Source organism: Azorhizobium sp. AG788 (genome assembly GCF_943371865.1).
GTDB lineage: Bacteria > Pseudomonadota > Alphaproteobacteria > Rhizobiales > Xanthobacteraceae > Azorhizobium.
Genome location: NZ_CALRWL010000018.1, coordinates 55,539 through 98,157, shown reverse-complemented (window position 1 = coordinate 98,157; position 42,619 = coordinate 55,539). Strand labels below are relative to the sequence as shown.

Here is a 42,619-nt window from a genome sequence, read left to right as displayed (position 1 = left end):
TGGAGAGGGGGGTGAAACGGCCAGGGCGAAAGAACACCCGCCGTGCCACCCCTCCCCCACACACCGCGGGCGAGATCGGAACGCGTTTCACCCCCCTCCCTTCCCTCCCCCGCAAGGGGGGAGGAGCCCGCGTCGGCTGGGACAGGACGCAGGGGCTGGACTTGGCGGCCTGACCGGTCCTGCGCCCAAGCCGGTGGGGGTCTGTGGCGCTGAGCGCGCATAACGCTCCCGACCCGCGCAACGTGCCCTCTCCCCCCTTGCGGGGGAGAGTTGGAGAGGGGGGTGAAACGGCCTGGGCTAAAGAACACCCGCCGTGCCATCCCTCCCCCACCCACAGCGGGCGAGATCGGAACGCGTTTCACCCCCCTCCCTTCCCTCCCCCGGAAGGGGGGAGGAGCCCGCGTCGGCTGTGACAGGACGCAGGGGCTGGACTGGCTGGCAAAGGTTGGGCGGGGCCGCTCACGTCAGGCCGCGCCCCATCCCGTCACGGGCAAACGCCCCTTAAGCTCCCGCGCCGAACCGCCCCACCGCAAACGCGCCAATGGGCAGATTGGTGGCGCCCGTGGTGATCAGCTCCGCCAGGATCGACCCGACGATCGGCCCCAACTGGAAGCCGTGGGCGGAAAAGCCGAAGGCGTGATAGGCGGCCTCCGCCGCGCCGCTGGGGCCGATCACCGGGATGTCGTCGGGCATGCGGGCCTCGATGCCGGCCCAGGCGCGCATGATCTGCGCGTCGCGCATCACCGGGAAGATGGCCGCCGCGGTTCCGGCATTTTCCGCCAGCTTGGCGAAGTCCAGTTGGGTGGCGTTGCGGTCGCGGTCGGCAAGGCCGCGATAGCCGCCGCCCACCAGCACCGTGCCATTGGCGAACTGCTTGAACGACAAGGTGCGCGTGGTCGCCCCCACCACCGGGGTCACGAACGCCGGCATGCGGGCGGTGATCATCAGCATGGGGGCGATCACCTCCAGCGGCACCGGCTCGCCCAAAGCGGCGGCGATGCGATCGGCCCAGGCGCCGGCGGCATTCACCAGCACTGGCGCCTCCACCACCGCATCGCCCACCTGAACCCGCCACAGATCGCCCTGGCGCGTTGGCATGCCGGCGGGCACCCCTTCCAGAAAGCGGGCGCCGACCCGGGCGGCGGCATTGCGGAAGGCCAGCACGGTGCGGAACGGCAGCGCCGCACCATCGGCGCGGGAGATCAGGCCGCCGACGCAAGTGGGCGCCACCGCCGGCAGCAAGGCGCGCAGTTCGTCCTGCCCGATCAGTTCCTCATGGGCAAAGCCGTGGCTGTTGAGCAAGGCGGAGCGCTTGCGCAATATCTCCAGATCGGCCTCGGTTTCGGCCACCTTGATCTGGCCGTGGCTCTCGAAGCCGCAGTCATCATCCACCAGATCGCGGATGGTGTGCCACAGCTCCATGGAGGCCACCGACAGCGGCACCTCCGGCAGCGCCCGGCCCAGCCGCCGCACCCCGCCGGCATTGACGCCGGAGGCATGGCGGCCGGGATAATCCTTCTCGATCACCAGCGCCTTGACGCCCCGCCGCGCCAGATTGAGCGCGGTGGAGCAGCCGTGCAGGCCGCCACCGATGATGACCACATCCGCCAACCACCGCCCATCGGGGGCAGCGGCCAAGGGGGTGAGCGGCGCGGCGGCAGCCATGGCGGTCAGCCCCGCTCCACCGACTTCATGGCGCTGTCGTCCTGCGGCAGCGAAGCCAGTTCCGCCACGGTGATCGGCTTCACCGGCGCCCGCAGCCGGTAATAGCCGATTTCGGCCGGCGATACGCCGCGGGCGTCGGCGAGCAGCTCGCTGACGGTGAGGCCGCACATGCGCCCCTGGCACGGCCCCATGCCGGTGCGCAGGAAGGATTTCAGCTGGTTCGGCCCGCTGCATCCGAGATTCGCCGCATCGGTGATCTGGCGGGCGGTGACCTCCTCGCAGCGGCAGACGATGGTGTCCGGCGCCGGGCGGCGGAAGGCGTCCGAAGGCCGATAGAGCCGATCCAGGAACGCCCGGCCCCGCAGCGCCCGTGCCAGGGCCGCGCGCACCTGCGGCGCCTCGCCCAACACCGGCGATGACGGCTTCAGCGCGGCGATGGCGGCGAGCGCCGCGAGGCGCCCCCGCTCCGCCGCACCCAGCGCGCCGCCAATGCCGGCGCCGTCGCCGGCCACGAAGATGCCCGCCACCGGACTGGCGCCGTCCGGCCCCACATCGGGGCGGAAGCAGGCCTGGGCCTCATCCCATACCAAGGGGATGCCGGCGGCATTGGCCAGGTTCACATTGGGGGTCACGCCCTGGTGCAGCAGCAGCAGATCCACCTCGAACCGGCCGGTGGCGCCGGAGGCGGTGGTGTAGGTCACGGCGCGCACGCTGTCGGTGCCCATGGCCTCCAGCGCGGTCACATCCTTGATGATCTTCACCTTGGCCTTGACCTTGCGCAGCAGGGCCAGCCCCTTCAGCGCATAAGGCGAGGCGAGGAAGCCTGGCAGCGCCGGCAGCGCCGCACGCCAATTGGCCTTGGGGGTGGTGTCGAGAATGGCGGTGAGCTGCCCGCCCGCCTCCAGATATTGCGCCGCCAGCAGCCACAGCAGCGGGCCGCAGCCCGCCAGCACCGTGCGGCCCTTGGGCACCAGGCCGGAAGTCTTCAGCAGGGTCTGGGCGCCGCCGGCGGTCATCACGCCGGGCAAGGTCCAGCCGGGGATCGGCATGGGCCGCTCTAAGGCGCCGGTGGCGAGGATCACCTGCCCCGCCTTCACCTCATAGGCCCGCCCGGCCACCGAGAGATTGAGCACCTTGTCGGCATTCAGCGCCCAGACGGTGGCGCCGGGCACATAATGGGCGCTGGAGGCCAGCATCTCCTGCGCCAGTTGCGCGCCGGACCAATAATCGGGGCCGAGGACGGAACCCGCCGCCAGCGGGCTGGCGGTGATGGCGCGATAGACCTGCCCGCCGGGGCCGGCATTCTCATCCAGCAGCAGCACGCTGAGCCCGGCCTTGGCGGCGAGGCTCGCCGCCGCCAGACCCGCGGGGCCGGCGCCGACCACGACCACGTCGCATTGGCCGGGAATGTCGTATGACACGGTGTTCGATGTGGGGAATTGCGCGGTCATCGGCCGATCTCCCTCTTGCCGCGCTGGGTTTCCACCCGCATGCCCTCGGTGACCTTGACGAGGCAGCCCTGGCGGTTGCCCACCCCGTCCACCACCACCAGGCAATCGAAGCACACCCCCATCATGCAATAGGGTCCGCGGGGGGCGCCGGTCACCGGGGTGGTGCGGCAATGGTCGATCCCCGCCGCCAGCAGCGCCGCCGCCACGCTGTCCCCGGCCCGCGCCAGTTGGGGCACGCCGTCGACGGTGAAAGGAATGCTCTCGCCCTGAGCCTCAGGCAGCCGCCGAAACATGGAACCTCCGCGCACTGAACACCTCGAAATCTTCCGCCGGCAGCCGCCCCGCCGCGATGGCCGGGGCCACCACGAAGGCATGGGTGGCGGCCAGCGTCACGCCGCTGTGGCAGGTGGCGACGAACGCCCCCGGACAGCTAAGCGACTGGTCGTAAATGGGAAATCCGTCCTTGGTCATCACCCGCAGGGCGGCCCAGGTGCGCACCACATTGAGCCCGCCGATGCGCGGGAACATGCGCACCGCCCGCTCGGCGATGGCCGAGACGATGGGCAGGCCCACCTTGGGCTCCACCGCCTCCTCCACCGAGTCGCCCAGCATCACCGTGCCCTCGTCGCTCTGGCGGATGGTGACCACCGGATGCGGCAGGAACGGCTGGGTGCGCTCGGTCACCACCACCTGCCCGCGCTGCGGCCGCACCGGCACGTCGAGCCCGACCATGGGGCCGAGCCGGGCATTGCCATTGCCCGCCGCCAGCACCACCTTGCCGGCGCGGATCTCGCCCTTGGGGGTGGTGATACGGAACGCCCCGCCTTCATAAGCGATGCTCTCCGCCGGATGGTTGGGCAGATAGCGCACCCCCGCCCCGACCATGGCGGTGTGCAGCGCCCGGAACAGGCGCAGCGAGTTCACATGGCCGTCCAGCGGGCAGAAGCTGGCGCCCACCACCTCAGGTCCGATCTCCGGCATCATCGCCTTGACGCGGGAATGGTCCATGATTTCATAGTCATAGCGCTGCATGCGGGGCTGGTTGTGCAGCCGCTGCAGCAGGTTGGCGCGGCGCTCCAGCTCGGTGTCCGAGAGCGCCAGATGGAAGCCGCCGGGCTGCTGCAGGCAGACATCCAGCCCAGTCTCGGCCTTGAGCTGGGCCGCGAAGGCGGGCCACAGGCCGGCGCCGCGCACGGTCCAGCCGGCATATTCGGGCATGCCCACGCCCTTGCTCTGCACCCATACCAAAGCGAAGTTGCCCCGCGAGGCCCGCAGCGCAATGTCGCCCTCGTCCAGCACCGCCACCGTGGTGCGGGGATCGGTCTTGGCCAAGCCATAGGCGATGGAGGCGCCCACCAGGCCGCCGCCGATCACCACCACGTCGAAGCTGTTGGCCATCTGACTGGTGCCGCTCATGACCGTCCGCCCCCCTCGCCCGCCAGCAGCCGTTCCAGGCCGTAGAGCCACTCGATCAGGCCCATGACGATCACCGTCAGGGCAATCACCGCCGCGGACACCGATGTGACCAGCGGATCAATATTGTCCTGGATATACAGGAACATGCGCACCGGCAGCGTGGTCGCTCCCGGGGCTGCGATGAACACCGTCATCGTCACCTCGTCGAAACTGTTGATGAAAGCCAGCACGAAGCCCGACACCACGCCGGGCAGGATCAAAGGCAGGGTCACCCGCCGGAACAAGGTGGCCTCCGAGGCCCCCAGCGATAGCGCCGCCTGCTCCAGCGAGCGATCAAGCCCGGTGGCGGTGGACAGCGTGAGCCGGAAGGCAAACGGCAGCACGATCACCACATGGGCCAGCACCAGGGAAACCATGGTGCCGCTGGCGCCGATCTGGGTGAAGAAGCGCAGGAACGCCACCCCCAGCACCACATGCGGGATCATCAGCGGCGACAGGATGAAGGCGCTGAGCGCCTCCCGCCCCGGAAAGCGATGCCGCGCCACGGCGAGGGCCGCCGGCACCGACAGGCCGATGGCGATCAGCGAGGACAGCGTCGCCAGCCACAGCGAATCCCGAAAGCCGGTGAGGAATTCGGGATAATTGCCGATGGCCTTGAACCAGCGCAGCGAGGGGCCGGCAGTGGGCAGCGAGAGATAGCCCTCCGGCGTGAACGCCACCACGCAGACGATGACGATGGGCGCCAGCATGAACACCACGACGAGCGCGTGGAAGAGGAGCGCCAGCGGACCGTTGCGGCTCATTGGAACACCTGTGCGTAGCGCCGCTCCACCAGGGCGTTGCAGCCGATGACGATGGCGGCGATGGCGATCAGCAGCAGGATCGCCACCGCGGCGCCCAGCGGCCAGTTGAGGGTGTTGAGGAACTCGTCATAGGCGAGCGTCGCCGCTACCTTCAGCCGCCGCCCGCCGATGATGGCCGGGGTGGCGAAGGCGCTGGCGGAGAGCGCAAACACGATGATGGCGCCGGACAGGATGCCGGGCATCACCTGCGGCAGCACGATGCGGGTGAGGATGGTGAATTGCGAGGCGCCGAGCGAGGCCGCCGCATTCTCCGCCTTGGGATCCAGCCGCTGCAGCACCGCCCAGACCGAGAGCACCATGAAGGGCACCATCACATGGGTGAGGGCCACCATCACCCCGCCCTCGGTGAACATGAAGGGGATGGGCTGGGAGAGAATACCCAGATCCATCAGCGCCTTGTTCACCACCCCGTTGCGGCCGCCGAACAGCAATGCCCAGCCCAGCGTGCGCGCCACCACCGAGATCAGCAGCGGGCCCAGCGTCACCACCAGGAAGATACCCTTCCAGGGCGCCCGCATGCGGTGAATGATATAGGCCTCCGGCGCGCCGATGAGGCAGGCGGCCAGCGTCACCACGCCGGAGATGCGGAAGGTGCGGGCGAACATCTCGGCGAAATAGGGATCGCCGACGATCTCCAGCCAGTTGGTCAAGGAGAAGCCCGGCTCGATGCCGGTATATTGGCCGAAGCGCTGGAACGACAGCATGGCGGTCATGGCCAGCGGCACCAGCACCACGCCCACCAGCAGCAGCACCGCCGGCAGCACCATCAGCGCCGGCGCCAGCAGATGGCGCGGCAGGCCGGTGCGCGGCCCCGTGTCGGCGACCGCGCTCATGGGTTCGCTCCCGCAGCCGCATCCCATTTGCGGAATGCCGCATCATCCGGGCGCCAGACGAGGTGCGCCTGCGCGCCCTCTTCCGGCGGCGTGCCGCCGTCATTGGGGCGCACGATGGTGAGGGCGCCGACCGGGGTCTGCGCCACCAGCAGCCAATAGGTGCCCTGGAACACCCGCGAGACGATCACGCACGGCAGCCCGGCATCGGCAAAGGCGATCTTCTCCGGCCGCACGGACAGCGCCACGCGTCCGTCGCTGGCCAGATGCGGCGGGCACGGACAGCGCACATCGCCGACCACCGCCTCGACCCCGGCGGGACCGGCTTCCAGCCTGGCTTCCATCACGTTGGTCTTGCCGAGGAAGGAGGCGACGAAGGGCGTCGCCGGCCGCTCATAGACATCCTGCGGGCGGCCGATCTGCTCCACCCGGCCCGCATTCATCACCACGATGCGGTCGGACAAAGCCATGGCCTCGTGCTGGTCGTGGGTGACCAGGATGGTGGTGGTGCCGATGGTGCGCTGGATCTGCCGCAACTCGATCTGCATCTCCTCGCGCAACTTGGCGTCGAGATTGGACAAGGGCTCGTCCAGCAGCAGGATGCGCGGACGGATCACCAGCGCGCGGGCCAAGGCGACCCGCTGCTGCTGGCCGCCGGACATGCGCTTAGGAAAGCGATCCGCCAGCGCGGCCAGCCCCACCAGGACCAGCGCGTCGCGCACCCGCTGCGCCCGCTCGGCCTTGGGCACCTTCTGCATGTCGAGGCCGAAGGCGACATTCTCTGCCGCCGTCATGTGCGGGAACAGAGCATAGCTCTGGAACACGATGCCGAGGCCGCGCTTGGCCGGCTTCACCCGCACCAGATCGCGCCCCTCCAGGCGGATGGCGCCGCCAGTAGGATCAATGAAGCCGGCGATCATCTGCAAAGTGGTGGTCTTGCCGCAGCCGGAGGGACCGAGCAGCGAGATGAACTCGCCCTCGGCCACATCCAGGCTCAGGGCGTCCACCGCCGTGTGGCTGCCATAGTGCTTGGTGAGCCCGTCGAGGGCGAGGAACGCCGGAGCGTTCCCCGCGTCGGCGGTCCCGGTGGAAGCGGACCGCGCCAACATCAGCGCTCCACCTCGCGGTTCCAGCGCTTGGTCCAGTCGTCGATCTTGGGGTTGATGGCGTCCCAATCGAACACCAGCAGCTTGGCGGCGCGCTCGCCGATGGGGGCCATGCGCAGCGCCTCGGCATCCACCTTGGTGAGCTTGTTCACCGGGCCGTAGCCATATTCGGTCGCCAGCACCGCCTGGAAGTCCGGCGATACCATGGCTTTCACGAAGGCATCCGCCAGCTTGCCGTCACCGCCCTTGGCCACCGGGCAGGTGGACGCCAGCAGCGCGACAGCGCCCTCCTTGGGATAGACGAAGTCCACCGGGAAGCCGGTGTTGGCGAAGGAGGCGACGCGCCCCGAGCCCCACACCGCGATCGCCGCCTGCCCGCTCTGGAACAGCTCGGTCATCTTGCCCGGCGAAGGCTCGTAGGCCAGCACGTTGGGATTGACCTCGGTCTTCATCACCTTGAAGCCGGGTTCGATATTGGTTTCGCCACCGCCATTGATGCGGGCGAATTCGATGAGCGTGTAGAGGCCGTAGGTGTTGTTGATCGGCGGAATGACCAGCAGGCCCTTGTACTTGGGATCCTTCAGGTCGTTCCAGGAGGTGGGGGCCGCCCAGCCTTTGTCCTTGAAGAACTTGGTGTTGTACATGATGCCGGTGGCCACCATGCCGATGCCCACCGCGTTGTCGCCCTTGTAGAGTGCGGTCTCGTAGAGATCGGGCTTGGGCAGGTCCTTGATGGGCCGGCAGAAGCCGAGCGCAATGGCGCGATACATCGGGCCGTCGTCGACGATGGCCACATCGATCTGCTGGTTGCCCTTCTGCGCCTGAAGCTTGGCCAGCGTGTCGGTGGAATTGCCCGCCACATATTCCACCTTCACCCCATGCGCCTTCTCAAAGGCGGGGATGATGTCTTTGCGCATGCTCTGCTCGAACGTGCCGCCGTAGCCGGCGACATAGAAGGTCTGCTGGGCCTCGGCCGCCGGCCCGGTCAGGGCCAGAGCGGCGGTGCCCAGCAGCGCCGCAGTGGCGGCTTGGATGGAAAATCGAAAGCGCATAGGTCCCCTCGAAGGCTGGAGGTGGATCGCCCTTTGGGCGTTTCGGCGTCTGCTCGCTTTCTGAGCGCGCCGTTAAAATGGTCACTCACTCGCCCTTGTGCGTCAAATGCATTTGGAAGCATTCTACATAATGAAATGTTATGCACTGACCGAAGGCCGATGAGATGGCATGGCTTAATCCCCGCCAGTTGGAAGCGTTTCGGGCCACCATGGTGGCCGGAACCGCCACCGATGCGGCCGCCCTCATGGGCGTGACCCAGCCGGCGGTGAGCCGCATGCTGCGCGATCTTCAGGACGCGCTCGGGTTCCGGCTGTTCGAGAAAGTGGGCAACAAGCTGGTGCCCACCAATGAAGGGCTGACGCTTTATTCGGAGGTGGAGCGCTCCTTCGTCGGCCTGGATCGCATCGCCCGAGCCGCCCAGGAGGTGAAGGGGCGGCGCGCGGGTGTGCTGCGCATCGCCGCTATGCCCGCGCTCATGAACGGCTTCCTGCCGCGCTTCGTGGGCGGCTTCCTGGCAGAGCGCCCCAAGATTGATCTCTCGCTCATCGGTGCCGGCTCCCATCTGGTGCTGGAGCAGGTGCTGTCGGGCGAATGCGAACTGGGGTTCGCCATGGGGCCGCTGGAACATGCGGGCCTGATCGCTCAGCCCATGCCGGTGGCGCAGATGGTGGCGGTGTTGCCGGTGGGCCACCGGCTGACCGAGAAAGCCGTGGTGCATGTCTCCGACCTCCATGGCGAGGACTTCATCGCGCTGGATGGCGGCGGCCGCTCGCGCATGCGCATCGACCGGCTGGCGGAATTGCACAATGTGCGCCTGGTGGTGCGCGCCGAGACGCGGCTGTCCGGCATCGTCTGCGGCCTGGTCTCCTCCGGCCTGGGCACGAGCCTCTGCGACCCGTTCACGGCGCGGGAATTTGCCGGGCGGGGCGTGGTGGCGCGGCCGTTCGAGCCGGCGGTGGACTTCGAATTTGCCGCGGTGCGCTCCGCCCAGCGGCAGTTTCCGGCGGTGGCCAAGGATCTGTTGGAAGCCTTCACCGCCCACACCGCCGCCTTCGTGGCCGCCGGTGAGGCCGCGGCCTGACGTCCTCAGTCGAAGATGCGCCGCGGCTCCGAGGGCGGCGCACGACGGGACGGCGGCGCCGGCGCCAGCATCTTGCGGAAGGCGGAAGGCGTCAGGGCGAATGTCGCCTTGAAGGCGCGACCGAAGTGCGAGCCATCGGCGAACCCCAGTTCGGCGGCGATCTGCGCCGCGGGGAAGCGGGTATTGGCCAGCATCCAGCGGCCATGCTTCAGGCGCAGCGCCAGATAGCTGTCCTGCGGCGTCTGCCCAAGGCGTTCGGTGAACACCCGCTCCAACTGACGCGGGCTGATGTCCAGCCGATCCGCGATGGCGGCCACCGACAGCGGCGCGCCGAGGTTCTGCTCCATCAGCAGCAGGGCGCGCGACACCCGGTCATCGCCGTTCCCGGCCTCGGACACCCGCGGGGCCGGCTGCGCGCTCTCCGCCGCCCGTGGGCGATCGATGAGCAGGATGTTCAGCGCCTTCTGGGCCGCAGCCGGGCCGAGGTGGTCTGCGACGAGGCGCGCCGCGAGATCGGCAACGCCCGCGCCGCCCGAACAGGTGATGCGATCGCCATCAATCACGAACAATCGGTCCGCCACCGGCACCAGGGCGGGAAATTCCTCCAGGAAGTCATGATAGTGGTACCAGCTCACGCAGCATTTTCTCTGCGCCATCAAGCCCAGCCGGCACAAGACGAACGAGCCGGTGCACACCCCCACCAGCGGCACCCCCGCCCGCGCAGCGGCCTCCAGATAAACGGCAAATCCCGTCGGCAGCGGCGGCATGCCCGCTAGCAGCCCGCCCACCACGACGATATAATCGAAATCGGTGGGCGGTTGCAGCTCCGCCGTCGGACGGATCTCGATGCCGCAGGAGGAGCGCGCCGGCCGCAAATTGGGGCTCATCACCTGCCAGGCACAGGCGATGGGCCGCGAGCGATCGCCCTCGTCGCCGGCCAGCCGCAGCACGTCCACGAAGGTGGAGAAGGCGGTGAGGGTGAAATTGTGCATCAGCAGAAAGCCGACGCGCAGCTTCGCGCGCGCGGGGCGGCGGAGCGGCGTCACCGTGCACCGCCTGCGGCGGGTCGTGGCCACGGGCAGGCGATGGACAAGGTCTGCATGTGTCGCATTTGTTCCAGATGCTAGTCGCACCATCACAAGAAGCAAGACGCTCTTAACGCCACACTTGGACCATGTGCAAACTGGGCCGCGGCGCAGGCTATGCTGGCGGATATGCCACGACGGGCCGGATCAACGGGCCGCGCAGAGGTTGGATGGATGATTAGCGTCTTCGAGCTGTTCAAGATCGGCGTCGGGCCGTCCTCTTCGCACACCATGGGGCCCATGGTGGCGGCGAAGCGGTTCCGCGATGCCCTCGATCCCGGCGCGGCGCGGGTGAGCGCCGAACTGTTCGGCTCGCTGGCCTGGACCGGCAAGGGCCATGCCTCGGACACCGCCATCTGCCTCGGCCTCCTGGGGGCCACACCCGCCACCTTGGACCCAGACGCGGTGCCGGTCTCGGTGGCGCGCCTGACCATCGAAAAGACCATCGCAGCCCCCGATGGCCATCGCGTGGGATTCGATCCGGAGGTCGATCTGATCTTCGATTTCGAGACGCTGATGCCGATGCACACCAATGCCATGCGCTTCCGCGCCTTCGATGCTCGCGGCGGCCAGCTGACCGAGGCGGTGTTCTATTCCATCGGCGGCGGCTTCGTGGTGGCGGAGGGCGAGGCCCGCGAAGCCCTCGCCAGCCAGCCGGTCCCGCACCCGTTCGACACCGGTGCACAATTGCTCGCCGCCTGCGCCAGTACCGGCCTGTCGGTGGCCGGGGTGCAGATGGCCAATGAATGCGCCTTGCGGCCCCGTCCCGAGGTGGAAGCTGGCATCGATGCCATCATCGCCGCCATGCTCGCCTGCATCGAGCGCGGCTTGCGCATGGAGGGGCAGTTGCCCGGCCGGCTGCGGGTGAAGCGCCGCGCCAAGGCAATCCGCGACCAATTGGTGGCCGATCGCCTCCTCAACGCCCGACCACCCCATGAAATCATGGACTGGATCTCGGTGTTCGCCATCGCCGTCAATGAGGAGAATGCCGCCGGTGGCCGGGTGGTGACCGCTCCCACCAACGGTGCCGCCGGGATCATTCCCGCCGTGCTGCGCTATGCCCGCGACTTCTGCCCCGGCGTGACGCCGGAGCATTTGCGCGACTTTCTGCTGTCCGCCGCCGCCATCGGCGGGCTCATCAAGCGCAACGCCTCCATCTCCGGCGCCGAAGTGGGGTGCCAAGGGGAAGTGGGCTCGGCGGCCTCCATGGCGGCGGCGGGGCTGGCCGGCGTACTCGGCGCCACGCCCACACAGATCGAAAATGCCGCAGAGATCGCCATGGAGCATCATCTGGGCATGACCTGCGATCCCATCGGCGGGCTGGTGCAGATCCCCTGCATCGAGCGCAATGCGTTCGGCGCCAACAAGGCCATCGCCGCCGCCTCGCTCGCGTTGCGCGGCGACGGCGTGCATCTGGTCTCCTTGGATCAGGTGATCGAGACCATGCGCCAGACCGGGGCCGACATGCAGTCGAAATACAAGGAGACCTCCCAGGGCGGGCTTGCGGTCAATGTCCCGGAGTGCTGACGCCACTCGCAGGGAATTTGTCGGATAGATTCCAGATTTACGTCGCATGCAGTCGAGTAGCGGCGCCGGGTTTGCGGCACCTTCGGCTCGAAACCACGGATGGATGGCCCATGCGCCGCTTTTCCCTTTCCTCGCTCCTCGCCGAGGCGTTGAACGCCCACCAGGGCTGGGACCGCCAATGGCGCAATCCCCAGCCAAAGCGGGCCTATGACGCGCTCATCATCGGCGGCGGGGCCCACGGCCTGGGCGCCGCCTATTATCTGGCCAAGGAGCATGGCCTCACCAACATCGCCGTGCTGGAAAAGGGCTGGATTGGCGGCGGCAATTCCGGCCGCAACACCACCATCATCCGCTCCAACTATCTCTATGACGAAAGCGCCGCGCTCTATGAGCATGCGGTCAAGCTCTGGGAGGGCCTGTCCCAGGAGCTGAACTACAATGTCATGTTCTCCCAGCGCGGCGTGCTGATGCTGGCGCACAACACGCACGACGTGCAGAGCTTCAAGCGCCACGTCTATGCCAACCGCCTCAACGGCATCGACAATGAATGGCTGACGCCGGACGAGGCCAAGGCCTTCTGCCCGCCGCTGAACATCTCCCCGGACCTGCGCTATCCGGTGATGGGCGCCGCCCTGCAGCGGCGCGGCGGCACCGCCCGCCATGATGCGGTGGTGTGGGGCTATGCCCGCGGCGCCGACGCCATGGGCGTGGACATCATCCAGAATTGCGAAGTCACCGCCATCCATCGCGGGCCGGATGGCGCCGTCACCGGGGTCGACACCACCCGCGGCACCATCAAGGCGAAGAAGATCGGCGTCTCCGCCGCCGGCCACACCAGCGTGGTGATGGCGCTGGCCGGTGTGCGCATGCCGCTGGAGAGTTTTCCGCTCCAGGCGCTGGTCTCGGAGCCGGTGAAGCCGTGCTTTCCCTGCGTGCTCATGTCCAATGCGGTGCATGCCTATATCTCCCAGTCCGACAAGGGCGAACTGGTGATCGGCGCCGGCACCGACCAATATGTCTCCTACAGCCAGCAGGGCGGCCTCCACATCACCACCCACACGCTGGATGCCATCTGCGAACTGTTCCCCCAGTTCACCCGCCTGAAGATGATGCGTTCCTGGGGCGGCATCGTGGATGTGACCCCGGACCGCTCGCCCATCATCGGCAAGACGCCGGTCCAGGGGCTCTATGTGAACTGCGGCTGGGGCACCGGCGGCTTCAAGGCCAGCCCCGGCTCGGCCCATGTGTTCGCGCACACCATCGCCCGCGACGAGCCCCATCCCATCAACGCCCCTTTCACCCTGGATCGCTTCCGCACCGGCCGCCTCATCGACGAGGCGGCGGCGGCGGCGGTGGCGCATTGAGGGCCCCCTGATGCTTCTGGTCACCTGCCCCTATTGCGGCGCCCGCCCCGAGATCGAATTCCACTGCGGCGGCGAGGCCCACATCGCCCGACCCACTTTGCCCTCCGCCACCAGCGATGCCGAATGGGCGGACTATCTGTTCACCCGCACCAATCCCAAGGGCATCCATGCGGAGCGCTGGCTGCATTCGCACGGTTGCGGCCGCTGGTTCAACGCGTTGCGCAACACCGCGACCGACGCTTTCCTGGTGACCTACAAGATGGGCGAGACCCGGCCGGACCTTTCCACCCTTCCCGATGCGCCCAAGGCGGGAGGCCGCTGATGCCCCAGTCGCACCGCCTGCCCCGCGGCGGCCGCATCGATCGCGCCCGGCCGCTGCATTTCACCTTCAACGGACAGGTGATCGAAGCCTATGCGGGCGACACGGTCGCCTCGGCGCTGCTCGCCAATGGCGTGACGCTGGCGGGCCGGTCGTTCAAATACCATCGCCCGCGCGGGGTCATGACCCATGGGTCCGACGAGCCCAACGCGCTTCTGAGCGTGGATCGCGGACCGGGGCGGGTCGATCCCAACAACCGCGCCACCATAGTGGAGGTCACCGACGGCCTGAAGGTGGCCTCTCAGAACCATTGGCCGTCGCTGGAACACGACATCGGCGCGGTCAATGACTGGCTCTCGCCGGTGTTCGTGGCCGGCTTCTACTACAAGACCTTCATGTGGCCGCGCGCGTTCTGGGACAAGCTCTACGAGCCGGTGATCCGTGCCGCCGCCGGCCTCGGCGTGGCGCCCGATGCCCCGGACCCGGATCGCTATGTGCACCGCCATGCCCATTGCGACGTCCTGGTGGTGGGCGCCGGCCCGGCCGGGCTGGCGGCAGCGCTGGCAGCGGCACAAGCCGGTGCCAGCGTGATCCTCGCCGACGAGCAGGCGGAAATGGGCGGCAGCCTGCTGCACGACGCAACCAGCGCCATCGACGGCAAGCCCGCCGGAGCCTGGCTCGACGGCGCCTTGGCAACGCTGGCGAGCCTGGGCAATGTGACGCTGCTCACGCGCACCACCGCCTTCGGCTATTACAACCACAATGAGATCGTGCTGACCCAACGGGTCACGGATCATCTGCCCAGCCCCGCCTCCCACCTGCCACGGGAGCGCCTGTGGCAGGTGCGGGCGAAGGAAGTCGTTCTCGCCGCCGGCGCCCACGAGCGCCCCCTCACCTTCGCCGACAATGACCGACCCGGCATCCTGCTGGCGGAAAGCGTGCGGGCCTATCTGAACCGCTATGGCGTCGCGCCCGGACGGCGGATCGTGTTCGCCACCAGCAGCGCCTCAGCCTATCGGGCCGCCGCCGACGCCCACGCCGCCGGGCTGGAGGTGACTTTGGTGGACACCCGTCCGGAGAGCGCCATCGGGCCGGAGAAGGCTCTCGCCCGAGGCCTCACCCACCTCACGGGGCATACGGTGGTCGGATCCACGGGGCGCAAGGCCGTCACGGGGCTGATCGTGGCGCCGGTGTCATCCGACGACATCATCGGGGCTCGGCGCACGCTGCCGTGCGATGCCGTGGGCATGTCCGGCGGCTGGACGCCCAGCGTCCACCTGTTCTCGCAATCCCGCGGCAAGCTGGCGTTCCGCACCGACCTGGACGCCTTCGTGCCCGGCATGTCGGTGCAGCAGGAACGCTCGGCGGGCGCCTGTGCGGGCATTTATGATCTGGCGGCGTGCCTGTCGGATGGCTGGGACAAAGGCTCCAGCGCAGCGGGAGCACATGCGGAGCGAGGGTTTTCCGTCACGCCCGCCACCGCCACCGGCTTCAAGCCGGTGCGCGTCCTGCCCACGGATACCGACCCCGCCAGGCAACGCGCCTTCCTCGACTTCCAGAATGACGTCACCGCCAAGGACATCCGGCTGGCGGTGCGGGAGGGCTTCGAGAGCGTCGAGCACGTCAAGCGCTACACCACCACCGGCATGGCCACGGACCAGGGCAAGACCTCCAACATGGCCGCTTTGGGGATCCTGTCGGAGGCGCTGGACAAGCCTGTGCCGCAGGTGGGCACCACCACCTTCCGCCCGCCCTACACGCCGGTCACCTTCGGCGCGATCATCGGCTCGGCGCGGGGCGCGCTGTTTGACCCCATCCGCACGGCCCCGCTTCATGAGTGGGCCGCCGCCCAAGGGGCCCAGTTCGAGAATGTCGCCTTGTGGCGCCGGGCCTGGTATTTCCCCCGGCCGGGCGAAGACATGCACGCCGCGGTCAAGCGCGAATGCCGGGCGGTGCGCGAGGGCGTGGGCATCTTCGATGCATCCACCCTGGGCAAGATCGAGGTGGTGGGCCCCGATGCGGCGGAATTCCTCAACCGCATCTATCCCAATGCCTGGCTGAAGCTGGAGCCGGGCAAGTGCCGCTATGGGCTCATGCTCAAGGAAGACGGCTTCGTGTTCGACGACGGCGTGGTCGCCCGCATCGCCCCCGACCGTTTCCATGTGACCACCACCACCGGCGGCGCCCCGCGGGTATTGACGCATATGGAGGACTACCTCCAGACCGAATGGCCGGATCTCAAGGTGTTCGTCACCTCCACCACTGAGCAATGGGCCGTGATCGCGCTCCAGGGCCCGCGCGCCCGCGACGTGCTGGCGCCCCTGGTGGACGACATCGACCTGTCGCCGGATGCCTTCCCGCACATGGCCATCCGCACCGGGCATATCCACGGCGTCCCCACCCGGCTGTTCCGGGTCTCGTTCACCGGCGAGTTGGGATTTGAGATCAACGTGCCGGCGGATTATGCCCGCGCCATCTGGGAGGCGCTCTACGCCCAAGGCCAGGCTCATGGGATCACCCCCTACGGCACCGAGGCCATGCACGTGCTGCGGGCAGAGCGCGGCTTCATCATCGTCGGCCAGGAAACCGACGGCACGGTGACACCCGATGACCTCGGCCTCTCCGGGATGGTCTCAAAGGCCAAGCCGGACTTCGTGGGCAAGCGCTCGCTGGCCCGCCCGGACATGGCCGTCGCCGACCGCAAGCAATTGGTGGGCCTGCTCAGCGTCGACGGACGCACCCTCATTGACGAGGGCGCCCAGGTGGTGGCCGACACGGCGCAGCCCATTCCCATGAAGATGCTCGGGCACGTCACCTCATCCTATGACAGCGCCGCGTGCGGACGCCCCATCGCTCTGGCGCTGATCTCCGGCGGACGGGCGCGGATCGGCGAAACCCTGTTTGCGACCACGCCGGCGGGCTTTGCCCCCGTCACCGTGGTGGCGCCGGTATTTCTCGATCCAGAGGGCGCCCGCATCCATGGCCATCCCGAAGGAGGCTCCCATGCCTGAGACATCGGTCCCCGCCCGGCACAGCCCGGCGCTTCTGCCCGCGGCGAACGGCGGGCGGACACGGGTGACGGTCCTCGGCCCCGCCGCCCGCTTCGTTTTGCGGGTGGCGGACACCCAGTCCAGTCCCCCCGCCATCTGCGGTGGCTTCGACCTCTCCGGCCCCCTGAACACCTGCCGTACTCAAGGCGAACGCATTGCGGCCCGGCTCGGGCCGGACGAATGGCTGCTCATCGGACCCGAGTCCGAGAGCATAGCCCTGGCCGACGCCTGCGCCGCCGACCTCGCCGATCGCGCCATCTCTCTGGTGGATGTCGGCCACCGCAATGTGGCCTTCACCGTCTCCGGCCCGGCCGCATGCCAGGTGCTGAACGCGGGGATCGCGCTCGACCTGTCCGAGACCGCCTTTCCGGCAGGCTCGGCAACCCGCACCCTGCTGGGAAAGGCCGATGTGGTGCTGCTCCGTACCGGAGCCGCAGCGGTCTACCGAGTGGAATGCTGGCGCTCCTTCGCACCCTATGTCCATGCTCATCTCACAGACGTGGCGCAGGAATTCGCGTGACCGAGACAAGCGCAGCCGCCTTCCCGCACAGTGGCCATCGGGCTATGAATGGCCCTCTCGTGACGGGACGCCCATGCCTTTGACCCCAGACGACGTGCTGCGCTATCTTGATGAACACGGGATTGCGGTGCGCACCTACTCCCATCCGCCGGTTCACACGGTGGCGGAATCACAGGCCTTGCGCGGAGATATTCCCGGGGCGCACACCAAGAACCTGTTCCTGCGCGACGGCAAGAAGACCTACTTTCTGGTGACACTGGAAGAGAACACGCCGGTGGATCTCAAGAGCCTGCGTGGGCGAATCGGAGCCCGCGGCGGACTCTCGTTCGCGTCCGCCGATGCCCTGATGGACCTTCTGGGCGTCCTGCCGGGCTCGGTCTCGCTGCTCGCTTTGGTCAATGACACCGAACGGCAGGTCCAGGTGGCGATTGATGCGCGCCTGATGGCGGCACCGCTGGTGAATTGCCACCCGGTGACCAACGAGAAGACCACCTCGCTCTCCCCGGCGCAGGTCCAGGCGTTTCTGGCCACGACCGGCCATGTGGCCGCCCTCCTCGCTCTCGACGAGTCCACATCCCCCAGTTGAGGTATGGCGAAAACGCCTGTACGCTCAATGAGCTGGGATACAGGGCACGGCATGCTTGCGCGGCATGCTTGCGCCCGGGGCATTTGCTTCCGAAATGGAGGTATCTTTGCTTGACGATCCGGGGGCAACTGGCTCCTTTCGGGTATCGGCTCGCTCTTGATTCTGAATAATCTGCAGCGGGCATTCTTCTCGAAGAGAGACACACGCCAGATTGATTAGTCAGGAATTGGCGAATTTCCGCTTCATGGGCATGACGGCCGCCGGCCTTCACGCCTCGCCGTTGCCGGGGGGCGCCCGCGTGAACGAAATGAGCCCGCTCTTGATCGTGGACGACGAGCCCGAATATCTGGACGAAATCCTCGAGGCGCTGGCCTATGAAGGGATCGAGGCCGTGTCGGCATCGAACGGAGCTGCGGCCGTGGCGATGCTGCGGCAGTATCCGGACATTCGCGTTGTGGTGACCGATATCCGCATGCCGGAGATGGACGGGATCGCCTTGGTCGAAGCGGCACGCGGGGAATTCGGCAATCGCGATCTCCACTTCATTGTGGTGACCGGACATGCCGCCAAGTCTGACCTTGAGCGCGCCAGAGCGGCAGGCGTGCGGAACTGCCTCTCGAAGCCCCTGGCGCTGGATGACCTGCGCCGTGCCATCCAATCCCTCCAGGTGTAAAGATGCGGCTGGCCGCAATTCGGGCACAAGCCAGCCAGTTGTTTGGGGGATCGCTGAATCTCGCCTTGAAGTTCCTCCTGGTTTTCCTTGCCATCGAAGCCATTCCCTTCGGTACGGCCTGGGTTCTGACGGAACTGAACGTGCGCTCGGAATACCGCGAGGCGGAGCAGAGCGCGCAGAAGACCGCGTACATCCTGCTGCACAATTTCGAGCAGACCGTGGAGCCCATCGACTCCCTGCTGCTGAACTTTGCCCATGCGCTGGACCCGAACAGCACGCCGACCGAAGTCTATGACTCGTTGCGGGCTCTGAGTATCCCGGCACCGATCGTTCAGGTCACCGTGGTTGACATGAAGGGCTTCGTCATCGCCAGCAACCTGGCGCCGCCCGTTGGCGATCCCATTGACCTGTCGGATCGTGAGCACATCAGCGTCCATATTGGATCCAATCCTCACTCCGGCCTGTTCATCAGCAAGCCGGTTCTGGGCCGGATCTCCAAGCGGTGGACCATCCAGTTTTCCCGGGCTTGGTATGATCAAGCCGGGGAATTCCGTGGTGTAATCGTCGCGTCCTACAATATTTTCGATTTCATCAGTTTCTACAGTCGCCTGCGGGTCGATCCCAATTCCCTGATCGCTTTGGTGGGGACCGATGGCGTGGTGCGCGCGCGCGCAGCGGCCACCGTGAGCTTCGGCGAAACCGTCAGTTCGAGCCCGCCGTACATCAAGGGCCTCACCCAGGCGGAGACCCCGTATGACGCCCGCAGCGCCATCGATGGCGTCGACCGCATCGGCTATTTCGTCCGCTCCGAGCGCTACCCGATCATCATGCTCGTCGCCTACGACAAGTCCTATGTGCGGTCCTTGGCGGAAGAGTTTCGCCTGGCGATCTGGATCACCGCCGGTGGTCTTGGATTGATCCTGCTGGTGCTGGCCCTGCTGGCCTTGAGCTACCATCGCCTTCAGCAAAAGGTGCGGGCCAGCGCGCTCCGGGAGAGCGCCCGCCAGCGGGAGGTCCACTTCCTTGAAGCCATGGCGGGCGTTCCCGGCGTGTGCGTCGTCCACGTGACCGCCGAAGGCAGCCGGCAAATCGGCGACACCTCGGGCAATGCCCTGCCGGCGCTGATCCATGAATATGTTGCCAGCCCGCGCTTTGTTGCCGCCACGCGCCTGCTGACCGGGCCACAGGTCAGCGTCGAATATTTCGCCCGGGACGGCGAGGAGTTCGAGGTGCAATTGATGATCGCGCCGCTGGAGGAGATCGACCAGATCACCAAACGGCCGTCCGAAGGCATGCAGCGTGATCTGGTGGTGTTCGCCGTGGACCAGACCTCCAAGCGCATCGAAGAGAACAATCTCTACCAGATGTCCAAGCTGGCTTCGCTGGGGGAAGTGGCAACCGGCCTGGCCCATGAGATCAACCAGCCGCTTGGGGTGATCCGCCTGGCCGCCACCAATGCGCTGACCGGCCTCCAGAAGGGCATGCCCAACGACCATATGGAGGCAAAGCTCAATCGCATCATCCAGCAGACGGTGCGCATGAGCCGGATCATCGACCACATGCGCATCTTTGGCCGCAAGAGTGGCATGCGGCTGGAACCCAGCGATCCCATGGACGCCATCGATGGCGCCCTGCAGGTGGTCGGGGCTCAATTGCGCCTGGAGAACGTGTCCGTGTCCGTGAACGGCGGCAGCGACGACGTGCGGGTGCTGTGCCGGCAGGATCAATTGGAACAGGTGGTCATCAATCTGCTGCAGAATGCCCGCGATGCCATCCGCGAGCGTCGGCGCTCGGTTGGCGTCGAATATCTCGGCGCCATCAGCATCGAGATGGCGCTGGAGCATTTGGATACCCGGGCGCCCTTGGTCTGCATTTCGGTGAAGGACAACGCCGGCGGTATTCCCGACCAGGTCATCGAGAAGGTGTTCCAGCCCTTCTTCACCACCAAGCCGCCCGGCCAGGGAACCGGTCTCGGGCTCTCGGTCAGCTTCGGCATCATCCGCGACCACGGCGGTACGCTGAGCGTGGAGAACGCCTTCGAGGGCGCGGTGTTCACCATCCGCTTGCCGGGCCTGCATGAAGCCCAGCTCGCGGCCACCCGGCAGCATCTTCCCGCCGATTTCTGAGCGGTTCCCGGCCCGGATGGCGCATGATGCCCCCGTCGGGCGACAGGGCCGGTGACAGATGGCCAGTGGTGTCTGCTGCGACGTGACTACCGGCGGCCTTCCTTCGTCTGCGACCGGCCGCGCCAGACCTACGCGACATCGAACCGATTGACCCAGGTCAAAGGCACTGCCGCGCAACGGGCGCTGGATCGGTCCGGCGTCCGGAACGCAGTGGGCGCCATCAGCGAGCACTGACCATGACCCAGCCAATCCTCGCCGCTGAACAGCCCGCCCTCCCCAGAGCGGACCATGTGGTGGCGGACCAATCGGCCGTCTTCGCCTTCTTGGCCAACCCCGCGAGCCATAAGGGCGGCGCCCCGGTGACCCGGATCGATACCCATGGCGCCGCCGTGTTCCTGGTGGGACAGGACGCCTACAAGGTGAAGCGGGCGGTGGCCTTTCCGTTCATGGACTTCTCCACATTGGAGAAACGTCGGATCGCCTGCCAGGAGGAGATCGCCGTCAACCGCCCCAACGCGCCGGACCTGTATTTGGAAGCCCTGCCCGTCGTGCGCGGGGACGGCGGCCTGCATTTGGGCGGCACGGGGGAGGTCCTGGACTGGGTGGTGCACATGCGCCGCTTTGACGAAACCCAGACCCTGGACCGCGTCGCCATGACCGAGGGCCTGTCCCCTGCCCTGCTGGCGGACCTCGCGTGCGTCATCGCCACGGCCCATGCCCGCGCGCCCCGATGCGCGCCGGATTTCGATCCGGTGGCGGAACTGGCCGATGTGCTCGCCGACAATGCCGATGCCTTCGCCGCCGCCCCCGAGATATTTCCCGCCAGCGAGGCCTCTGCCCTGGCAGAGGCGGCACGCGCGGCACTGGTGCGCTGCACGCCCGTGCTGCAAGAGCGCGCCGCGGCAGGATATGTGCGGCGCTGTCATGGCGATCTGCATCTGCGCAACATCGCGCGCATCGGCGGCCATCCGGTACTCTTCGACGCCATCGAATTCAATCCGGCGCTGGCCACCTGCGACGTGCTGTATGACCTCGCCTTCCTGCTCATGGATCTGTGCGAGCGGGACTTTCGCGCGCAAGCCAATATCGTGCTCAATCGGTATTTATGGGCGGCGGATCTGGATACCCATTATTCCGGCCTGGCTGCATTGCCGCTGTTTCTCTCAACCCGGGCGGCCATCCGAGCCAAGGTCGGCGCGCCGGCAGCCGCCGGCCTGAGCGGCGCCGCAAAGGCGTCAGCGATTGATGACGCCCGCGCCTATTTCCGCGCGGCGTCCAGCTTCCTGCACGACGGCCCGCCGCACCTGGTGGCCGTGGGCGGGCTCTCGGGGACCGGCAAGACCACGCTGGCCTTTGGCTTGGCGCCGGAGCTCGGACCGCAGCCCGGTGCGGTGGTTCTGCGCAGCGACATCGAGCGCAAGGCCCTGGCCGGCGTGGCGGAGACCGAGCGCCTGCCGCCAAGCGCCTACACCGCCGCGGCAACGCAGGCCGTCTATGACCGTCTGCGCCACAGGGCGTCCCTCGCCCTCGCGGCGGGTCGCAGCGTGATCGTCGATGCCGTGCATGCCCGCGCCGACGAACGCATCGCCATTGCCGATGTGGCAAAGCGCGCGGGCATTTCCTTCACGGGCTTATGGCTGGAGGCACCGGTGGACACGTTGCGCGATCGCGTCTCGCGCCGACACGGGGACGCCTCGGACGCGGACGCAGCGGTCGTCGCACAGCAGGCCCGGTACGATCTGGGTCCGATCACATGGCGAACGATCGATGTATCCGGTGGCGCGACCGCAGGACTGCGTGATGCCCGCTTGGCTGTGGCGAACGGGCCGACGCTTTAGCGCCCGTCCGCAGCCTCCAAGCCGCACCTCAACAGGGCTTGCGCGGCGTCTCCGCCTTACCGGGATTGGCGCCGGTGACCGTCTCCGGCTGGCTCGCTCCCGAACCTGGGGTCGATGCGTGGTTCGAGGTGCCGATATAGGATCCTCCGGTGCCGCCGCTCCAGCCGGTAGACCCCTGCCCGCCCGGTGCGGTGCCCGATGAGGGCCCGGCCACCGGCGGCGTCGCGGCGTGGGCACCGCCCGACGCGGTGGCGGGACACTCCTGCTCCGATGGTACGCTCTGTTGCGCGTGAGCGGCGGGGACGCCGAGACCAAGGACGGGTACTGCCCCCGCCATCAGCCAAGCGCCCACCACCCACACCATGGCTTGCCGACGCTCAGATTTGGCGTCGGCACTACGAGCAACACGAACCCGTGCTGGAAGCGATGGCCGCATGGGAAATTCCTCCGTTTGGCAAGGGAACGCCGCCGGGAAGAGTTCCGTTCCGGTGCGCTCTATGTGATGCTCACCCGCGGTGCCCCGGCCACCACATCGCCAATGCGCCGGGCGGCGGGATATCCGGCAGCGACGATCTCCGAGACGAGCCGATCTGCCGCCTCGGCCTCGCAGGACACCAGCAGCCCACCGGAGGTCTGCGGGTCGGTCAGCAGATGGCGCTGCCAGTCGGCCAGGCCAGCCCCCAAGGTGACGCCGTCGCCATAGCTGGCCCAGTTCCGCCCGGAGGCGCCGGTGACGAACCCCTGGCGCACCAGTGCCTCCGCATGGGCCAGGAGCGGCAGGCGGGCCATCTCGATCTGGATGCCCACGCCCGATCCCCGCGCCACCTCCAGCGCATGCCCGAGGACGCCAAAGCCCGTGACATCGGTCATGGCATGCACCGCCGGATCCTTGGCCAGCGTGCTCCCCACGCGATTGAGCAAAGTGGTGGTGGCGATCATCTCATCATAGGCATCCGGCGACAGCGCCTCCTTCTTGAAGGCGGCGGAATAGACCCCGACCCCCACCCCCTTGGTGAGGATCAAAGCATCGCCGGCCTTGGCGTCGCTGTTGCGGCGAACATTACGCTTGGGCACGGTGCCGATCACCGCAAGGCCATAGATGGGCTCGCCGCTGTCGATGGAATGGCCGCCGGCCACCGGGATACCCGCCTGGGCGCAGACCGCGCTGCCGCCCTGGAGGATCGCCCGCACCAAAGAGGTCTCCACCTTGCCGAGGGGCATGCCCAGGATGGCCAGGGCGAAGATGGGGGTGCCGCCCATGGCATAGACGTCGGAAATGGCGTTGGTGGCTGCGATGCGGCCGAAATGATCGGGGTCATCCACCACCGGCATGAAGAAGTCGGTGGTGGCGACGATGCAGGTCTCGCCATCCAGATCCCAGACCGCCGCGTCATCGCCGGTCTCGGTCCCCACCAGAAGCTGGGCATAAGGTTGCGCCGCAGGCGAACCGGCAAGCAGTTCCTGGAGAACGGCGGGTGCCAACTTGCAGCCGCAGCCGCCGCCATGGGCAAGGCTGGTCAAGCGAAAAGGCTGATCTGTCATGGAGTTACTCGGAAGGGGGATGACGGGTGACGGCGCGGACCAACACGGGTCCGCGCCTTAAGATCAGGCCGCGAGTTCCGCGGAGCGCAAAGTGTATTTGAAGGTGTCCGGATCCAGGCAATCCAGCCGGCCAGATGCGGTTTCCGCCTGCGGATACATGAGGAAGGCGAGCTTGGGACCGCTGGAGCCGGGCAGGCTCACATCGTGGGCGGTATTGTAGGCCAGCCAATTGCCCTCCCAGGAGCCGAACAGCGCAGCCCGCGCCGCCTTCACCTTGCCGTCGTCGATGGCAAGCTTGCCCGGGGGCTCCTCCAGGACCACTTTGCGCACGTCCGCAGGGTCCGTGGGCACCCAGCCGAAGCCGGAGAGATATACCTCGGCGCGGCAATGCTGGGCCTTGGTGATCACATCGGAATTGGCCCCGAGGCTCTTGTAGCCGAACTTGGACGGCGCCACCCGTACCCCATAGATGTCCCGCGCCGGAATCCCCGCCGCCCGGACCAGACCGACGAACAAAGCGTTGAGGTCGGCGCACTTGCCGCCCAGGGTGCCGCTTTCCAGCATGGAGGCCACATCGCCGGTGCCGCAGCCTCGCGTCGCGGCGTTGCGGAACGTGTTTTCCACCACCCATTCGTAGATCGCGCGGGTCTTGGCCAGATCCCCCTCCTTGCCGGCGGTGATCTTGTCCGACGTGGTCTTGACGATGCCATCCACGGGAATGAGATCGGCGGCGGCGAGATATTTGGCCCGCTCCTCCGCGGACAAAGGCGCGGCCGTACCCGGCTTGCTGAGATCCACAGATCGGTCGCGGGTCGACACCCGGCTGGTCACCTCCACCACCGGCGGCGTCTCGCCGGCGCTCCAGCGGACGTGCAGCATCTGCGCGCCCTGGGCATCGGTGACGCTCTCCACCAATGCCGCATTGCTGGTCCAGGTGTTGCCCAACGGCTTGAACCAATCCTGTGCGGTAAATGCCGGCAGAGGAACCCACGCCTGGGTGGCACCAGGGTTCTCCAGGATTTCAAGCCGGGTCACCACCTGGAAATTGCGCCACGCGCCCGGCGTCGGCGCGAAGGCCGGCTCAGACGCAGCGCCCTGCGCGCTGGCGCGTCCCGCAAGCAGGCTGCCCGGAAGCATGGCGGCAGCGGCTCCGGCATACAAGAGATGGCGACGGTTCATCATCGGGGCGGTTCTCCAGTCACAGCATTGGCGGCGGGGCGGACGGCGGGCGCGGGTTCGCGCAAGGCCGCAGGAATTTCGGGGGAGACAGCGACGGGGGACGCCGCGAGGCCGGCAATTACGCGATCCGCAGCGGGCTCGTCCCACGCCACATCGCCCACGGCGCGGTACCGCGGCCGCAGCGCGGCATCCAGCACGAAGGTGGTCGGCAAGGCTGAAACGCCCCAGGACCGCATCATGGACCGATCACGGTCCAACAGCACCGGAAAGCTGACCGGCAGGGTCTCGAAGAACCGCCGCACTCGCGCATCCACCTCGCCCACATCAATGGCGAAGATGGTCACCGTATCCGCATGGCGCAGCGCGAAACGTGACAGGGCGGGCAGCTCCTCGCGGCACGGCTCGCACCAGGTGGCAAACACATGCACCAGCACGACCCTGCCCCGCGCAGCGTCCAGCGCGACGGTGGCCCCATCCAACGCCGGCAAGACGAAGCTCGGCGCCGCGGGGCCGGAAAAAGACAGCAATGCCGCGCCCGTCCCGGAGGCAGCGCCGGGAGACGCCGCCGGATCGGAAACCACCGTGGCAGACTGGGAGAGGGGTATCCGCGACTCATTCTGGGCGGCGACCGCCTTGGCCCCCCCTGCCCCTGACAGGAGCGCCATCGCCGAACAAATCACCGCTGCGATCCGCCATGCCCGGCGCGCCCAGGGGCCGACATCACCCGGATGCGGGCAAGCCTCGTCCGGACGGGGGCGTACATGAGCGATGGGCATCTGCCGTCTGCGCGACCATCGCGCGACGTCCCGCGAAGGCCCAATTTCCCACCACGGACTGTACCTGCGCAGGCTCAAGCGGGCACACCTGCGCTTCTGGCAAAGCCGGGCCGAAACGTAGCGTGTGTGGGAGCCCCGGTACCCGGGAGCCGTTATAAAGATCACGCGATTAAAGTACCCTTCGCGCTTGGGCAGCGTCAACCACACGAGACCGTGAACCGCTACCGCAGTGCAGCACATCACTTCGCAGTCGCGGTAGATGACCTTCTTATTCTTTGCTTCCAATACGGAAGGATCGGATATTGACTTACCTAGAACGGCAAGAACCTGATGGTAAACAAGCTGCGCTCCTTGGCTTCTCTTCAGTTTGACATGCTTCCAGTTACAAAATAGCTTTCCCACTGAGCCGGAATGCAGGTCGAGGCGGATGGTCGCGACCCGTTCCAGGTCCCCCGTAGGGGGCAAATGGTCGGAGGGAAACTTCCATGAATATGGAGCTCTCGCGGCGCCAGTTCCTAGGAACGGCGGGTGCGGGTCTCGCGGGTACGACGCTCGGAGCCTTGGGCTTCGGGGGCATTGAAGAGGCATATGCGGACTCGATCCGGCCCTTCAGGCTGTTCAATACCACCGAGACGCGCAACACCTGCACCTATTGTTCTGTCGCTTGCGGTATCATCATCTACTCCAAGGGTGACCTGAAGAAGGGCGAGAAGGCGGACATCACCCATATCGAGGGTGACGTCGACCATCCGACCAACCGCGGCACCCTTTGCCCCAAGGGAGCCGCCCTGCTGGACATCGTGAAGTCGGAGACCCGGCTGCAATATCCGATGATCCGCCGGGCCGGCTCGGACAAGTTCGAGCGCGTGTCCTGGGACGAGGCGCTGAACAAGATCGCCCGCGTCCTCAAGGACGACCGCGACAAGAATTTCATCGCCAAGAATGCCGACGGCGTCACCGTGAACCGGTGGACCACGACGGGTTTCCTGGCGGCATCCGCCACAACCAACGAGACCGCGTTCGCCACCTACAAGGTGGTGCGCAGCCTCGGCATGGTGGCATTCGACAACCAAGCGCGGGTTTGACACGGCCCCACGGTGTCCAGTTTGGGCCCAACTTTTGGCCGTGGCGCGATGACCAATTCGTGGACCGATATCCGGAACACGGACCTCGTCGTGATTATGGGCGGCAATGCCGCTGAAGCGCATCCTTGTGGATTTAAATGGGTCGTGGAGGCGAAAGCCACCCGCGGTGCGAAGCTTGTCGTGGTCGATCCGCGCTTCACACGCTCGGCGGCGGTGGCGGACTATTACGCGCCGATCCGGCAGGGGTCGGACATCGCCTTCCTCAATGGCGTCATCAACTACTGCATCCAGAACAACAAGGTTCAGTGGGACTATGTGAAGGCCTTCACCAACGCGTCTTACCTCGTGAAGGAGGGCTTCGCCTACAAGGACGGCCTGTTCACCGGCTATGATGAGGAAAAGCGCGACTACAACCGCTCCACCTGGGATTATCAGATCGGCCCCGACGGCTATGCCATGGTGGACGAGACGCTCCAGGATCCGCGGTGCGTGTGGAACCTGCTGAAGGAGCACGTCGCTCTTTATACGCCCGAGATGGTCGAGCGCATTACCGGCACGCCCAAGGACAAGTTCCTGAAGGTGGCGGCGATGATCGGCGAGACGTCGTCGCCCACCAAGACCATGACGTCGATGTATGCGCTCGGCTGGACCCAGCATTCCAAGGGGTCGCAGAACATCCGCACCATGGCGATGCTCCAGCTCATCCTGGGCAACATCGGCGTGCGGGGCGGCGGCATGAACGCGCTGCGCGGCCACTCCAACATCCAGGGCCTGACCGACATCGGCCTGATGTCGAACCTCATCCCCGGATACCTGACGCTGGCCACCGACAAGGAGCCGGACTTCGCCACCTATATGTCCAGCCGTGGCTTCAAGCCGCTGCGGCCGAACCAGATGAGCTACTGGCAGAACTATAAGAAGTTCCTGGTCAGCTTCCTCAAGACCATGTGGGGACCTGCGGCGACGGCGGAAAACAACTTCGCCTTCGACTGGCTGCCGAAGCTCGACGTCCCGTCCTATGACGTGCTGCGGGCCTTCGAGCTGATGAAGCAGGGCAAGATGAACGTCTATTTCTGCCAGGGCTTCAATCCCCTGCAGGCGTTCCCCAACAAGGCCAAGTTGGCCGAAGCGCTGGGCAAGCTCAAGCTCCTGGTCATCATGGATCCGCTGCAGACGGAAACCGCGCGGTTCTGGGAGAACCATGGCATCTACAATCCCGCGGACCCGGCCAAGATCCAGACCGAAGTCATCCAGCTGCCCACCACCTGCTTCGCGGAGGATACCGGCTCGCTGGTGAATTCCGGCCGGTGGATCCAGTGGCACTGGGCCGCGGGCACCCCTCCGGGCGAGTCCCAGACCGATGCCTGGATCATGGCGCAGATCCATCTGCGGGTGAAAGAGCTCTACAAGAAGGAAGGCGGAACGGTCCCCGACCCGATCGTCAACCTGCACTGGCCTTACAAGGACCCGCACGAGCCGACGCCCGACGAGCTCGCCAGGGAGATGAACGGGTCCGTGGTGGCGGACGTGCTGGATCCGAACGATCCGACCAAGAAGGTGCTGGAAGCCGGCAAGCAATTGGCCACCTTCGGCGTGCTGCGGGACGACGGAACCACGGCCTGCGGGTGCTGGATCTATTCCGGCTCCTATACGGAGGCGGGCAACCTGATGGCGCGCCGGGATAATTCCGATCCCGACAATACCGGCGCCTATCTGAAGTGGGCGTTTGCCTGGCCGGCGAACCGCCGCATCATCTACAATCGCGCCTCCGCCGACATCAACGGCAAGCCGTGGGACGAGACCCGCAAGCTGCTGTGGTGGGATGGGGCGAAATGGACCGGCTACGACGTCCCCGACATCGCCCCCACGGCGAAGCCGCAGGACGTGGGCCCCTTCATCATGAATCCGGAAGGCGTCTCGCGCCTGTTCGCCCGGGGCATGATGCGCGAGGGTCCGTTCCCGGTGCATTACGAGCCGTTCGAAAGCCCGGTGGTCAATGTGATTGCCCCCAAGATCCGGGGCAATCCGGTGGCCCGCGTGTTCAAGGATGACTTCGCCCAGTTCGCGGAACCGGCCTCGAAGGAGTTCCCCTATGCGGCGACCTCCTATCGTCTCACGGAGCATTTCCATTACTGGACCAAGAACAACCATGTGAACGCGGTGCTGCAGCCGGAGCTCTTCGTGGAGATCTCGGAAGAATTGGCGAAGGAGAAGTCCATCGCCAATGCCAGCTGGGTGCGGGTGTGGTCGAAGCGGGGCTCCATCTTCGCCAAGGCCTATGTCACCAAGCGCATCCGTCCGCTGATCTGCGACGGCAAGACCGTGCATGTGGTGGGCATCCCCATCCATTGGGGCTTTGTCGGCGCGGCCAAGAAGGGCTTCGGCGCCAATGTGCTCACCCCGTTCGTGGGCGACGCGAACATCGAGACGCCGGAGTTCAAGGCGTTCCTTGTCAACATAGAGCCCACCACCGGGCCGGTGGCGTGAGGGAGGGTCGATAGATGTTGAATCCAGGCCCAAATCCCCCGATCGCGCCGGTTCCGGCGAAGTTCGGCCAGCAAGACCTCATCCGGCGGTCGGCGTCCTCGGTGACGCCGCCCGCCGAGCGGCAGACGGAAGTCGCCAAGCTGATCGATGTCTCCAAGTGCATCGGCTGCAAGGCCTGCCAAGCCGCCTGCCTGGAATGGAACAACCTCCACGAGGAGGTTGGCACCTTCAACGGCAGCTACACCAACCCGCCGGACCTCACCCCGGCGTCGTTCACGCTCATGCGGTTCACCGAATGGGTGAATCCCGAGACCGACAATCTGGAATGGCTGATCCGCAAGGACGGCTGCATGCATTGCGAGGATCCGGGCTGCCTGAAGGCCTGCCCGGCGCCCGGCGCCATCGTGCAATATTCCAACGGCATCGTGGATTTCGATCACGACAAGTGCATTGGCTGCGGCTATTGCGTGAAGGGCTGTCCCTTCAACATTCCCCGCATCTCGAAGGTCGATAACAAGGCCTACAAATGCACCTTGTGCTCGGACCGGGTGGCCGTGGGACAGTGGCCCGCCTGCGCCAAGGCGTGCCCGACCCAGGCCATCTCGTTCGGCTCCAAGGCCGACATGAAGGCCCATGCCGCCGAGCGCATCGTCGATCTGAAGTCGCGCGGCTACAAAACCGCCGGCCTCTATGATCCGCCGGGCGTGGGCGGCACCCACGTCATGTATGTGCTGCAGCATGCCGACAAGCCCAGCATCTACGCCGGCCTTCCGGACAATCCGCGCATCAGCCCGATCGTGGAAGCCTGGAAGGGCGTCACCAAATATGTGGGCATGGGCGTCATGGGCTTCGCCGCCGTGGCGGGCGTCTTCCATTATCTCGTGGCCGGCGCCAACAAGGTCAGCCCGGAAGACGAGGCCAATGCGGAGAAACTGACCAAGGGAGACCGGTCATGACGGCCTATGACGTCGAGCCGGGCGATGGCGTGCATCCGGGCAAACCGGTGACCGTAGATCGCTACACCTTGGCGGCGCGCATCAACCACTGGATCACCGCCATCAGCCTCGTGCTGCTGGCGCTGTCCGGGCTGTCGCTGTTCACCCCGAGCCTGTTCTTCCTCACCGCTTTGTTCGGCGGCGGGCAATGGACCCGGGCGATCCATCCCTGGCTCGGCGTGGTGCTCTTCTTCTCCTTCGGCATCCTGTTCATCCGCTTCTGGCGGGCGAACCTGTGGCGCAGCGAGGACAACACCTGGCTCACGCGCATCCGCGATGTGCTGCTGGGCCATGAGGAGCGGCTTCCGGAACTGGGCAAGTACAATGCCGGTCAGAAATTCGTGTTCTGGGGCATGTCCTTCCTGATCCTGGTGTTGATCGCCAGCGGCATCGTGGTGTGGGACCAGTATTTCTACGCCTTCACCAGCATTGAGCAGAAGCGCATCGCGGTTCTGGTGCATTCGCTGGCGGCGGTGGCGATCATCTGCGTCTGGATCATCCACGTCTATGCGGCCATCTGGGTGAAGGGCACCATGAATGCCATGACCCGCGGCCAAGTGACCGGCGGCTGGGCTTGGCGGCATCACCGCAAGTGGTTGCGGGAACTGGTCGCCGGCAAGCGCGACACCGCGGGCACGCCGCGGACGCCGGCCGAATAGCCTCTCACCGACATCGCCTCCCGGCACGGCCCCAGTCCCGTGCCGGGAGGCGTGCATCGGTGGAGGCGGCCGACGGTCGGGACTGCCGACCGGTTTCGCACACTGTTTCGCACAGTGGTCGCATGGTGGCGTAGAGCGCCTATAATGCCCCGCTGCACAAATCCTGAAGTTCCACGTGACCCGTGGGGTTCGTGAGGTGACATGTCCAATCTTCCCGGCGCCATTCTGCCCGATCCCAGCGTTATCGGCGGGATCGCCCAGCCGCCCCTCGTCCAGCTGCCAGACCCGATGGCCCTGTTCGACAGGCGGTCCCAGCGCTTCGCAACCCTGGCGCAGGACAGCCAGTTGGGGCCCTATCTGACCTTCCTCTCGGAACTCTGCGGCATCCAGCGGGAGATCCAGGCGGGCCTTCCCCCCGTCGATCCAGTGGAGCCCGAAGCCCTGGCGCGGGCGCGGGAATTTGCCATGCCGCCGCTGGATCGCAGCCACTTCACCTCCGATCCCGCCTTTGAGACCACGTTCGATCGCCTCCTGGCCGCGGCCAAGGTCATCGCCATGCCCGACGCCGCCGCTGCGGCTTTGGACCGGGTCATGCAAGCCGACATCGCCGCCCGTGGCGAGATGGTGCGCAACGTGCTGGCGGATTCGCTGCCCATGGAGACACTGGCCGAGCATATTTTCGTGACGGCGGCGCTCCAGGTTCATTTCGCCCGGCGGGCGGCGCTGTTGGACCCCAAGGCGCTCGTTCCCGTGGCGGATGGTGCCTGTCCCTGCTGCGGCGGGCCGCCGGTGGCCAGCCTGGTGGTGGAGTGGCCCCATGCCCCCGGCGCCCGCTATTGCGGCTGTGCCTTGTGCGGCACCTTGTGGAATTACGTGCGGGTTCGCTGCGTCTCCTGCGGCTCGTCCAAGGGTATCGGCCTGGAGGAGGTGGAGGGCGGCACCGGCGCGGTGAAGGCCGAAACCTGCGAGGAATGCCACAGCTATGTGAAGGTGCTCTACCAGAGCAAGGATCCCGCCGCCGAAGTGGTGGCGGACGATGTGGCCTCGCTGGCGCTGGACATGCTGATGCGCGGGCGGCCCTATCGCCGCGCCGCCTTCAATCCCTTCCTTCTGGGCTATTGAGGCGACCATGGGCGGCCCGGTTCCGGCCTCCGCGGCCTTGCGCCATCTCCCCGCCGTGGATCAGGTGCTCAAGGCTGCCCCCGCCCTGCTGGCAGCGGAGCACCACGGGCGCACGGCCACCACCGAGGCGGTGCGTGCCGCGCTCGACCAGGCCCGCGCCGCCCTGCGCTCCGGCCATGGCGTATCGGTGGAGGCGCGAGATATCGCCGCCCACGCCCTGGCCGCGCTGGATGCAGCGGCCCAGCCCTCGCTGCGCCCGGTGTTCAACCTCACCGGCACCGTGCTGCACACCAATCTCGGCCGCGCGGTTCTGGCGGAAGAAGCCATCGCCGCCGCCACCGAGGCCATGCGCTGCGCCGTGGCGCTGGAATATGACCTGGACACCGGAAAGCGCGGCGAGCGCGACGACCATGTGCGTGACCTGCTCTGCCGCCTCACCGGCGCCGAGGACGCCACCGTGGTCAACAACAATGCCGCCGCCGTGCTGCTGGTGCTGAACACCTTGGCGGCGGGGCGCGACAGCATCGTCTCCCGCGGCGAACTGATCGAGATCGGCGGCGCCTTCCGCATGCCGGACATCATGGCCCGCGCGGGTACGCATCTCGTGGAGGTGGGCACCACCAACCGCACCCACCCCAAGGATTATCTCGCCGCCATCGGCCCGCAGACCGGCCTGATCGTGAAGGTCCACACCTCCAACTATCGCATCGAGGGCTTCACTTCGGAGGTCGCGCCGGCCGACCTGGCCGCTTTGGCGCAGGAGGCCGGCGTGCCACTGTTCCACGATCTGGGCTCGGGCACCTTGGCGGACCTCGCGCGCTATGGCTTGGTCCACGAGCCCACCGTGCGCGAGAGCGTGGCGGACGGGGCGCATGTGGTCACCTTTTCCGGCGACAAATTGCTGGGTGGACCGCAGACCGGCTTCATCGTCGGCCGCCGCGACCTGATCGCGGCCATCAACAAGAACCCCATGAAGCGCGCGCTGCGGGTGGACAAGATCCGCCTCGCCGCCCTGGAGGCGACGCTGAAGCTCTATGCCGACCCGGACCGGCTGGCGGCGCGGCTGCCCACCTTGCGCCTGCTCACCCGCCCGCTGGCCGATCTGGCGGCGCTCGCCGACCGGGTCGCCCCCGCGTTGCAAGCCCGCCTGGGGCCACGGTTCTCGGTGACGCCCTGCCTGTGCAAAAGCCAGATCGGTTCCGGGGCGCTGCCCCTGGAAACCCTGCCGAGCACCGCCCTAGCGGTGCGTCCCGTGGCGGGCGGTGGCCGTCACCTCACCGCTCTCGCCGATGCCCTGCGCCGCCTGCCCCGCCCGGTGATCGGCCGCATCGAGAATGATGCCCTGATGCTGGACCTGCGCTGCCTGGAAGATGAAGCCGGCTTCCGGGCCACGCTGGAGCACCTTGAGGTCAATGATGGGCCTGTTTGATCTCTTCCGCCGGGCGCCGGTCCCTTCCGCGGCTCCGGTAGAGACAACCGACACACGGATGAGCCGCGCGCTGGAGGCGGCACAGGCCGGGGACTATGAGGAAGCACTCGCCCTGTGGGAGCCGCTGGCGCGGGAGGGCGTGGCGCGGGCCCAGAACAATATCGGCGCCTGCTTCGCCGAAGGTCTGGGCGTCGCCCGCGATCCGGCGCTGGCCCAACGCTGGCTGAGCACGGCGGCGCAATCGGGCGACCCGGTGGCCCAGCGGAACCTCGCGGCGCTCTATTTCAAGGGCGAGGGCGTGCCGCAGGACTATGTCCACGCCGCTGAGTTGTATGGCGCCGCTGCGGCGCAGGACGATGCGCCGGCGCAGGACATGCTGAGCTGGATGCTGCTGGAAGGCGAAGTGATTCCCTCCGACCCCGCCGAGGCGCGGCGCTGGGCCGAACGCGCGGCGACGCAAGGTATCGCTGCCTCCATGACCCGCATGGGGATGCTCTATCACAATGCCTTGGGGGTGGAGCGCGACGCGGGCCAGGCGGCGCAGTGGTGGCGGCGCGGCGCGTTGGGCGGCGATGCGGACGGACAGGCGATGCTCGGCGCCGCCCATCATCTGGGGTCCGGCGTGCCCCGCGATGCGGTCCGGGCCTATGAATGGCTGCTGCGCGCCGAAGCGGGCGGCAGCGCCCTCGCCGCCCCCTTCCTGGAAGCCGCGCGCCTGGCACTGAGCCCGGAGGCCGCCGCCGAAGCTCGGCGCGCCGCAACGGCTCCCCTGCCCGACCCGGAGCCCGGCCACCCGCAATGATCATTGGAACCGCCGGCCATATCGACCACGGCAAGACCTCGCTGGTGCGGGCACTGACCGGCGTCGATACCGACCGGCTGAAGGAAGAAAAGGCCCGCGGCATCTCCATCGACCTGGGGTTTGCCTATCTGCCCGTGGGCGAGGATCAGGTGCTGGGCTTCATCGACGTGCCCGGCCATGAGAAGTTCGTGCACACCATGCTGGCAGGTGCCAGCGGCATCGACTTCGTGCTCCTGGTGGTGGCAGCCGACGACGGCCTCATGCCCCAGACCCGCGAGCATCTGGCCATCATCGACCTGTTGGGCGTCAGCCATGGGCTGGTGGCGCTGACCAAGACCGATCTCGTGGATGCGGCCCGTCTTGAGGCCGTGACCACAGAGATCGCGACGGCCCTGAACGGCACCGTCCTGCACGGCGCGCCGGTCTTCCCCGTCTCCACCACCACCGGAGCCGGCGTGCCGCAGATCCGGGATGCCCTTCAGATCGCGGCCTCCCAGATGGGGCATCGGGCCGATACGGGCCGGTTCCGCCTGGCAGTGGATCGCTCCTTCAGCCTGTCCGGCACCGGCACCGTGGTCACAGGCACGGTCCTGTCCGGCCAGGTGGCGGTGGGTGACCGGGTGATGCTGAGCCCCTCCGGGCGCGCTGCCCGCATCCGCTCCATCCGCGCCCAGGATACCCCCGCCGCCATCGGGCGGGCCGGAGATCGGTGCGGGCTCAATCTGGCCGGCGAGGGCATCGGCAAGGACGACATCTCCCGCGGCGACGTGGTGCTGGACGAGACCCTCCATGCGCCCGCCGACCATATCGACGCCCGCCTGCGGGTTCTGCGGGGCGAGCCCAAACCCATCGGCCAATGGTTCCCCGTGCGCCTGCACCACGCCTCCCGCGAGGTGGGAGCCCGCATCGTGCTGCTCGGCGATCCGGTCACGCCCGGCAGCGCCGGATTGGTACAACTGGTGCTGGATGTGCCCATCGCGGCTGCGGCCGGAGACCGGTTCGTCATTCGCGACACCTCCGCCCAGCGCACCATCGGTGGCGGCACCTTCCTCGATCTGCGCGGCCCGGCCCGCAAGCGGCGCAGCCCCGAGCGGCTGGCGCAACTGGCAGCCCATGCCCTCGCGCCCCCCGATGCGGCGGTAGCGGCCTTGCTGGACACCGTCCCCTATCATCTGGACCTCACGGCGTTTGCCCGCGACCGCGCCCTGGCGGTCGATGCCATCGCCGCGCTCTCCGCCCGACTGGGGCTGCGGACCCTGGCTGTGGGCGAGACCGTCGTGGCGTTGGCCGCAGAGCGATGGGAGGGGTTCGCCCACACGCTCCTGGCCACCCTCGACCAGTTTCATGCGGACAATCCCGATCTGCCGGGCCTGGGGATCGAGCGGCTGCGGATGCAGAGCGAGCCGCGGTTGCCCGCGCCCATCTTCCGCGCCGCGCTCCAGGTGCTGGCCCAGGGGCGGGAGATCGCTCTGGATGGGGCCTGGGTGCGCCGGGCCGGATTTACGGTGCGGCTGACGCCGACTGATGAAATCCAATGGGCTCAGGTGCTCCCCCTGCTCTCCGGCGACGAGCGCTTCCGCCCGCCGCGGGTGCGGGACATTGCCAAGGGCCTTGAGGTCGCGGAAGCGGATGTCCGGCGCCTGCTCAAGCTGCTCAGCCGTCTGGCGCGGGTGGACGAGGTGGCGCACGATCATTTCTTCCTGCGCCCGACGGTGGCGGAGATGGTGGAAATCGTCCATCGTCTGTCCACGGCCCATGGCCTGTTCACCGCGGCGCAGTTCCGCGACGAGGTGGAGAATGGCCGCAAGGTGGCCATCCAGATCCTGGAGTTCCTGGACCGCCATGGCGTGACCTTGCGCCGCGGCGATCTGCGCCGGATCAATCCGCACCGGCTGGACCTGTTCCGCACAACCGGCGATGATGCGCCGGCTCATCTGCCGGCGGCGCCGGCAGCGGATGGAGGAGAAGCGTCCCTGGTGGGGCGTCCGGACTTCAAATCCGGGAGGGGCCGCGAGCCGGTCCTTGGTGGGTTCGACTCCCACTCTCTTCCACCACCCTTCCCTCCCAGGCGATAGGACACGCGGCCATGACTTCCGCCGACGACGTCATCCTTTCGCTCACCGAAGCCGCCGCCGAGGTGGAGCGCCGCGAGCAGGCCTTTCGGACCGAAACCGCCATCACCGCCAAGCGCCTGGAGATCGAACGCTCCACCGCCTTCCGCCGCCTGAACTTCATGCGCACGCTCACCGATCTGGCGGCATCCGCCGAGTCCGGCGAGGCCGCGGCCATGGCAGCGCAGGCCCACATTCGCGCGCGCTTCGGCTGGGATAGCGAGAGTGACGCCCGCACCGGCGTTCTGGAGCGCATTGCCCCGGTAGCCGTCGCGCTGTTCGCCTGTGCGCGGGCCGCGCCGTCTCCGTCCGTTGCGGAAACTGCCGACGCGCCGCCGTCCGACACCGTGGCCGCAGCGGACCTCGGCGGGCCGGAACCGCAGGCTACCGCCCTGGCGGCTCTGGCGGATTTCGAAAATTGGTATGAACAGACTCGGGCAAGCTCCTTCTGGTTTCTCTTTGAGCACTACATGCCGGAGACTCCCCGTGTCGATTACTAGCGCCGGTTCGAGGTCCAGCGCCACGCCCGAATTCGAGACGTGGCTGCGCGAGACTTATGCGACGGAAGGCTCTTTCACCGCGTTGGTCATCCTTGTGGAGATCAGCGAAACCCAGGTCTCGCTGCTCGCGTCCACGTTCTTGAACGTGATCGGCGATGACATCGGCTGGCCCCAGGTGGTCACACTGTTCGCCGGCTCGGGCCTCAAGTGGGACGGAGCCGCGTTTTTCCCCATCCTGGATGCGGATGGCTTGCTGGAAAACGACGAGGCCCGAGCCCGGCTGCGAGCCGTGGAGGCGCGGGTCCGCGAGGACCGGCTGGTGCTCAATGAGGGCGAGTTCTTCGACGCCTGGGGCCGGCGCCTCAAGGTCGAGGAGATCAGTCTGTCCTGACCCTGAGGGCCTATGCCGCGGCACGGCTTTCAGTGAACGGCGTCCCGATCAGGTGATGGGCACGTCGAAATACGTGTCGGGAAAGGGCTCATCACGCAACGTGAAGTGCCACCATTCCATGAAAAAGGGCGCGAACCCGGCGCGCTCCATCGCCGTTGTCAGCCGGTGCCGGTTGGCCTGCTGGTGCGGCGTCACCGCGTCCGACGACAACCATGAGCGCGCGCTGAACAGATCGAATGGCGTCCCCATGTCCAGATCCGCGCCGCTGTCGGCATAGGCCAGAGTGAGGTCGGTCGTCGAGCCGCGGGAGTGGCTGGACCGGGCGGCCAGATAACCCAGGTCGAACAACTCATCCTTCCGGTGCTCAGGATAATAATCGGACTTGGTTCGCTGATCCGCTGTGTCTTGCGCCCATCGCGCAAAATGCGCCACCGCGCGCGCCGGGCGGTAGCAATCGAACAGTTTCAGCACCAAGCCATCGGCGGCGACATCGGCGGCGACGCGGGCGAGCGCCTGTGCCGCCGGCCGCGTGAGCAAGGCCCGCGCGGTCCCATAGCCATCGATCGGCGCGCCGACGAAATTGTTCGCCCCCGCATAGCGCAGATCCACCAGCACCGCGGGCACGACGGTGGTGACATCAACGAACACATCGGGAAGCACGTCAGAGGAAGGCGTGGACGGAACGGCGAGTGACATGGAGAGAGCCCCGGATTCGGCCGCAGGCTAGAACAGGACAGAACAAGAAGACACCCTGCCCCCACGCCGCGCCGATCCGCCGCGCCGGTCCGCCCCTCCAAGCCACCGCGCCCGGCATCACCCCGCCCCGATGCCGCTCAATTGAGCGGCACGTCCCGAGGACCGTCGGGGTCATCCACGGGCGCCGGTTCGGGATAGGGCTCGCGGCGCGGCTCGCGCGACGGGTCGCCCTCCGGCAGCGGCGGCAAATCGGGTCCGGGAACGGGCACGTCCACGGGATCCTGTACCGGGTTGGGCGGCGGCACCGCAGGGTCCGGCTGACGGCTTGGATCAGGCTGGTTGGGAAATGGTCCGAGCCCGAACGCCCGGTCCAGGGCAGCTTCGGTGTGCATCGCGGGCATGGGCATCTCCTGGTGGTGGAGCGCCAGGAACGCTGCGTGCGCGCCGACGGTTCCCCGTCGAGCCTGACGCCGGAGGGAGCTGGGAAGCCATCGGAGAGAAAGGGGGGCCCAAAAGAAAAGTGCCGGACCTCGTGAGAGGCCCGGCAAGTATCGCCGCAGAGCGGCGAACCTTCCAGAGGGGAACAACTGAACGCAGTGCGTTCAGTGCGACTTCAAAGTGCACTTCGCTTAGGCAGAAAGCAATCTGGAATGACCGCATGTCAGGCATGTGCCTAACGCTTGGCTCTTTCCACCCACCGTCATGCCAACGTCACGGCTCAATAATTCCAGCGCTGGGCCTTGGAAATCAGGAAGTCGCGGAACACCTGGATGCGCGCCACCGAGCGCATTTCCTGCGCATAGGTGAAATAGGCCTCCAGTTGCGGCGTCTCGCGATCGGTGAACAATTGCACCAGCGAGGTGGAATCGTCCGAGAGATAGTCCGGCAATGTGCCGATGCCGACGCCGCGCTCCACCGCCCGCTTGAGCCCCAGGACGCTATTGACCTCGAACGCCGGCACCCGTGGGGTCGACCCGTCGCGCCCCGCATGCTCCAGCCAGTTCAGGCCCTGGAAATAGCTCGGGATCGGCCCGCCCAGCAGCAGGATGCGGTGCTTGTCCAGCTCTTCCAGCGTGCGCGGATGACCGTGGCGCTTGAGATAGTCCGCCGAGGCATAGGCATGGAAATGCACGGTGAACAGCTTGCGCTGCACCAGGTCCGGCTGCACCGGTTGGCGCATGCGAATGGCCACGTCCGCCTCGCGCATGGCCAGATCCAGTTCCTCGTCGGTGAGGATGAGCTGGATGCGAATGTCCGGATAGAGCTCCACGAATTCGCCCACCCGTGCGGTGAGCCAGTGGGTGCCGAGGCCCACCGTGGTGGTGACGCGCAATTCGCCATTGGGCTTTTCGCGGCTGTCGGTGAGCTGGGCCCGGGCCGATTCCAGCTTCAGGAACACCTCATGGGCGGTGCGATACAGCAGTTCGCCCTGCTCGGTGAGGATCAGCCCGCGGGCATGGCGGTGAAACAGCGGAACCTTCAGTTCCTGTTCCAGCGCCGACACCTGCCGGCTGACGGCGGACTGTGACAGGCCGAGCGTCTCCCCCGCATGGGTGAAGGATCCGGCCTCGGCGGCCACGTGGAAAACCTTAAGCTTATCCCAGTCCATCACACCACGCCCGTTGGAGGCCGTCACTCAGCCGCTTCCGCAAGCTCGTGCAGCGCCAGGAAGCGTTCCGCCTCCAGCGCCGCCATGCAGCCCCGGCCTGCGGCGGTGACCGCTTGCCGAAACACGTCATCCGCGACGTCACCGGCCGCAAACACCCCCGGAATGGAGGTGGCTGTGGAATCCGGCGCCGTCCAAACATAACCGCCTTGCTTGAGCCGAAGCTGACCATCCACCAGCGCCGTGGCCGGCGCATGCCCGATGGCGACGAACACGCCGTCGGTGGCCAGTTCGGCGTGGACACCGGTGACCGTATCCTGCAGCCGCACGCCGGTGACCTTGGAGACCGGCTCGGTCTGGCCGAGGATCTCGTCAATGGCGGCATTCCAGACGATGGACACCTTGGGATGGGCAAACAGGCGGTCCTGGAGGATACGCTCCGCCCGCAGCCGGTCGCGGCGGTGCACCAAAGTCACCTTGGCGGCGAAATTGGTGAGGAACAGCGCCTCTTCAACGGCGGTGTTGCCACCGCCCACCACCACCACATCCTTGCCGCGATAGAAGAAGCCGTCGCAAGTGGCGCAAGCGGAGACGCCGAAGCCGCGGTAATCCTCTTCGGAAGTCAGCCCCAGCCAGCGCGCCTGCGCGCCGGTGGCGAGGATGATGCTGTCAGCGGTATACTCCTCGCCGCCTTCGCTGGTGAGCGCGAACGGTCGCCGCGAGAGATCCAGGCTGGCCACATGGTCGGAGATGATGCGGGTGCCCACATGGGCCGCCTGCGCCCGCATCTGCTCCATCAGCCAGGGGCCTTGGATGACGTCGGCGAAGCCGGGATAATTCTCCACATCGGTGGTGATGGTCAGTTGTCCGCCCGGCTGGATGCCCTCGAACAGCACCGGCTCCAACATGGCGCGCGCCGCATAGATGGCGGCGGTATAGCCAGCCGGACCCGACCCGATGATGATGACCTTGCTGTGGGAAGCCATGGATGTCCTCGAACCCATTTCCGGACCCTCTCGGTCCGGGCACGCATAAGACAGCGGCACATGGGGCCGCTGCGGCGTCATGCGCGCGATGCTGACGGAGCTATGCGCGAATGTAGGGATGGGTTGCGTTTGCCACAAGGCTGAACAACGGCTTGCCGACATTGGCGGCGCGATGTCCCCATGATCCCGCGCCGCTCGGGCGTTGATCACAAATGGATGCCACAGCGACATTTGCGCAATATTATTTCGTTGCACTGCGAAGCGGCTTCACTAAGGTGCCATCGAAATCGCCTGGAGGATTCCCCCTTGACCGTTCGACTCGACGCCGTGGACTGGAAGATCCTGGCCGAGCTGCAACGGGACGGCCGCATGACCAATGTGGAGCTGTCACGCCGCGTCGGCATCTCGGCGCCGCCCTGCCTGCGCCGGGTGCGCGGGCTGGAAGAAGACGGCATCATCCTGGGCTATCGGGCGTTGCTGGACGAAAAGCAGCTGGGCTACGATCTCATGGCCTTCGCCATGGTGCATCTCATCAGCCAGGCCGGCACCGATCTGGCGGCGTTCGAAGCGCGAATCGACCATTGGCCCTTGGTGCGCAGCGCCTGGATGCTGTCGGGAGAAGTGGATTTCCTGATGCTCTGCGTGGCGCCGGACCTGCCCACGTTCCAGAAGTTCGTGCTGGAGATCACGTCCGCGCCCAACGTGCGCAACGTGAAGACCGCGCTGACCCTGAAGCAGGCCAAGAACGCCCCGATCGTGCCGCTGGAAGAAGGCTCCCCGGCGCCGGAGTGATGCACGGGCGGATCATGCCACCGCGCTCAAGCGCCGAGGCCACGCCATCGTCCTCACTGATTTGATCTGTCTCAGAGCTCGGGCATCGCGCCTGCCAGTTTGGCGGCCCTGAACGCAGGCCCGCGCGTGGCCCGGCACACGCACCGCATCTTGCCGGCCAGAGTCTTTTCGCGCGCCCCACGGCGTCTCACCGCGGGCGGATGGAGGGCGACCCGCGCCCTCCCTCTCCCTCAGGCCCAGCGGACCGCGACGATCTCGAACGAACGAGCGCCCTTGGGTGTGACCACTTCCACCGTGGCTCCCTGCTTCTTGCCGATCAGCGCCCGCGCCACAGGCGAGGTGATCGAGATCCGTCCGGCCTTCGCATCGGCTTCGCTCTCGCCGACGATCTGCCAGATCTTCTCTTCTTCCGTATCCTCGTCCACCAAGGTGACCGTGGCGCCGAATTTCACCGTGTCGCCCGAAAGCTTGGAGACATCGATGATCTCCGCACGGGAAATCTTGTCCTCCAGGTCGGCAATCCGCCCTTCGTTGAGCGACTGCAACTCCTTGGCCGCATGGTATTCGGCATTCTCGGAGAGGTCGCCATGGGCGCGCGCTTCGGAAATAGCGATGATGATCCGAGGGCGCTCCACCTGCTGGCGGAAACGCAACTCAGATTCGAGGGCCGTGAAACCCGGCCCCGTCATGGGGATCTTCTCCATGGGTTCTTCTTAGAACCTCCTAAATGCCGCGATGCGCAGGAAACCGCCGGTGGGCCGCATGTCCCCGGCGCTCATGACGTCAATGTCAAACGCGGACGACCCCATGCGGATCCCGGCGTGCCCTCCTGGCAACGCAGAAATATCCGCACCGACCAAATGCCGATGCGGTTGGCACGAACGTCGCCGCTGTGATCCGGCCAGCCG

At 67.0% G+C, this 42,619-nt stretch carries 37 protein-coding genes, 1 tRNA gene and 1 pseudogene; 21 read left to right on the top strand and 18 right to left on the bottom strand.

Translation table 11 applies throughout. The features are described 5' to 3' along the window. Positions 1-501 precede the first annotated feature (501 nt). The 8 genes from AAG816_RS12875 to AAG816_RS12840 form a co-directional block, all read right to left on the bottom strand. A complete protein-coding gene (locus AAG816_RS12875) occupies positions 502-1,665 on the bottom strand; it encodes an FAD-binding oxidoreductase (RefSeq protein ID WP_341990039.1) in 1,164 nt (387 codons plus the stop codon). A gap of 5 nt (positions 1,666-1,670) precedes the next feature. Then, positions 1,671-3,116 (bottom strand): FAD-dependent oxidoreductase, encoded by a 1,446-nt coding sequence (locus AAG816_RS12870; protein WP_341990038.1) that lies wholly within the window; start codon positions 3,114-3,116, stop codon positions 1,671-1,673. Further along, a complete protein-coding gene (locus AAG816_RS12865; RefSeq protein ID WP_341990037.1) occupies positions 3,113-3,409 on the bottom strand; it encodes a (2Fe-2S)-binding protein in 297 nt (98 codons plus the stop codon). Before AAG816_RS12865 ends, AAG816_RS12870 begins: the two co-directional genes overlap by 4 nt. Then, complete coding sequence (locus AAG816_RS12860) at positions 3,390-4,514, bottom strand: FAD-dependent oxidoreductase (RefSeq protein WP_341990044.1); 1,125 nt, start codon at positions 4,512-4,514, stop codon at positions 3,390-3,392. The genes AAG816_RS12865 and AAG816_RS12860 overlap by 20 nt, the downstream gene beginning before the upstream one ends. Before the next feature lie 14 nt (positions 4,515-4,528). Further along, positions 4,529-5,335, bottom strand: a complete 807-nt coding sequence (locus AAG816_RS12855) for an ABC transporter permease (protein ID WP_341990036.1) — start codon at positions 5,333-5,335, stop codon at positions 4,529-4,531. Next, a complete protein-coding gene (locus AAG816_RS12850) occupies positions 5,332-6,162 on the bottom strand; it encodes an ABC transporter permease (RefSeq protein ID WP_341990043.1) in 831 nt (276 codons plus the stop codon). Before AAG816_RS12850 ends, AAG816_RS12855 begins: the two co-directional genes overlap by 4 nt. 62 nt (positions 6,163-6,224) lie before the next feature. Continuing rightward, a complete protein-coding gene (locus AAG816_RS12845) occupies positions 6,225-7,334 on the bottom strand; it encodes an ABC transporter ATP-binding protein (protein WP_341990035.1) in 1,110 nt (369 codons plus the stop codon). Then, on the bottom strand, positions 7,334-8,383 hold the full coding sequence (locus AAG816_RS12840) for an ABC transporter substrate-binding protein (protein WP_341990034.1): 1,050 nt from the start codon (positions 8,381-8,383) through the stop codon (positions 7,334-7,336). Before AAG816_RS12840 ends, AAG816_RS12845 begins: the two co-directional genes overlap by 1 nt. 164 nt (positions 8,384-8,547) lie before the next feature. Here AAG816_RS12840 and AAG816_RS12835 point away from each other — a divergent pair, with 164 nt between their 5' ends. After that, positions 8,548-9,465 (top strand): LysR substrate-binding domain-containing protein, encoded by a 918-nt coding sequence (locus tag AAG816_RS12835; protein ID WP_341990033.1) that lies wholly within the window; start codon positions 8,548-8,550, stop codon positions 9,463-9,465. 5 nt (positions 9,466-9,470) lie between these two features. Here AAG816_RS12835 and AAG816_RS12830 read toward each other — a convergent pair whose 3' ends face one another. Beyond that, complete coding sequence (locus AAG816_RS12830) at positions 9,471-10,511, bottom strand: GlxA family transcriptional regulator (RefSeq protein ID WP_341990032.1); 1,041 nt, start codon at positions 10,509-10,511, stop codon at positions 9,471-9,473. Positions 10,512-10,724: 213 nt separating this feature from the next. On the opposite strand from AAG816_RS12830, the gene AAG816_RS12825 reads away from it, so the two are divergent. The 9 genes from AAG816_RS12825 to AAG816_RS12785 all read left to right on the top strand — a co-directional run bounded on the left by AAG816_RS12825 (position 10,725) and on the right by AAG816_RS12785 (position 22,553). Then, positions 10,725-12,077 (top strand): L-serine ammonia-lyase, encoded by a 1,353-nt coding sequence (locus AAG816_RS12825; protein WP_341990031.1) that lies wholly within the window; start codon positions 10,725-10,727, stop codon positions 12,075-12,077. Between the two features lie 110 nt (positions 12,078-12,187). Continuing rightward, positions 12,188-13,441, top strand: a complete 1,254-nt coding sequence (locus AAG816_RS12820) for a sarcosine oxidase subunit beta family protein (protein WP_341990030.1) — start codon at positions 12,188-12,190, stop codon at positions 13,439-13,441. Between the two features lie 10 nt (positions 13,442-13,451). After that, positions 13,452-13,763, top strand: coding sequence for a sarcosine oxidase subunit delta (locus tag AAG816_RS12815; RefSeq protein ID WP_341990029.1), 312 nt, complete (start codon positions 13,452-13,454; stop codon positions 13,761-13,763). Continuing rightward, positions 13,763-16,771, top strand: coding sequence for a sarcosine oxidase subunit alpha family protein (locus AAG816_RS12810; protein WP_341990027.1), 3,009 nt, complete (start codon positions 13,763-13,765; stop codon positions 16,769-16,771). Before AAG816_RS12815 ends, AAG816_RS12810 begins: the two co-directional genes overlap by 1 nt. Continuing rightward, positions 16,764-17,330 (top strand): sarcosine oxidase subunit gamma family protein, encoded by a 567-nt coding sequence (locus AAG816_RS12805; RefSeq protein ID WP_341990026.1) that lies wholly within the window; start codon positions 16,764-16,766, stop codon positions 17,328-17,330. Before AAG816_RS12810 ends, AAG816_RS12805 begins: the two co-directional genes overlap by 8 nt. 73 nt (positions 17,331-17,403) lie before the next feature. Then, entirely contained in the window at positions 17,404-17,916 is a 513-nt protein-coding gene (locus AAG816_RS12800) for a prolyl-tRNA synthetase associated domain-containing protein (protein WP_341990025.1), read from the top strand. Between the two features lie 244 nt (positions 17,917-18,160). After that, positions 18,161-18,589, top strand: a complete 429-nt coding sequence (locus tag AAG816_RS12795; RefSeq protein WP_341990024.1) for a response regulator — start codon at positions 18,161-18,163, stop codon at positions 18,587-18,589. Between the two features lie 65 nt (positions 18,590-18,654). Continuing rightward, positions 18,655-20,715 carry an ATP-binding protein gene (locus AAG816_RS12790; protein WP_341990023.1) on the top strand — a complete coding sequence of 687 codons (2,061 nt, stop codon included), beginning with the start codon at positions 18,655-18,657 and terminating at the stop codon, positions 20,713-20,715. Positions 20,716-20,951: 236 nt separating this feature from the next. Then, positions 20,952-22,553 (top strand): AAA family ATPase, encoded by a 1,602-nt coding sequence (locus tag AAG816_RS12785; protein ID WP_341990022.1) that lies wholly within the window; start codon positions 20,952-20,954, stop codon positions 22,551-22,553. A 28-nt stretch (positions 22,554-22,581) separates the two neighbouring features. Here AAG816_RS12785 and AAG816_RS12780 read toward each other — a convergent pair whose 3' ends face one another. The 4 genes from AAG816_RS12780 to AAG816_RS12765 all read right to left on the bottom strand — a co-directional run bounded on the left by AAG816_RS12780 (position 22,582) and on the right by AAG816_RS12765 (position 25,939). Further along, a complete protein-coding gene (locus AAG816_RS12780) occupies positions 22,582-22,917 on the bottom strand; it encodes a hypothetical protein (RefSeq protein WP_341990021.1) in 336 nt (111 codons plus the stop codon). Between the two features lie 131 nt (positions 22,918-23,048). Continuing rightward, on the bottom strand, positions 23,049-24,095 hold the full coding sequence (gene selD, locus AAG816_RS12775; protein ID WP_341990020.1) for a selenide, water dikinase SelD: 1,047 nt from the start codon (positions 24,093-24,095) through the stop codon (positions 23,049-23,051). A 63-nt stretch (positions 24,096-24,158) separates the two neighbouring features. Further along, the gene (locus tag AAG816_RS12770) at positions 24,159-25,277 is read right to left on the bottom strand and encodes a transglutaminase domain-containing protein (RefSeq protein ID WP_341990019.1); all 1,119 of its coding nucleotides are present in this window, start codon (positions 25,275-25,277) and stop codon (positions 24,159-24,161) included. Further along, the gene (locus AAG816_RS12765) at positions 25,274-25,939 is read right to left on the bottom strand and encodes a TlpA disulfide reductase family protein (RefSeq protein WP_341990018.1); all 666 of its coding nucleotides are present in this window, start codon (positions 25,937-25,939) and stop codon (positions 25,274-25,276) included. The genes AAG816_RS12770 and AAG816_RS12765 overlap by 4 nt, the downstream gene beginning before the upstream one ends. Positions 25,940-26,535: 596 nt before the next feature. Between AAG816_RS12765 and fdnG the strand changes: the two genes are divergently transcribed. The 10 genes and pseudogenes from fdnG to AAG816_RS12715 all read left to right on the top strand — a co-directional run bounded on the left by fdnG (position 26,536) and on the right by AAG816_RS12715 (position 37,631). Further along, on the top strand, positions 26,536-29,622 hold the full coding sequence (fdnG, locus tag AAG816_RS12760; RefSeq protein ID WP_341990017.1) for a formate dehydrogenase-N subunit alpha: 3,087 nt from the start codon (positions 26,536-26,538) through the stop codon (positions 29,620-29,622). A gap of 14 nt (positions 29,623-29,636) precedes the next feature. Continuing rightward, entirely contained in the window at positions 29,637-30,578 is a 942-nt protein-coding gene (gene fdxH, locus AAG816_RS12755) for a formate dehydrogenase subunit beta (protein WP_341990016.1), read from the top strand. Continuing rightward, entirely contained in the window at positions 30,575-31,276 is a 702-nt protein-coding gene (locus tag AAG816_RS12750; RefSeq protein ID WP_341990015.1) for a formate dehydrogenase subunit gamma, read from the top strand. Before fdxH ends, AAG816_RS12750 begins: the two co-directional genes overlap by 4 nt. A gap of 201 nt (positions 31,277-31,477) precedes the next feature. Further along, complete coding sequence (fdhE, locus tag AAG816_RS12745; RefSeq protein WP_341990014.1) at positions 31,478-32,398, top strand: formate dehydrogenase accessory protein FdhE; 921 nt, start codon at positions 31,478-31,480, stop codon at positions 32,396-32,398. Positions 32,399-32,405: 7 nt separating this feature from the next. Then, positions 32,406-33,827 (top strand): L-seryl-tRNA(Sec) selenium transferase, encoded by a 1,422-nt coding sequence (selA, locus tag AAG816_RS12740; protein WP_341990012.1) that lies wholly within the window; start codon positions 32,406-32,408, stop codon positions 33,825-33,827. 58 nt (positions 33,828-33,885) lie between these two features. Further along, entirely contained in the window at positions 33,886-34,629 is a 744-nt protein-coding gene (locus AAG816_RS12735) for a tetratricopeptide repeat protein (RefSeq protein WP_341990011.1), read from the top strand. Beyond that, positions 34,626-36,446 (top strand): annotated as a pseudogene (selB, locus tag AAG816_RS12730) (selenocysteine-specific translation elongation factor); the annotation flags it as partial. The gene AAG816_RS12735 and the pseudogene selB, both read left to right, overlap by 4 nt. 141 nt (positions 36,447-36,587) lie before the next feature. Next, a tRNA-Sec gene (locus tag AAG816_RS12725) sits at positions 36,588-36,683 on the top strand. A gap of 32 nt (positions 36,684-36,715) precedes the next feature. Beyond that, the gene (locus AAG816_RS12720; RefSeq protein ID WP_341990010.1) at positions 36,716-37,240 is read left to right on the top strand and encodes a hypothetical protein; all 525 of its coding nucleotides are present in this window, start codon (positions 36,716-36,718) and stop codon (positions 37,238-37,240) included. Beyond that, entirely contained in the window at positions 37,227-37,631 is a 405-nt protein-coding gene (locus tag AAG816_RS12715; protein ID WP_341990008.1) for a hypothetical protein, read from the top strand. Before AAG816_RS12720 ends, AAG816_RS12715 begins: the two co-directional genes overlap by 14 nt. A 48-nt stretch (positions 37,632-37,679) precedes the next feature. Here AAG816_RS12715 and AAG816_RS12710 read toward each other — a convergent pair whose 3' ends face one another. The 4 genes from AAG816_RS12710 to trxB form a co-directional block, all read right to left on the bottom strand. Then, on the bottom strand, positions 37,680-38,327 hold the full coding sequence (locus AAG816_RS12710) for a M15 family metallopeptidase (RefSeq protein ID WP_341990006.1): 648 nt from the start codon (positions 38,325-38,327) through the stop codon (positions 37,680-37,682). A gap of 137 nt (positions 38,328-38,464) precedes the next feature. Next, the gene (locus AAG816_RS12705; protein WP_341990005.1) at positions 38,465-38,728 is read right to left on the bottom strand and encodes a hypothetical protein; all 264 of its coding nucleotides are present in this window, start codon (positions 38,726-38,728) and stop codon (positions 38,465-38,467) included. 317 nt (positions 38,729-39,045) lie between these two features. Then, positions 39,046-39,936: a LysR family transcriptional regulator gene (locus tag AAG816_RS12700; protein WP_341990042.1), complete on the bottom strand. Its 891-nt coding sequence runs from the start codon at positions 39,934-39,936 to the stop codon at positions 39,046-39,048. A gap of 23 nt (positions 39,937-39,959) precedes the next feature. After that, a complete protein-coding gene (trxB, locus tag AAG816_RS12695; RefSeq protein ID WP_341990004.1) occupies positions 39,960-40,919 on the bottom strand; it encodes a thioredoxin-disulfide reductase in 960 nt (319 codons plus the stop codon). Positions 40,920-41,225: 306 nt separating this feature from the next. On the opposite strand from trxB, the gene AAG816_RS12690 reads away from it, so the two are divergent. Next, positions 41,226-41,711 (top strand): Lrp/AsnC family transcriptional regulator, encoded by a 486-nt coding sequence (locus tag AAG816_RS12690; protein WP_341990003.1) that lies wholly within the window; start codon positions 41,226-41,228, stop codon positions 41,709-41,711. A gap of 230 nt (positions 41,712-41,941) precedes the next feature. Here AAG816_RS12690 and greA read toward each other — a convergent pair whose 3' ends face one another. Next, a complete protein-coding gene (gene greA, locus AAG816_RS12685) occupies positions 41,942-42,415 on the bottom strand; it encodes a transcription elongation factor GreA (RefSeq protein WP_341990001.1) in 474 nt (157 codons plus the stop codon). Positions 42,416-42,619 lie beyond the last annotated feature (204 nt).

Excerpts from the sequence above, each read along its gene's own strand:
- AAG816_RS12875 (WP_341990039.1), bottom strand. The coding sequence starts at position 1,665 with ATGGCTGCCGCCGCGCCGCTCACCCCCTTGGCCGCTGCCCCCGATGGG.
- AAG816_RS12870 (WP_341990038.1), bottom strand. The coding sequence starts at position 3,116 with ATGACCGCGCAATTCCCCACATCGAACACCGTGTCATACGACATTCCC.
- AAG816_RS12865 (WP_341990037.1), bottom strand. The coding sequence starts at position 3,409 with ATGTTTCGGCGGCTGCCTGAGGCTCAGGGCGAGAGCATTCCTTTCACC.
- AAG816_RS12860 (WP_341990044.1), bottom strand. The coding sequence starts at position 4,514 with ATGGCCAACAGCTTCGACGTGGTGGTGATCGGCGGCGGCCTGGTGGGC.
- AAG816_RS12855 (WP_341990036.1), bottom strand. The coding sequence starts at position 5,335 with ATGAGCCGCAACGGTCCGCTGGCGCTCCTCTTCCACGCGCTCGTCGTG.
- AAG816_RS12850 (WP_341990043.1), bottom strand. The coding sequence starts at position 6,162 with ATGGTGCTGCCGGCGGTGCTGCTGCTGGTGGGCGTGGTGCTGGTGCCG.
- AAG816_RS12845 (WP_341990035.1), bottom strand. The coding sequence starts at position 7,334 with ATGTTGGCGCGGTCCGCTTCCACCGGGACCGCCGACGCGGGGAACGCT.
- AAG816_RS12840 (WP_341990034.1), bottom strand. The coding sequence starts at position 8,383 with ATGCGCTTTCGATTTTCCATCCAAGCCGCCACTGCGGCGCTGCTGGGC.
- AAG816_RS12835 (WP_341990033.1), top strand. The coding sequence starts at position 8,548 with ATGGCATGGCTTAATCCCCGCCAGTTGGAAGCGTTTCGGGCCACCATG.
- AAG816_RS12825 (WP_341990031.1), top strand. The coding sequence starts at position 10,725 with ATGATTAGCGTCTTCGAGCTGTTCAAGATCGGCGTCGGGCCGTCCTCT.
- AAG816_RS12820 (WP_341990030.1), top strand. The coding sequence starts at position 12,188 with ATGCGCCGCTTTTCCCTTTCCTCGCTCCTCGCCGAGGCGTTGAACGCC.
- AAG816_RS12815 (WP_341990029.1), top strand. The coding sequence starts at position 13,452 with ATGCTTCTGGTCACCTGCCCCTATTGCGGCGCCCGCCCCGAGATCGAA.
- AAG816_RS12810 (WP_341990027.1), top strand. The coding sequence starts at position 13,763 with ATGCCCCAGTCGCACCGCCTGCCCCGCGGCGGCCGCATCGATCGCGCC.
- AAG816_RS12805 (WP_341990026.1), top strand. The coding sequence starts at position 16,764 with ATGCCTGAGACATCGGTCCCCGCCCGGCACAGCCCGGCGCTTCTGCCC.
- AAG816_RS12800 (WP_341990025.1), top strand. The coding sequence starts at position 17,404 with ATGCCTTTGACCCCAGACGACGTGCTGCGCTATCTTGATGAACACGGG.
- AAG816_RS12795 (WP_341990024.1), top strand. The coding sequence starts at position 18,161 with ATGGGCATGACGGCCGCCGGCCTTCACGCCTCGCCGTTGCCGGGGGGC.
- AAG816_RS12785 (WP_341990022.1), top strand. The coding sequence starts at position 20,952 with ATGACCCAGCCAATCCTCGCCGCTGAACAGCCCGCCCTCCCCAGAGCG.
- AAG816_RS12780 (WP_341990021.1), bottom strand. The coding sequence starts at position 22,917 with ATGGTGTGGGTGGTGGGCGCTTGGCTGATGGCGGGGGCAGTACCCGTC.
- selD (WP_341990020.1), bottom strand. The coding sequence starts at position 24,095 with ATGACAGATCAGCCTTTTCGCTTGACCAGCCTTGCCCATGGCGGCGGC.
- AAG816_RS12770 (WP_341990019.1), bottom strand. The coding sequence starts at position 25,277 with ATGATGAACCGTCGCCATCTCTTGTATGCCGGAGCCGCTGCCGCCATG.
- AAG816_RS12765 (WP_341990018.1), bottom strand. The coding sequence starts at position 25,939 with ATGGCGCTCCTGTCAGGGGCAGGGGGGGCCAAGGCGGTCGCCGCCCAG.
- fdxH (WP_341990016.1), top strand. The coding sequence starts at position 29,637 with ATGTTGAATCCAGGCCCAAATCCCCCGATCGCGCCGGTTCCGGCGAAG.
- AAG816_RS12750 (WP_341990015.1), top strand. The coding sequence starts at position 30,575 with ATGACGGCCTATGACGTCGAGCCGGGCGATGGCGTGCATCCGGGCAAA.
- fdhE (WP_341990014.1), top strand. The coding sequence starts at position 31,478 with ATGTCCAATCTTCCCGGCGCCATTCTGCCCGATCCCAGCGTTATCGGC.
- selA (WP_341990012.1), top strand. The coding sequence starts at position 32,406 with ATGGGCGGCCCGGTTCCGGCCTCCGCGGCCTTGCGCCATCTCCCCGCC.
- AAG816_RS12735 (WP_341990011.1), top strand. The coding sequence starts at position 33,886 with ATGAGCCGCGCGCTGGAGGCGGCACAGGCCGGGGACTATGAGGAAGCA.
- AAG816_RS12720 (WP_341990010.1), top strand. The coding sequence starts at position 36,716 with ATGACTTCCGCCGACGACGTCATCCTTTCGCTCACCGAAGCCGCCGCC.
- AAG816_RS12710 (WP_341990006.1), bottom strand. The coding sequence starts at position 38,327 with ATGTCACTCGCCGTTCCGTCCACGCCTTCCTCTGACGTGCTTCCCGAT.
- AAG816_RS12705 (WP_341990005.1), bottom strand. The coding sequence starts at position 38,728 with ATGCCCGCGATGCACACCGAAGCTGCCCTGGACCGGGCGTTCGGGCTC.
- AAG816_RS12700 (WP_341990042.1), bottom strand. The coding sequence starts at position 39,936 with ATGGACTGGGATAAGCTTAAGGTTTTCCACGTGGCCGCCGAGGCCGGA.
- trxB (WP_341990004.1), bottom strand. The coding sequence starts at position 40,919 with ATGGCTTCCCACAGCAAGGTCATCATCATCGGGTCGGGTCCGGCTGGC.
- greA (WP_341990001.1), bottom strand. The coding sequence starts at position 42,415 with ATGGAGAAGATCCCCATGACGGGGCCGGGTTTCACGGCCCTCGAATCT.